The organism is Bradyrhizobium genosp. SA-4 str. CB756 (assembly GCF_000473125.1).
GTDB classification, from domain to species: Bacteria; Pseudomonadota; Alphaproteobacteria; order Rhizobiales; family Xanthobacteraceae; genus Bradyrhizobium; species Bradyrhizobium arachidis.
The window spans coordinates 7,075,953-7,130,612 of the sequence record NZ_KI421499.1 but is presented as its reverse complement, the minus strand read 5'-3'; the positions used below and the strand labels follow the sequence as shown (position 1 = coordinate 7,130,612).

The 54,660-nt window shown below is 59.9% G+C and carries 62 protein-coding genes and 6 pseudogenes (1 of these 68 cut by a window edge); 36 read left to right on the top strand and 32 right to left on the bottom strand.

Annotation, left to right across the window (positions count from 1 at the left end; genetic code table 11):
* The 11 genes from BRAGE_RS0134310 to coxB form a co-directional block, all read right to left on the bottom strand.
* A protein-coding gene (locus tag BRAGE_RS0134310; protein ID WP_430642258.1) for a membrane-bound PQQ-dependent dehydrogenase, glucose/quinate/shikimate family crosses the window boundary here: on the bottom strand, nt 1-1,910 show its 5' portion. Its footprint begins 403 nt before the window's first position; 1,910 of the gene's 2,313 nt are visible here — the first part of the coding sequence; it begins with the start codon at nt 1,908-1,910; the stop codon falls past the left edge of the window.
* Nucleotides 1,911-1,993: 83 nt separating this feature from the next.
* Complete coding sequence (locus BRAGE_RS57275) at nt 1,994-2,203, bottom strand: c-type cytochrome (RefSeq protein WP_347336532.1); 210 nt, start codon at nt 2,201-2,203, stop codon at nt 1,994-1,996.
* A 202-nt stretch (nt 2,204-2,405) separates the two neighbouring features.
* Entirely contained in the window at nt 2,406-3,002 is a 597-nt protein-coding gene (locus BRAGE_RS0134300; RefSeq protein WP_416207748.1) for a c-type cytochrome, read from the bottom strand.
* A gap of 23 nt (nt 3,003-3,025) precedes the next feature.
* On the bottom strand, nt 3,026-3,865 hold the full coding sequence (locus tag BRAGE_RS0134295) for a substrate-binding domain-containing protein (protein ID WP_027561298.1): 840 nt from the start codon (nt 3,863-3,865) through the stop codon (nt 3,026-3,028).
* On the bottom strand, nt 3,849-5,693 hold the full coding sequence (locus tag BRAGE_RS0134290) for a methanol/ethanol family PQQ-dependent dehydrogenase (protein ID WP_027561297.1): 1,845 nt from the start codon (nt 5,691-5,693) through the stop codon (nt 3,849-3,851). Before BRAGE_RS0134290 ends, BRAGE_RS0134295 begins: the two co-directional genes overlap by 17 nt.
* A 111-nt stretch (nt 5,694-5,804) precedes the next feature.
* Entirely contained in the window at nt 5,805-6,485 is a 681-nt protein-coding gene (locus tag BRAGE_RS50625) for a heme-binding protein (RefSeq protein ID WP_231164201.1), read from the bottom strand.
* Between the two features lie 124 nt (nt 6,486-6,609).
* Nucleotides 6,610-7,530, bottom strand: a complete 921-nt coding sequence (locus BRAGE_RS0134280) for a cytochrome c oxidase assembly protein (protein WP_027561296.1) — start codon at nt 7,528-7,530, stop codon at nt 6,610-6,612.
* A complete protein-coding gene (locus BRAGE_RS0134275) occupies nt 7,518-7,871 on the bottom strand; it encodes a hypothetical protein (protein WP_027561295.1) in 354 nt (117 codons plus the stop codon). The genes BRAGE_RS0134280 and BRAGE_RS0134275 overlap by 13 nt, the downstream gene beginning before the upstream one ends.
* Nucleotides 7,868-8,467 (bottom strand): cytochrome c oxidase subunit 3, encoded by a 600-nt coding sequence (locus BRAGE_RS0134270; RefSeq protein ID WP_027561294.1) that lies wholly within the window; start codon nt 8,465-8,467, stop codon nt 7,868-7,870. The genes BRAGE_RS0134275 and BRAGE_RS0134270 overlap by 4 nt, the downstream gene beginning before the upstream one ends.
* Nucleotides 8,464-10,371: a cytochrome c oxidase subunit I gene (gene ctaD / locus BRAGE_RS0134265; protein WP_035730388.1), complete on the bottom strand. Its 1,908-nt coding sequence runs from the start codon at nt 10,369-10,371 to the stop codon at nt 8,464-8,466. The genes BRAGE_RS0134270 and ctaD overlap by 4 nt, the downstream gene beginning before the upstream one ends.
* A gap of 2 nt (nt 10,372-10,373) precedes the next feature.
* Entirely contained in the window at nt 10,374-11,348 is a 975-nt protein-coding gene (gene coxB, locus BRAGE_RS0134260; protein ID WP_231164202.1) for a cytochrome c oxidase subunit II, read from the bottom strand.
* Between the two features lie 418 nt (nt 11,349-11,766).
* On the opposite strand from coxB, the gene BRAGE_RS55265 reads away from it, so the two are divergent.
* From BRAGE_RS55265 to BRAGE_RS0134235, 3 genes are all read left to right on the top strand, one after another.
* On the top strand, nt 11,767-12,261 hold the full coding sequence (locus BRAGE_RS55265) for a hypothetical protein (protein WP_156950897.1): 495 nt from the start codon (nt 11,767-11,769) through the stop codon (nt 12,259-12,261).
* A 266-nt stretch (nt 12,262-12,527) separates the two neighbouring features.
* Nucleotides 12,528-12,860 carry a metallophosphoesterase family protein gene (locus tag BRAGE_RS53665; RefSeq protein WP_322596936.1) on the top strand — a complete coding sequence of 111 codons (333 nt, stop codon included), beginning with the start codon at nt 12,528-12,530 and terminating at the stop codon, nt 12,858-12,860.
* A 139-nt stretch (nt 12,861-12,999) separates the two neighbouring features.
* Nucleotides 13,000-13,857 (top strand): glucose 1-dehydrogenase, encoded by an 858-nt coding sequence (locus BRAGE_RS0134235; RefSeq protein ID WP_027561288.1) that lies wholly within the window; start codon nt 13,000-13,002, stop codon nt 13,855-13,857.
* Between the two features lie 520 nt (nt 13,858-14,377).
* On the opposite strand, the gene BRAGE_RS58090 is transcribed toward BRAGE_RS0134235, so the two are convergent.
* From BRAGE_RS58090 to BRAGE_RS57265, 3 genes and pseudogenes are all read right to left on the bottom strand, one after another.
* Nucleotides 14,378-14,599 (bottom strand): MBL fold metallo-hydrolase, encoded by a 222-nt coding sequence (locus BRAGE_RS58090; protein ID WP_027561287.1) that lies wholly within the window; start codon nt 14,597-14,599, stop codon nt 14,378-14,380.
* 542 nt (nt 14,600-15,141) lie between these two features.
* Complete coding sequence (locus BRAGE_RS0134220) at nt 15,142-15,897, bottom strand: ThuA domain-containing protein (RefSeq protein WP_027561286.1); 756 nt, start codon at nt 15,895-15,897, stop codon at nt 15,142-15,144.
* A 626-nt stretch (nt 15,898-16,523) separates the two neighbouring features.
* Nucleotides 16,524-16,881: pseudogene (locus BRAGE_RS57265) on the bottom strand (hypothetical protein).
* 255 nt (nt 16,882-17,136) lie between these two features.
* On the opposite strand from BRAGE_RS57265, the gene BRAGE_RS0134215 reads away from it, so the two are divergent.
* From BRAGE_RS0134215 to BRAGE_RS0134195, 4 genes are all read left to right on the top strand, one after another.
* Nucleotides 17,137-17,358, top strand: coding sequence for a hypothetical protein (locus BRAGE_RS0134215; RefSeq protein WP_027561285.1), 222 nt, complete (start codon nt 17,137-17,139; stop codon nt 17,356-17,358).
* A gap of 7 nt (nt 17,359-17,365) precedes the next feature.
* On the top strand, nt 17,366-17,824 hold the full coding sequence (locus BRAGE_RS0134210; protein WP_051378238.1) for a hypothetical protein: 459 nt from the start codon (nt 17,366-17,368) through the stop codon (nt 17,822-17,824).
* Between the two features lie 61 nt (nt 17,825-17,885).
* Nucleotides 17,886-18,131: a hypothetical protein gene (locus tag BRAGE_RS50615; protein ID WP_035730385.1), complete on the top strand. Its 246-nt coding sequence runs from the start codon at nt 17,886-17,888 to the stop codon at nt 18,129-18,131.
* Between the two features lie 1,026 nt (nt 18,132-19,157).
* Nucleotides 19,158-19,415, top strand: a complete 258-nt coding sequence (locus BRAGE_RS0134195) for a hypothetical protein (protein ID WP_027561283.1) — start codon at nt 19,158-19,160, stop codon at nt 19,413-19,415.
* A 933-nt stretch (nt 19,416-20,348) separates the two neighbouring features.
* On the opposite strand, the gene BRAGE_RS0134190 is transcribed toward BRAGE_RS0134195, so the two are convergent.
* From BRAGE_RS0134190 to BRAGE_RS0134155, 6 genes are all read right to left on the bottom strand, one after another.
* Entirely contained in the window at nt 20,349-21,170 is an 822-nt protein-coding gene (locus BRAGE_RS0134190; protein WP_027561282.1) for an ABC transporter substrate-binding protein, read from the bottom strand.
* 322 nt (nt 21,171-21,492) lie between these two features.
* Nucleotides 21,493-21,741: a hypothetical protein gene (locus tag BRAGE_RS0134185; RefSeq protein WP_027561281.1), complete on the bottom strand. Its 249-nt coding sequence runs from the start codon at nt 21,739-21,741 to the stop codon at nt 21,493-21,495.
* Nucleotides 21,742-22,424: 683 nt separating this feature from the next.
* A complete protein-coding gene (locus BRAGE_RS0134170; protein WP_027561280.1) occupies nt 22,425-22,604 on the bottom strand; it encodes a hypothetical protein in 180 nt (59 codons plus the stop codon).
* Nucleotides 22,601-22,825: a hypothetical protein gene (locus BRAGE_RS0134165; RefSeq protein ID WP_027561279.1), complete on the bottom strand. Its 225-nt coding sequence runs from the start codon at nt 22,823-22,825 to the stop codon at nt 22,601-22,603. Before BRAGE_RS0134165 ends, BRAGE_RS0134170 begins: the two co-directional genes overlap by 4 nt.
* A 22-nt stretch (nt 22,826-22,847) precedes the next feature.
* Entirely contained in the window at nt 22,848-23,168 is a 321-nt protein-coding gene (locus BRAGE_RS0134160) for a hypothetical protein (RefSeq protein ID WP_027561278.1), read from the bottom strand.
* Between the two features lie 84 nt (nt 23,169-23,252).
* Nucleotides 23,253-23,708 carry an Hsp20 family protein gene (locus BRAGE_RS0134155; protein WP_027561277.1) on the bottom strand — a complete coding sequence of 152 codons (456 nt, stop codon included), beginning with the start codon at nt 23,706-23,708 and terminating at the stop codon, nt 23,253-23,255.
* A gap of 1,035 nt (nt 23,709-24,743) precedes the next feature.
* Between BRAGE_RS0134155 and BRAGE_RS0134150 the strand changes: the two genes are divergently transcribed.
* Both BRAGE_RS0134150 and BRAGE_RS50605 read left to right on the top strand, forming a co-directional pair.
* Nucleotides 24,744-24,995, top strand: a complete 252-nt coding sequence (locus tag BRAGE_RS0134150; RefSeq protein WP_027561276.1) for a DUF6894 family protein — start codon at nt 24,744-24,746, stop codon at nt 24,993-24,995.
* Nucleotides 24,996-25,092: 97 nt separating this feature from the next.
* A complete protein-coding gene (locus tag BRAGE_RS50605; RefSeq protein ID WP_035730379.1) occupies nt 25,093-25,326 on the top strand; it encodes a DUF6894 family protein in 234 nt (77 codons plus the stop codon).
* 102 nt (nt 25,327-25,428) lie between these two features.
* Here the strand turns inward: BRAGE_RS50605 and BRAGE_RS55255 are convergent, their stop codons facing one another.
* Entirely contained in the window at nt 25,429-25,617 is a 189-nt protein-coding gene (locus tag BRAGE_RS55255) for a hypothetical protein (protein ID WP_108914517.1), read from the bottom strand.
* A 106-nt stretch (nt 25,618-25,723) separates the two neighbouring features.
* On the opposite strand from BRAGE_RS55255, the pseudogene BRAGE_RS50600 reads away from it, so the two are divergent.
* From BRAGE_RS50600 to BRAGE_RS0134105, 7 genes and pseudogenes are all read left to right on the top strand, one after another.
* Nucleotides 25,724-26,168, top strand: a pseudogene (locus BRAGE_RS50600) (YbaK/EbsC family protein).
* A gap of 221 nt (nt 26,169-26,389) precedes the next feature.
* Nucleotides 26,390-27,226 (top strand): N-acyl homoserine lactonase family protein, encoded by an 837-nt coding sequence (locus BRAGE_RS0134130; RefSeq protein ID WP_027561274.1) that lies wholly within the window; start codon nt 26,390-26,392, stop codon nt 27,224-27,226.
* Between the two features lie 110 nt (nt 27,227-27,336).
* The gene (locus BRAGE_RS0134125) at nt 27,337-28,284 is read left to right on the top strand and encodes an ABC transporter ATP-binding protein (RefSeq protein WP_027561273.1); all 948 of its coding nucleotides are present in this window, start codon (nt 27,337-27,339) and stop codon (nt 28,282-28,284) included.
* Nucleotides 28,281-28,982 carry an ABC transporter permease gene (locus tag BRAGE_RS0134120; protein WP_027561272.1) on the top strand — a complete coding sequence of 234 codons (702 nt, stop codon included), beginning with the start codon at nt 28,281-28,283 and terminating at the stop codon, nt 28,980-28,982. The genes BRAGE_RS0134125 and BRAGE_RS0134120 overlap by 4 nt, the downstream gene beginning before the upstream one ends.
* Nucleotides 28,983-28,994: 12 nt before the next feature.
* Nucleotides 28,995-30,596 (top strand): Gldg family protein, encoded by a 1,602-nt coding sequence (locus tag BRAGE_RS0134115; protein WP_027561271.1) that lies wholly within the window; start codon nt 28,995-28,997, stop codon nt 30,594-30,596.
* Nucleotides 30,593-31,654, top strand: coding sequence for a DUF4340 domain-containing protein (locus tag BRAGE_RS0134110; protein WP_141263115.1), 1,062 nt, complete (start codon nt 30,593-30,595; stop codon nt 31,652-31,654). The genes BRAGE_RS0134115 and BRAGE_RS0134110 overlap by 4 nt, the downstream gene beginning before the upstream one ends.
* Nucleotides 31,651-32,742, top strand: a complete 1,092-nt coding sequence (locus BRAGE_RS0134105; RefSeq protein WP_084334556.1) for a HupE/UreJ family protein — start codon at nt 31,651-31,653, stop codon at nt 32,740-32,742. Before BRAGE_RS0134110 ends, BRAGE_RS0134105 begins: the two co-directional genes overlap by 4 nt.
* 216 nt (nt 32,743-32,958) lie before the next feature.
* On the opposite strand, the gene BRAGE_RS0134100 is transcribed toward BRAGE_RS0134105, so the two are convergent.
* A complete protein-coding gene (locus BRAGE_RS0134100) occupies nt 32,959-33,207 on the bottom strand; it encodes a hypothetical protein (protein ID WP_027561268.1) in 249 nt (82 codons plus the stop codon).
* 304 nt (nt 33,208-33,511) lie between these two features.
* Here BRAGE_RS0134100 and BRAGE_RS50595 point away from each other — a divergent pair, with 304 nt between their 5' ends.
* The gene (locus BRAGE_RS50595) at nt 33,512-33,745 is read left to right on the top strand and encodes a hypothetical protein (RefSeq protein ID WP_027561267.1); all 234 of its coding nucleotides are present in this window, start codon (nt 33,512-33,514) and stop codon (nt 33,743-33,745) included.
* A 417-nt stretch (nt 33,746-34,162) separates the two neighbouring features.
* Nucleotides 34,163-34,570, top strand: coding sequence for a LysR substrate-binding domain-containing protein (locus BRAGE_RS50590; protein ID WP_084334554.1), 408 nt, complete (start codon nt 34,163-34,165; stop codon nt 34,568-34,570).
* A 56-nt stretch (nt 34,571-34,626) separates the two neighbouring features.
* Here the strand turns inward: BRAGE_RS50590 and BRAGE_RS55250 are convergent, their stop codons facing one another.
* The 3 genes and pseudogenes from BRAGE_RS55250 to BRAGE_RS58085 form a co-directional block, all read right to left on the bottom strand.
* A complete protein-coding gene (locus BRAGE_RS55250) occupies nt 34,627-34,791 on the bottom strand; it encodes a hypothetical protein (protein WP_156950895.1) in 165 nt (54 codons plus the stop codon).
* Between the two features lie 629 nt (nt 34,792-35,420).
* Nucleotides 35,421-35,708: a DUF1488 family protein gene (locus BRAGE_RS0134080; protein WP_027561266.1), complete on the bottom strand. Its 288-nt coding sequence runs from the start codon at nt 35,706-35,708 to the stop codon at nt 35,421-35,423.
* Nucleotides 35,705-35,917, bottom strand: a pseudogene (locus BRAGE_RS58085) (DUF6894 family protein); the annotation flags it as partial. The gene BRAGE_RS0134080 and the pseudogene BRAGE_RS58085, both read right to left, overlap by 4 nt.
* Before the next feature lie 410 nt (nt 35,918-36,327).
* Here BRAGE_RS58085 and BRAGE_RS0134070 point away from each other — a divergent pair.
* Nucleotides 36,328-36,561 (top strand): hypothetical protein, encoded by a 234-nt coding sequence (locus BRAGE_RS0134070; protein ID WP_027561265.1) that lies wholly within the window; start codon nt 36,328-36,330, stop codon nt 36,559-36,561.
* Nucleotides 36,562-36,613: 52 nt separating this feature from the next.
* Nucleotides 36,614-36,856, top strand: a complete 243-nt coding sequence (locus BRAGE_RS55245) for a recombinase family protein (RefSeq protein WP_108914515.1) — start codon at nt 36,614-36,616, stop codon at nt 36,854-36,856.
* A 640-nt stretch (nt 36,857-37,496) separates the two neighbouring features.
* Here BRAGE_RS55245 and BRAGE_RS53645 read toward each other — a convergent pair.
* Nucleotides 37,497-37,766 carry a DUF3551 domain-containing protein gene (locus tag BRAGE_RS53645; protein WP_084334552.1) on the bottom strand — a complete coding sequence of 90 codons (270 nt, stop codon included), beginning with the start codon at nt 37,764-37,766 and terminating at the stop codon, nt 37,497-37,499.
* 300 nt (nt 37,767-38,066) lie between these two features.
* On the opposite strand from BRAGE_RS53645, the gene BRAGE_RS0134065 reads away from it, so the two are divergent.
* Nucleotides 38,067-38,309 carry a hypothetical protein gene (locus BRAGE_RS0134065; protein ID WP_027561264.1) on the top strand — a complete coding sequence of 81 codons (243 nt, stop codon included), beginning with the start codon at nt 38,067-38,069 and terminating at the stop codon, nt 38,307-38,309.
* Nucleotides 38,310-38,701: 392 nt separating this feature from the next.
* A complete protein-coding gene (locus tag BRAGE_RS50580) occupies nt 38,702-38,872 on the top strand; it encodes a DUF6894 family protein (RefSeq protein ID WP_231164203.1) in 171 nt (56 codons plus the stop codon).
* Nucleotides 38,873-40,552: 1,680 nt separating this feature from the next.
* Here the strand turns inward: BRAGE_RS50580 and BRAGE_RS57775 are convergent.
* Complete coding sequence (locus tag BRAGE_RS57775; RefSeq protein WP_347336528.1) at nt 40,553-40,759, bottom strand: hypothetical protein; 207 nt, start codon at nt 40,757-40,759, stop codon at nt 40,553-40,555.
* A 1,049-nt stretch (nt 40,760-41,808) separates the two neighbouring features.
* On the opposite strand from BRAGE_RS57775, the gene BRAGE_RS50570 reads away from it, so the two are divergent.
* Nucleotides 41,809-42,006, top strand: a complete 198-nt coding sequence (locus tag BRAGE_RS50570) for a hypothetical protein (RefSeq protein WP_035730375.1) — start codon at nt 41,809-41,811, stop codon at nt 42,004-42,006.
* A 257-nt stretch (nt 42,007-42,263) separates the two neighbouring features.
* Here the strand turns inward: BRAGE_RS50570 and BRAGE_RS57675 are convergent, their stop codons facing one another.
* Nucleotides 42,264-42,389, bottom strand: a complete 126-nt coding sequence (locus BRAGE_RS57675; protein WP_283808073.1) for a hypothetical protein — start codon at nt 42,387-42,389, stop codon at nt 42,264-42,266.
* Between the two features lie 93 nt (nt 42,390-42,482).
* Nucleotides 42,483-42,862 (bottom strand): annotated as a pseudogene (locus BRAGE_RS57260) (hypothetical protein).
* Nucleotides 42,863-43,059: 197 nt separating this feature from the next.
* Between BRAGE_RS57260 and BRAGE_RS0134025 the strand changes: the two are divergent.
* The 6 genes and pseudogenes from BRAGE_RS0134025 to BRAGE_RS0134000 all read left to right on the top strand — a co-directional run bounded on the left by BRAGE_RS0134025 (nt 43,060) and on the right by BRAGE_RS0134000 (nt 46,587).
* On the top strand, nt 43,060-43,419 hold the full coding sequence (locus BRAGE_RS0134025; protein WP_027561262.1) for a nuclear transport factor 2 family protein: 360 nt from the start codon (nt 43,060-43,062) through the stop codon (nt 43,417-43,419).
* A 440-nt stretch (nt 43,420-43,859) separates the two neighbouring features.
* Nucleotides 43,860-44,081: a hypothetical protein gene (locus BRAGE_RS0134020; RefSeq protein ID WP_035730372.1), complete on the top strand. Its 222-nt coding sequence runs from the start codon at nt 43,860-43,862 to the stop codon at nt 44,079-44,081.
* A 205-nt stretch (nt 44,082-44,286) separates the two neighbouring features.
* Complete coding sequence (locus tag BRAGE_RS0134015) at nt 44,287-44,529, top strand: DUF2934 domain-containing protein (RefSeq protein WP_027561260.1); 243 nt, start codon at nt 44,287-44,289, stop codon at nt 44,527-44,529.
* 919 nt (nt 44,530-45,448) lie between these two features.
* Nucleotides 45,449-45,739: pseudogene (locus tag BRAGE_RS58080) on the top strand (AAA family ATPase); the annotation flags it as partial.
* Between the two features lie 62 nt (nt 45,740-45,801).
* The gene (locus tag BRAGE_RS57255; RefSeq protein WP_231164204.1) at nt 45,802-46,017 is read left to right on the top strand and encodes a hypothetical protein; all 216 of its coding nucleotides are present in this window, start codon (nt 45,802-45,804) and stop codon (nt 46,015-46,017) included.
* A gap of 366 nt (nt 46,018-46,383) precedes the next feature.
* A complete protein-coding gene (locus BRAGE_RS0134000; protein ID WP_027561258.1) occupies nt 46,384-46,587 on the top strand; it encodes a hypothetical protein in 204 nt (67 codons plus the stop codon).
* Nucleotides 46,588-48,628: 2,041 nt separating this feature from the next.
* Here the strand turns inward: BRAGE_RS0134000 and BRAGE_RS56520 are convergent.
* Nucleotides 48,629-48,787, bottom strand: coding sequence for a hypothetical protein (locus tag BRAGE_RS56520; RefSeq protein WP_156950894.1), 159 nt, complete (start codon nt 48,785-48,787; stop codon nt 48,629-48,631).
* 282 nt (nt 48,788-49,069) lie between these two features.
* A complete protein-coding gene (locus BRAGE_RS50565) occupies nt 49,070-49,483 on the bottom strand; it encodes a YybH family protein (protein ID WP_063617195.1) in 414 nt (137 codons plus the stop codon).
* Between the two features lie 382 nt (nt 49,484-49,865).
* Here BRAGE_RS50565 and BRAGE_RS50560 point away from each other — a divergent pair, with 382 nt between their 5' ends.
* The 7 genes from BRAGE_RS50560 to BRAGE_RS0133950 all read left to right on the top strand — a co-directional run bounded on the left by BRAGE_RS50560 (nt 49,866) and on the right by BRAGE_RS0133950 (nt 54,203).
* Nucleotides 49,866-50,840, top strand: coding sequence for a DUF4268 domain-containing protein (locus BRAGE_RS50560; protein WP_156950893.1), 975 nt, complete (start codon nt 49,866-49,868; stop codon nt 50,838-50,840).
* 465 nt (nt 50,841-51,305) lie between these two features.
* Nucleotides 51,306-51,536 (top strand): hypothetical protein, encoded by a 231-nt coding sequence (locus tag BRAGE_RS0133965; protein ID WP_027561256.1) that lies wholly within the window; start codon nt 51,306-51,308, stop codon nt 51,534-51,536.
* 238 nt (nt 51,537-51,774) lie between these two features.
* Nucleotides 51,775-52,125, top strand: coding sequence for a hypothetical protein (locus BRAGE_RS55235; RefSeq protein ID WP_141263117.1), 351 nt, complete (start codon nt 51,775-51,777; stop codon nt 52,123-52,125).
* A gap of 408 nt (nt 52,126-52,533) precedes the next feature.
* A complete protein-coding gene (locus BRAGE_RS50555; RefSeq protein ID WP_231164205.1) occupies nt 52,534-53,163 on the top strand; it encodes an ATP-dependent DNA ligase in 630 nt (209 codons plus the stop codon).
* A gap of 36 nt (nt 53,164-53,199) precedes the next feature.
* On the top strand, nt 53,200-53,373 hold the full coding sequence (locus tag BRAGE_RS57250; RefSeq protein ID WP_231164361.1) for a hypothetical protein: 174 nt from the start codon (nt 53,200-53,202) through the stop codon (nt 53,371-53,373).
* 65 nt (nt 53,374-53,438) lie between these two features.
* Nucleotides 53,439-53,627, top strand: a complete 189-nt coding sequence (locus tag BRAGE_RS53630; RefSeq protein ID WP_181411711.1) for a hypothetical protein — start codon at nt 53,439-53,441, stop codon at nt 53,625-53,627.
* Between the two features lie 327 nt (nt 53,628-53,954).
* Nucleotides 53,955-54,203, top strand: a complete 249-nt coding sequence (locus BRAGE_RS0133950) for a hypothetical protein (protein ID WP_027561254.1) — start codon at nt 53,955-53,957, stop codon at nt 54,201-54,203.
* A gap of 128 nt (nt 54,204-54,331) precedes the next feature.
* Here the strand turns inward: BRAGE_RS0133950 and BRAGE_RS56515 are convergent.
* Nucleotides 54,332-54,660: pseudogene (locus BRAGE_RS56515) on the bottom strand (hypothetical protein); the annotation flags it as partial.

Here is a 54,660-nt window from a genome sequence, read left to right as displayed (position 1 = left end):
ATGCCGAGATCGACGCCATAGGGTGCGCCGTACATCGGCTGCACGCCGAGTTCTGTGCCAGGCGGATGCGCTGCATTCGGCGCCGCGGGATTGTCTTTTCCGCGCGGCACGAGGCGGGAGATGAAGGGGATGGATTGCGGATTTGCGATTGCGATCTGCCGCCCTGCATCGACGGCGATGCCGCCCCACTCGAACATTCCGAAATCGCCGGGGAACACCAGCGTGCCTTGCTCCGATGGCGGCGTGAATGGCCCTTCGTAACGCAGGCGCTTGAACTTGATGCGGCAGGCGAGCTGGTCGAACATCGTACTGCCCCACATCTGCGTGCCGGTCAGCATGCCGCGCGGGCGGAAGCTCAATTCGGAGAAGGGTTGGGTCGGCGACAGCCGGTCGCCCGACGCAGGCCCCTGCGGCACCGGTTTCTCCGGCATCGGCACCAGCTGGTGCCCGTCGCGGCGGTCGAGCACGAAGATATCGCCGGTCTTGGCTGGAATGTAGATCGCGGGGATCACTCCCTGGCCGACCCGAAGATCGACCAGACTTGGCTGCGATGGCATGTCCATGTCCCAGAGATCGTGATGGACGTTCTGGAACGACCAGCGCAACTTGCCGGTGGCGATATCGAGCGCGACCAGCGCGGAATCGTAGCGCTCCTTGTCTGCCGAGCGGTCGCCGCCCCAGATGTCAGGAGAGCTTGAGCCGAGCGGGACGTAGACGAGGCCCAGATTTTTGTCGACCGCCGAGATGCTCCAGGAATTGGGCGAGCCAGCCGTAAAATGATGTGAAGCCGAAGGCATCTCGTTCGGGTCGGAATTGCCGGCATCGAATGCCCATATCAGGCGTCCAGAATAGATGTCGAAGCCACGAATCACGCCGGAAGGTACGCGGTCCGAGTAGTTGTCGATGACGGCTCCGCCGACGATCAGCATTTTGTCGGTCACGACTGGCGGGGAGGTTCCCTCATAAAACCCGAGCGTCGTCACCTCGCTACCCTGCTTGAGGTCGATTTGCCCGTGATCACCAAATCCTTCACAGGGTTTGCCGCTCTCGGCGTCCAGTGCGAACATGCGACCATCGTTTGTCGGCAGGAAAATCCGTGCCGGGCATTCGCTCGGGGCAGCAGCGCCGTCAGCGGTTTGCGCGCCGGATTTGGCAGCGTGATAGGCCACGCCGCGGCACGTCATATGCTGGAAGGCCTTGTTGTGTTGAACGTGCGGGTCGAACTTCCAGCGCAGTTTCCCCGTCGCGGCTTCGAGCGCAAACACGATTTGGTGCGGAGAGCAGGTGTAGAGGAGATCGCCGACCTTGAGCGGCGTCGCCTGATTGGTGATCTCGTCCGGATCATCAGGTCCCTTGTGGTCACCGGTCCGAAACTCCCACACCGGCTTGAGGTCCTTCGCATTGTCTTTGGTGATCTGGTTCAACGAGGAATATCGGGTGCCGAAGCCGGTACCGCCATAGGCTGTCCAGTCCGCGCCCGCCGCAGGCCCGGCCGGCGTTGCAGCTGCTGATGTGTCGCTATCCGGCAGAACGCCTGCGATGGCGCGGCGGTCCTTGACGAGCGAAACGCCCAGAACAACTGCTGCAATGATGAGGACGAGGCCAAGAGCCGATCGCGCCGCTCGTAATCGCGGCATCAAGCGCGCTGAAACCAAGGGCAATAGCAGCCATACTCCGAGTGGCACGAGAATGTCACCGCGGGGTGCCAGTGACCAAAAATCCAGCCCGACCTCCCACATGGCCCACGCCATTGTGCCGAGCAGTAGTGCAGCATAAACCCAGAGCGCGGCAGCGCGGCGGTTCGCCAGCAGCCAGCCGATGACCAGAAGAGTGACTGCGGCAATCACATAATAAGGAGAGCCGCCCAGGGTGGTAAGCCAGACGCCGCCGAGAAACAGATACAGACCCATTATGGCGAGAACCACAATGGTAACGGCAAGCCAAGGCGTTTCGCGGAAGAGGGTGTTGAAAGGGATCATCGGAGGTTGCTCGGCTAGTTGAGCGTGTAGAGAAAAGCTGCAATATCGCGAGCGTCGTTCTGCGGGATGCCCATCCCCGGCATTGCATTGCCTGGCAACATCCGTTGCGGATCCTCGATCCAGTACGCCATGTTGTCGGGCGAATTTTGAATGAAGCCAGCAATGTAGGTCCGTGTTCCCACGCGTCGGAGCGGCGGACCGACGTTGCCGTCCGCACCCGCAATGCCCGGAATCTCGTGACAGCTTCCGCACTGGTAATGCGCGATCAGCTTCGCCCCACGATGCGCGTCACCATCGAAATTGTCCCCGGTCCGGCGGCTTTGCTCTGCCCGCAGGCGCCAAGCCCTGACGCCATCAAAGCGGCGATCACCACGCGAATGACGGGACTGGCAGGGTTGTGGCCCATGAACTGCTCCGATCGCTTGATCAGGGTTTCTGGCCGAAACCGAACGTCTTGGTTGCCGACCACGGATCGGTCGTTGAGACCTGCTCGCTTGGGACCTGCTCGACCTCTGGTGAGAGCGGGTTTGCCGAGAACGTGCGACCCCATTGATGGCTCGGCTCGTTGCCGATCTTGCCGATATAGGTCACGAGGTCCCAGATCACGCTGTCGGGCAGCACGCCGCCCCAAGCGGGCATCCCATTCGGCCGGCCCTGATAGATCGAGAGATAGATATTTTCAGGCTGCGCGCCATAAGTGAACGTGCTGTTGCTCAGCGCCGGGCCCATGCCGCCGCCGCCGTTAGCCGCATGGCAGCCGATGCAGTTGAAATTGACGAAGTAGGTCATTCCGCGCTGCTCCGCATTCGGGTCGCCCTGCGAAGGATTTTTGATTTGCGGCGGATTTGGCTGCGCGCCGGGAAAGAGATGGGTGACCGGGACCTGCATGAACACGCCCGGCCTGCCGTTGCCGACGCTCTCGCCGAAGTTCGGGCGCGCCGCCACGGTCGGGACCTGTGCCTCCTGCGATTGCGGGAGGCTTTGCTGGGCGCCTGCAGGACCGCTTACGGCGATCAGCAGCAATACGGAGGTGGCAATCGCACGCATCACTGATGTCCTCCGGAAGCGGTTGCCGGGAGTTCGACGAGGGGCACGCCGTAACTGCGAAGCAGCGAGATGATGTCGGACCGATGCTCATCGATGAAGGAGTTCAATCGGTCACGCAGGGCGTGGTCGCCCTTGCGCACGCCCATCGCGATGGCGAACTGGAATTGCTGGGGCGCGAAGCGTTCGCCGTCCTGCACTGGGGTGACCGTGAGAGGCACTGGCGAATGCTGAGCGAAGTAGCCGCCCAGCGGCCCCCATGCGGCGGCGACGTCGATTTCGCCGTGCTCGACTGCCTCGATCAAGCGTGCGGGCGGGTCAGCTTGGCGGTAATCGCCATAGATTGAGTAGCCTCGGACGTTGTCCACGATGCCTTGCTCACCAAGCGCCTCTGCCGGTGGTGGATTATTGCCGTCGTCGCCGACGAGATGTACGCCGATGACAAGATGATGCAGGCGCGGGTCAAGCAGGGAGGACAGATCGAGATTCTGATCCTGCCGGGTTACGAAGACATAGGTGGAGCGATAATACGGCTTGGTGGTCTCCACCAGATCGTAGCCGGCAGGCACGCCCATCACGACGTCGCACTTTTCGGCCCTCAGGGTGTTGCGGACAAATCCACGGCGCTGTACCCACCAAGTGTAGACGACCTGCTTTCCAAAGGACTGCGCGATCATCGTCGCGAGCTTGTTTTCGAACCCTGCTTCCGCGCTGTTGGAAAACGGCAGATTGTTCGGATCAGCGCAAACGCGAAGTTCGCCATCTGGCGCGGCGATTGCGGGAGAAGCGAGCCCGATCAGACAGCCAAGGGTGATGGCGGCACAATCACTGCGCAGGCGCATGACCGTTATCCTGACCAGTGGCGCCAAGCCTGAACACCAGCAGTTCGCTGCCGCCGGTGGTGTAGAACGGCAGGTCCTGCGTCGCACCTGTAAAGCCGAGTGCGCCATTGCGCACGCGTGGATCGATCTCCGCGTTGGCCACCACACCGGGCCAGCCGCCCACACCCGACAGGATCGCGATGTATTGTTGTCCGTCCGAGCCGCGGTAGGAGATCGGCTGGCCGATGAAGCCGGAGCCGGCACGGAATTGCCAGAGCACGTGCCCATTCTTTGCATCCACCGCCTTGAACAGACGATCCATGGTTCCGTAGAACGCGACATCGCCGGCCGTTACGAGTGCCCCGCTCCAGACTGGAAGCTTTTCGTGGATTTCCCAGACCTTCTTCCGCGCGATCGGATCCCACGCCATGAACTCGCCGCGATAACCGCCGGGGCCGGCATACATGTCGACGTCGGCGCCGACATAGGGCGTTCCGGCGATGTAACCGACCTGATAGGCCTTGAAGTTCATGCAGAGATGCTGATGCGGCACGTAAAGCAACTTGGTGCGCGGCGACCACGCTGACGGCTGCCAGTCCTTGGCGCCGGGAGCGCTCGGACAGATATTTTCGATGGTCTTGCCGAGCAGCGTCGTTTTCTCTTCGTTCGGAATGATCTTTCCCGTCTTCAAGTCGACGCCCTTGTAGGCATTGACGAAGTCGAAGGCGTCCGCCGAGATCACTTCGCCGGTGGCGCGGTCGATGACATACATGTAGCCATTGCGCCCGGGATGGATCAGGACCTTGCGGAGCTTGCCTCCGAGCTCGAGGTCGACCAGCACATTCTCGTTAATTTCGTCATGGTCGAAGAGATCGTGCGGATTCACCTGGTAGGCCCATTTGGCGTAGCCTGTGTCCGGATCGCGGGCAAAAATGGTTGTGCTCCAGAGATTGTCGCCGCTGCGCTGGTTTGCATTCCAGGGACTTGGGTTGGCGGTACCGTAATAAATCAAGTTGAGATCGGGGTCGTAGGAGATCCATCCCCACATGGTGCCGCCGCCGACCTGCCAGCGATCGGCGGGCCAGCTCTTCACGCCGAGATCCTTGCCTTTGAGACTGTCGTAAAACGGCTTGAAGTCGTCGCCAATCAACACATCCGTGTCAGGACCCGTCGCATAGGCGCGCCAGGCGATCGCCCCGGTGTTTTCATCGAGCGCGGTGACCCAGCCGCGCACGCCAAGTTCGCCCCCGCTGTTCCCGATGAGAACTTTACCCCTCACAACGACGGGCGCCATTGTGATGGTCTCGCCCTTGTTGATCTCGCCAAGTTTCGTATGCCAGAGTTCCTTGCCAGTCTTGGCATCGATCGCGGCGGAATGGTTGTCGAGCGTGTTCAGGAAGATCTTGCCGTTGTCAAATGCGAGTCCGCGACTGACGACGTCACAACAAGCAACCCCTGCCGCTGCGGGCTCGGGCTTCGGTGCGTAGGACCATTTAATCTCGCCCGTGGTGGCATCCAGCGCAAAGACGCGATTGGGGTAGGGGCCAGCATAGGGGCCGACCACATACATCATGCCATCAATGATGAGCGGGGCGGCTTCCTGGCCGCGGTCGGCTCCGATCGAGAACGTCCACGCAAGCTCCAAATGCGCGGCGTTGCTCGCGTTGATCTGGTCAAGATCGCTGTAGCGCGTATTGGCGTAGTCGCGGGCAGCCATTGGCCATTGACCGGGGTCCTTCATCCTTGCGGCAAGATCGCTTTGGGCAAAGGCGGGTGATAGCAACACGCTGCAGGTGCAAAGCGCGCTAAACGCTCGGCGCAATCGCCGCCCGACGCGAGGGATTAACATAGGTGAATTCTCCACGGCGTTGACTAGGCCGTGCTGCGTTGCAGGCCGCTTTGCGCACGTACAAACCTCGCGCCTGTGCTTGGTTCCTAACGCTGCTTGGGAGCGTCTGTGCTACCGCACGACGTTGCCCGAGACAGCAGCGCCCAGATCGACTCCGATCTGATCTTCCTTGCCATTGCACTTGGGATGACCAAATCCGGATGGGCTTTTGCCGTCGGGGCCCATGTCATAGATGATCGCATCCTTCATGTTTGGGCTGACCCCCGCCGGCACACGATCAAGTCCGAGCTGGTGTCGGACCCGCCAGGCGACATTGTGATCGGCGCAAGAGCTGTCGCCGCTGACACCCAGCGCGCCGGCGATGCCCTTGTCGTCATAGAGCGCAAGCCCGCCGCCGAAGACGATCACTCCGCCGACGGGCTTGCCGACCATGGGATCATGATCGGTCCCAAATTGGTCCGGCGTGCCAGCATAGATCGCTTCAGGGGATGGTGGATTACTCAACCCCGCGCCGAACAGGAATCCACCGGGCTGGGCGCCGGCATAGAGGTTGGCTGTCGCCATCGCCGTGCTTTTCAAGCTGAAGGCGTTGGCCGTGTTTGCCTTTTCGGCCGCGATTGCTCGGCTGCCGAGCCATTGATCGTCGACCTTGCCGCCGCTAAAGGCGACGGCGCAGACGATGCCCTGTCGGTTCACGACCGCAGCCCATTCGTTGTTGTCGAGGCCGCCATTAGTGGGGCTGCCGCCGCTTGGGGCTGATCCTGCGCGAACGCGGTGGCCGAAATCGAACATGTTGCCGCCATGACGGCTGCGATTGCCAGAGCAGAATGTTTAGCCATAGGCGCTCCGCAGAAATTGTTTATAGCAGGCGAACGTCGGTTGCATCACGCGGTTCCTATGAAGAGGCCGAGCTAGATCAATCGGCCCGGATGGGACGCAAGCGGGAATGCTCCTCCATCGAGGTCAACCAGCGATAGGCGAAGAATAGCGCCGCGCCGGTGTAGAGAATGCCCATGGGCATCCACATCAGCATGCCGGCGAGTTGCTGGTCCTCGAGCGGCGTCAGTCCGAATTCATCTGCAAAGACGTCTTGGGATGGAATCCACAGGCGGGTCGACAGAGTGAGCAGCGCGCCGAGCACACCGGAGTGCATTACGGTGACGAACAGGCAGACAATTGCGATACCGTCACGAAGCCGTACGCTGCGACCGGCCCCGCGGCCATGCAGCAGCACCCACCAGAACAACAATGCGGTTGCAAAGAAGCTGATGTGCTGCAGGCGGTGGATGCCGGTGTTTTGCAGGGCCCAGGCATAGAGTGGCGGCGCATGCCAGATCCACAGCGCGAGACCGTGGAGAGCCGTCGCGCTGATAGGGTGGCTGATCAGCGCCCATGGCCGTGCCACGATCGGCAGGTTCAAGCATCGACCTGCCGCGGGACGAAGCGCAGCCGGCAAGCTCCACATCATCGGCCCATTGATGCGGGCAAAGGCCATCAAAGGCGCGCCCACGACCATGAGCAGCTCGTGCTCGACCATGTGGGCGGTGAACAGGCGCTCGCCGAGCCAATGCAGGGGTGAGGTCAGCGCGAGTGCCACGATCAGCCATCCCGTCCAGAATGCAGCGACCTGGGCGAAGCTGACACCGCGTCCGCCGCCGGCATGGTGCCAGAGCCGCTGCGTTCCCCCGTAGAAGCCGATGCCGACGACGTAGAGCGGGCTTAAAAGCCAGGGATCGAAGCTCCATAACGATCCCGGATCGACCTGCGAGATGCCATGGGCCATCGCCGGCCGTACAAGCAGGGCGAGAAGAAGCGCGAGCAGGCTCAGCGCTGGCATGGGCTGATCATCAACGAAGCCGCAAGCTGGTTTGCGATCACGAGCGCGAACAGGACGCCGCTGCCGACTCCTAGCCACGCCATGAACGTCCGGGGACCCCCGCCCTGCGCATCGGCCCATTCGGCGCCGGCGCCGCGACGAACGGCGCGTGCGGATATCGCGGTGCCGACGAGGGCGACGATAGCCAGTGCCGCCCCCATGATAGTGCCACTCACGCGCGTCGTCTCGCAGGAGAAGTGCGCGAACGCGTAGACGCCTTGCAGGTTAATCCCCCAGGCAAGCGGACCGAGCGCGACCCCGGCCCAGTAGAGCAGTCTTGTATGGGTATCGTTGGCCGTCATAGGCGCGGCACCCAGTCGAGCAAAGCGTAAAGCGGCAGCCAGGCCAGCACGACAAAATTCCAGTAGAATACGTTGTCGGTGACGTCGCTGAACCGGCGCGGCCTGGCGTGACGGGTGAACATCAGCACCGTCAACACCACCGTGTCGCCGAGATCGGTGGCGAGATGCGTCGTATGGAGTCCGAGGATGAGCCAGACGATCGATCCGTAGGCAGAGTTGTCCCAACGCGTGTTGAGATGCGCGAATTCAAAGCCGCGGAGGACCAGCAGAACGATGCCGATCAGCGACATCACAATGAGGCCAATGCGCACTTTCGTGAGGTCCTGCCGGTGCGCAACGCGATTGGTCATCTCGTTCGGGATGATGCTCAACAGGTAAATTGCGACCTCGACCGTGCCCGGCCAAAGATCCGGAGGCGCGGCACCGATCGGCCAATCGGAATTTACGGCATAGAGATAAAGGTATGTACCGATCGCAATGGCGAATCCCATACCCTCAAGCGCCATGAAACCCATGGCGCCCCACCATGGGCCACTTTTCGGGCCGTAGCCATAGGTTGGCAGTTCGGCGACGTTGCGGACGATGGTTTGTCTCACTCCTCGTCCTCCTTGCTGCCGGTCGGCCAGAACCAGCCGATCAGAGCGACGGCCATCGGAGGGGTGCCCCAGAGCACAGCCCAAGGTGTGAAGATCGAACCGATAAAGAAAATGGTTGTCGCAATCGCCGTGATGAGCGGCCAAACACTCGACTCAGGCGAAGCCTCGCGGGTCTGAGGGTCGGCCTCCGCGAGCGATGTCAACAAGACTTCGCGTCGCTCGACGCTGAGCCCGGCGACGACGGGAAGACTGTCGCTGTCGAACCATAGGGGATCGCGGTGCTTGACGACGGGAATACGATCGAAATTGTGCGGCGGTGGAGGTGAGGAGGTCGCCCATTCCAGCGTCGAAGCGTCCCAGGGGTTATCGCCCGCAAGGGCGCCGCTGCGAAGGCTGGAGATCACGTTGACGAGCAGCAGCGCAAAGCTGATCGCGAAAATCACGGCGCCGCCGCTGGACAGAAGATTCAGATGGGCCCAGTCCATGTCGGCAGTATAGGTATAAACACGTCGCGGCATTCCGATCAGCCCGAGGATGTGCATCGGAAAGAACGCGACATTGAAGCCAACAAAGGCGAACCAGAAATTCCAGCGGCCGAGCCGCTCGCTCATCATACGGCCGGCGATTTTCGGGAACCAGTAATAGACGGCTCCGATGAGAGGGAAGACCGCGCCCCCGATCAGAACATAATGGAAGTGCGCGACCACGAAATAGGTGTCGTGCACCTGGGTATCGATCGGCACCGATGCGACCATGACGCCGGACAGGCCACCTAGCACGAAGATCACCAGGAAGCCGAGCACGAACAATAGCGGCGTTCGGTAGACTGGGCGGCCGTCCCAAAGCGTCGCCAGCCAGCAGAAAATTTGCAGCCCGCTCGGCACCGCGATCAGCATGCTGGAGGCCGTGAACAGGCCGGCGCCGAGCTGCGGCAGGCCGGTCACGAACATATGGTGGACCCACAGACCGAACGAGAGAAATCCGGTCGCGATCAGTGAAAGAATGACGACGGGATAGCCGATCACGGGGCGCCGGCAGAACGTTCCGAGGATCGCCGAGACCATGCCCGTGCCGGGAATGAAGATGATGTAGACCTCGGGGTGACCGAAGAACCAGAACAGGTGCTGCCAGAGCAGCGGATGTCCGCCGGAGGAGGGGTCGTAGAAACGGGTATTGACGAGGCGATCAAGGATCAGCGACGTCGACGCGACCATGATCGATGGCATCGCGAACATCACTAGGAAGCTCGAGACGAGCATCGCCCAGACGAACAGCGGAATGCGATCGAGCGTCATACCGGGGGCGCGCAGCTTGAAGACGGTGACGACGATTTCCACGGAAACCGCCAGCGCCGCGACCTCTGTGAAAGTGATCATCTGCGCCCAGACATCGGGCCGTTTCGTCGGCGTGTATTGCAGGGACGAGAGCGGGACATAGGCAAACCAGCCGACATCCGGTCCGGTATTGACTAGGAAAGAGATCCAGAGGAAGCAGCCGCCGAAGAGATACATCCAGTAGCTGAAGGCGTTCAGGCGGGGAAAGGCGATGTTGCGCGTGCCCACCATGAGCGGCACGAGGTAAACAGCGAATGCCTCCATGACGGGCACGGCGAACAGGAACATCATCGTCGAGCCATGCATCGTGAAGATCTGGTTGTACTTGTCTGGTGACAGGAACGTTTGTTCCGGCCTCGCCAGCTGAATGCGCATCAACACTGCAAGGATGCCGCCGAGTGTCAGGAACGCGAATGCAGTCGCGATGTAGCGGCGACCTATGACTTTGTGGTCGACGGACATCAGCGCGCCGAGGAGTCCGGAAGGCGTACGCCAGACAGTTTCGAGCCGTGTCGACAGCTGCAAGCCGTTCAGCGCGTCGTCCCGCAATTCGCGTTCGTCAGCTGCCATGCTCACTTGAGCTGCTCCAGATAGTGCAGAATTGCGATGAGTTCGTCCGATTGCACCGGCATCTTCGGCATGAAATTGCCGGGCTTGATGTGCTGGGGATCGGCAATCCAAGCGCCGAGCGTCGCCGGCGCCATCGGCAGCGTCCCGGCCGCGACAGTCGTGCGACTACCGACATGTGTCAGATCGGGCCCCAGCTGCCCGCCGGCCAGCGTTCCGCGAATATTGTGGCAGAGTGCGCAGCCCCTCGCGCGAAATAGCTGCTCGCCCTGCTTGCCAAGCTGGTCCGTGGGACTATTGGCGCTCTGGTTTTCGTGATCCCGCCAGCGGCCGAATTCGTCCGGCGGCAATGCGAGCACGGCGAACGCCATATGGGCGTGCTGAAGTCCGCAGAACTCGGCGCACTGTCCGCGGTAGACGCCAGCATTTTTAGCCGTGAATTCAAGCTCGTTGGCCTGCCCGGTGACCAGGTCCATCTTCCCGGTCAGGCTCGGGACCCAGAAGCTATGGATCACATCGGCGGATTCCAGCTCCACTTTCACCGGCTGACCGGTGGGAATCCGGATCTCGTTGGCGGTCACGAAGCTCCGGTCTGGGCTATCACCTTCATAATGCACCTCCCACCACCATTGATGGCCGATGATCTTGAGTGTGAGGGCACTGTCGTCCTTGGCGAACACGGTGCGCTGACCGGCATAGCTGACGATCGAGAGCCCGAGCACGATCACGAGGGTCGCGAGTCCTAATCCCAGCACGACGCGACCAGTGGCTTGCTCGAACGGCAAGTGCAGCGCGAGCGGCCGTTCGGCGGCGCGCTTTCGACGCAACAGACCAATGCCGAGCACAATCACGACGGCGAGCCAGACGATTGCCGCGATCATCAGAAAGACGAAGAGGGTGCGAAGGATTTGATCGGACTGAATTCCATGGGGGTCGAGCGCGGACTGCCGCCCGGCGCAGGCAGCCAGCGGCAGTGTCACAAATGGCACCAGGGCCGTTCGCATTCGGACAGGCATCGATGTTCGCCGTGCTCCCCTGTGGGAGGCGGAACCGGTCAATCGTATGAAGGTTCCTATTCATGTGTGTGTGTCGGTTTGCTGAATTGGAGCCGCCAAGCTCGGGGACGTCGGCGAGCGCGGAGGCGCCTGGGCCGAGCTGCTTGTGACGCTGAAAGTGCAGTCCGCCTCAAGCACGACCGCGCCATCATTCTCAATGCAGTCAATGCCTTGATGTCGGATTGCAGCACGCACATCGGCCTCCGCCACGCGCTGGCGCCGCGTGGCGTCGTGCGCAAACTACCCGTTGTGAAGCAGAAGCGCGGTCTGCGGATTGACGACCACTCGCAAGCTGCTCCGGTGCGCCACTAAAAATGCGATGATGAATTGCAGCCCGATCGGGATGACGAACCCGACCAACGACTGCGCCACGCTGATACTGCCTGAGAGGACGCCATTGGCAAAATGCGGAGCCGAGCGCAACTGTGACCATCAGATCGAACGCAGACCATTTGGCGAGCGTTCGAGGACCGGCGATGCGGAGCAGGACAACCAGCGCTACGTAGGTAGCCGTCGTGCCGATGGCGGTCCGCAGGAGAGGCGCGCAACCTTTAAAGAATACCTGTCCAACATTGTCCATGTGACCGGACTAAAACGGCCAGCCCTTGGTGGTGACGACGATGGCCGCATCGGCTGCAGCCATCAGCAGCAGGACGATGACGACAGCAAGGATTGCGCCCGGCTGGGCGATCGCGCGAAGGTCTTCAAGCATCTGTTGAACTCACCATCGTGTTCGGCTCCATCACCTCACGACCGGCTTTTGCGGGTCGTCCCGGCGCTGGGCAGCTTCCGTATTCCGGTCGAGTTGGGCTCGCTCGCTGCGCCGCAAATGGCCTGATCGTCTGAGGCCGTACCAAATCGCGATGCCGAGGACGACGACGCCCAGCAACAGAAGATACCATGCTTTCACGGAAGTATCTCCCAAAAGCATTCCAACTCCAGTGTTGCCCATGTGCGTGCTCCTGCTAATAAGCAGGCAATGCGGGCCTTTTATTGTCGTTCCTAAAATGCGACCCCAACGAGTTCGTACTGGTCCGAGAGTGACATGGCTAGGATTGGAGTCATTTCCCATACGCACGGCCTGATGCGGCCAGAGGCGGAGCGTTGTCTGGCCGGCGTTGTGCACATCATCCCGCCGGCGATATAGGGGCTGTCGACATCATCGATCGGCTTCGCCGGATTGCGCCCGTCACCGCGATCCGTGGCAATGTCGATATCGGCGATTGGGCAAGCGTCTATCCCGCGACGCAAACAGTGCAGATCGGCCGGCACTGCTTCTACATCCTGCACGATGTGGCGGAGCTTGAGGATAGACTGGCCCCCAACAACGTTGATGCGGTGATCTATGGCCACTCGCACAAGGTGAGCGTCAAGACGATGGCGTCCTTTCTCTCAATCCAGGGAGCGTCGGCCCGCGGCGCTTCAAGCTGCCGGTGACACTCGCCACGGTCGATCTTGACTGAACGGGCCGCTACAGCCTGTCGTCCACGCTTTGAGCGGGCTGGTCCGGTGACGGATCCGCTAGGAACACTTCCGGTGGAGCACAGTTAGCGGAGCAGAGTTCCGGAGCTGCTCCATGACCGAATATCCCAAGCCGCCGTTTCCGAGTCAGCAACAGCCGATGCCTGGCTCGACCGGCGCGATGAATCCGCGGCCAGACCACGGCGAGGAGAGCTACAAGGGCTCGGGCCGCCTCGCCGGCAAGAAGGCGATCATCACCGGCGGCGATAGCGGCATTGGCCGTGCCGTTGCGATTGCTTACGCCCGGGAGGGAGCGGATCTCGTCATCGCCTACTTGAACGAGGACGATGATGCTGCCGAGGTCAAGGCGCTGATTGAGCGTGAAGGCCACAAGGTCGTCCTGATTGCCGGCGATATCAGTCGTCCCGATCATTGTCTTGCCGTCGTGCAACGCGCTGTCGATGAACTCGGCGGGATCGACATTCTGGTCAACAATGCGGCTCACCAGGCGATGTTCGAGGACATTGCCGACATCAGCGACGAGGAGTGGCAGATGACGTTCGCGGTGAACATCCATGCGATGTTCTACTTGGCCAAGGCGGCTGTGCCGCACATGCGGCCGGGAGCTGCAATCGTGAACACCGCCTCGGTGAACTCCGACACGCCGAACCCGAGCTTGCTCGCCTACGCCACCACCAAGGGCGCCATCCAGAACTTCACGGGCGGGCTCGCGCAGATGCTGGCTGCGAAAGGCATTCGCGTCAATGCGGTGGCGCCCGGTCCGATCTGGACGCCGCTCATTCCGTCGACGATGCCGGAGGAATCTGTGAAGAACTTCGGCAAGCAAGTGCCGATGCAGCGCGCCGGCCAACCGGCCGAGCTTGCGACGGCATACGTCATGCTCGCGGATCCGCTCTCGAGCTATACCTCGGGTGCAACTTTGGCAGTTACTGGAGGCAAGCCCTTCATTTGAGCGGCCGACCTTGAGCGCCGCTCCTTCACAGCGTGATAACGTAGACCGCGAACGCGAGAACGATCGCGAGGCTGACTACCACAACGCTTAAGACGAGTTTCCCCATACGACGCCAATTTGGAAATAATGGTGCTGCCCCGTTGAGGTTCCATGAGGGCCGCGCTCAATCCGAGAGCTGCGTTGCCTGTGAAAATACGTACGATGCCAAGGAGACCAACCGGTGGACGTGGCAGACGCCTCAGCGATGACCGAAGCATTCGGCCTCGAGAATGATTATAGCCGCGGACAAGGCCTCATCTCATGGCGCAGGGGCGGGTGAGCCGTCGTTCGACGCGCGATCGGCTACGGCGCGCCTGTCCGACGAGTGCGCCGGATCACAGCGGCGGCGCCGCTCCGATTACTCGCCGTGGCGTTCCTGCTCGGAGTGCTCGTCGCATGGCGCCGTCGGGGAGCGCCCTATGAAACGATCGGGGCTATGCAGATGGCATGGTGCGCAAGCTCCACAAGCCTCCCTCGGCTTCTACGATCTGGCCATTGCTGCGCCACCGATGAAGGCGGCGCTGGAAGTGGGGCGCCGGAAGCGAAATGCCCTCGAGATAATAATGTTCGGCCGATAGACCGGCACGTCCCATTCGCCGGCCAAGGTCTTGAGCGCACCGACATGGTCGAAATGAGCATGCGTCATGATGATGGCGACCGGCAGACCGTTGCCGCCGAACCGTGCACGCGCCGCCCCGAGCAAAGGATACCAACCCCAACAGCCATCGAGCGACCGCGGGGTGCTCCCAGTACACCTCAATGTTCGATACAAAATATGGGGCAAGAATCAAATTGATCGGCCCTTCGCCGAATACCTGGTAGGCGACGTGAACGTCGCCGCTCTTTGCGTAGCGGGTGACCGGCTGTATGGAAGACCTCCCCGGTTTCGTTCGTCGCAATCCATTCAGAGGGTAGCAGCAAGACGGATACAGGCAAAGGTAGAATGTCTCCTCTTGACCCATTCGTGAAGTTGCGCCTCGTCTGGCGTAGGTCCGCTAATTGCGCCGAGCGGATCAGATTTGCTCAACCTGAGTTCTTCGCGTTGTGCCCCAATCCGAAGTGATATCCAGCACTGAGCGGGCGATGGCCTTGTTCTTGTCTTCCAATTCTTTGCAGCGTCGGGTACTTCCGAGAATAGGTCATGGCGGGCGACAGCCAGTCTCGATCCAGGCGAGCGGCATTGTCGATAGCCGCCACAATATTTGCCTGTAGGAAAGGCGCAAGCGGCTTAGCAATCCGGTTGCACTAGGCCGACCTTCTCGTAGACCAGAGGATAGCCTTAGTGAGGATTTTCTGACAACGCGGGTCCTGCCAGACCGACGCCTCATGGCCAAGCGCCGAATAGAATACTCGCCCCTCGCCGTAAAATCGTTTCCAGGCGAGCGGCCAACCATAGAAGCGTTGATGCACACCGGCCTTATTGAGGTCCACCGAGCTTTGGTCGAGGCGCAGGAGCACGCGTGATCCACGATAGTCGAAGTCGCTAATCTGGTAGATTTCATCGTTCAACTGCAACGAATTCCCCAGAAACGCCACCAGTGGATCCGCAACATCAGCCACCTCGATGGTCACACCCTGATGCCAGGGATGACCGTTGAAGTAGCCGCCGATCAGATCGAGATAATCTGGCCAAGTGTAGAATGTGTCGGTGGCCGAGTGAACGCCGAGAAAGCCACGGCCCGAGCGCACAAAGTTGAGAAGTGCTATCTTTTGGGCGCAGCTCATCGGAATTTCTCCGCTGGTGTAGAACATCACAGCGGCGTACCGCTCGAGGTTTCCGGTCAAAAATTCAGACAAGTCTTCAGTTGCGATGACTTCAAAGGCGCCGGAATTCCTTCCAAGCTGCGTCAGGATTGCTTCGGAAAGTGGTATGACGTCGTGCCGATAGCCGGCCGAGTATGTGAAATAGAGGACACGTTCTGGCGGGCGCCCTGCGCGCGCGCCGAGCGGTCGGATTGCCGCCGCGCTGCTGACGAGTGCGATGAACTCGCGTCGCGTCACAATCCTCTCTCGATGCTTAACCGGCCAGAGCTTAGCACATATCACCGCGCCGCGCGCCCTGCGGCGCCGGCCTACGCTCGCGGGTTCAATTGATAGCCTCGACTTGACGATGTCGCTTGATGGCCCATCGCTTCCGTTGGTGCATCGCGGCGAGATGTCCGGAGTCGCGGGTAAACCGAAAGCGCCCGACTGCTGGTCAAAAGGACGCATCTGACCCTAACCGGAAATGGATGCAGCGCTCGTGCTCGAGATCTTCGTAGCTCGAAGCCCGAGGTTCCCCCTGGCTAAACACTGAGGTCGTCGATCGGGTGCCCGGCGGGCACAGTTCGTCGTGTTGTGCGACTAATTGCATCACGCTCACCCACGACAGCGAGTGGCGGATCACTCTTGCTGTCCGCCTCGACAGCTCTCACGCACTAGCCGTGCAACTCGGCGAGGACCATCCCATACTTCAACAGCAGGATGAGCCTCTAAGAACTTTTTGGCTTGAGCTTCGGCGTCGTCGTCGGTTGAGCAATTGATCTCGTAAACCGCGCGAGCAACACCCGACAAATCAACCGCGTACGCAACGTATCGCATTGCAGTCCTCCAGATTGAGGATCTGCAGGCACGATTCATTTCCGGGCTTATGGTTCCCGTGCGGCGGTTGACGCGGCCAAGGCCACCAGATGGCTGCACTTTGGCCGTCCCTGGCGCTCGGAGCACTGCCGGAAGCGCATGTAGCGCTCCAGCTCGTAGACGTGAAGGTTTTCGGCCGCCGGACAATATCAAGCGGTACCGTCTGATGCGTGTCGCAGCCGAGGCACTTCACATCCAGATAGCGGTAACCTGCGTTTAGGGGCGTCTCCCAGGGTGGGGACGAGGGCTGGGCAGGGCCTCGAAACCCGAGCATGCGGGGATTCCAGCCCTGACAGGCGAGGATTTCCGTGTTCTTGCGGCGTCGCGGGCGCGTTCGGAAGAACACGGACTGTTGTCCCCCGACAGGTATTCGCGCGATTTCGTGCCCCTGGCCGATTGATTCCGCCAGAATGGTGCAGAAGCAAGCCGCTAGCCCTAGAGAGCCTTCAGCGAATAACGCCAGCTCTTGGTCAAGCCGTTGCGTGTGGCTCCACACGTGTCGGCGGAGACATCGCCGTATCGTCAAAGGCACGCGAGCTACGCCTCACAGCCGCAGTCGCGAATTTAGGAACGAGGGCTTGGCTTCCACATTCCTCTTTGATGACAATCGGGAGCCTCAGCATGGCAATGCAAATCGTGATGGACCACAGCGGCGATAGCAGGCACTTCTTCGACAACTGCAATACAGAAGCATTGGCAGAGGCGGAGAGGCGCTTTCTGCAATTTACTCTGAAAGGATATACTGCGGCAGTGCGGAATGGCCCGGGTGAGGTAACTAGGATAACGGCGTTCGATCCGACAGCCGAAGAGACATTATTCTTCCCGCGGCTCGTGGGCGGGTGATCACCAAGTGAAGAGAAAGGTTGATCGCATCGGCCCGTGGACTTTTCGAGGCGTCGCGGTTGGCAAGCTTTATCAAGCAGCTAAGGCCGAGAAAACGATTCAAGCTCGTGCGCTGCGGCTGCTGCGTTCTTGGCTTTCACCCGCGCAAAGGGCGGAGTTCGATAGCAAGGGATACTTCGATGTGGTAGGATGCGACAGTGGGAAGCGTTACCGCATCCGGCGGGGAACCTCCGGGAACGTCAACGAGATCGACGAGGACGGGCGGCTCGGCGCGGGCTGGTGTTTCGTCCCGCTGGGCGGCTTGGTAGAGGGCGACGTCATGCTCGCTCAAAAGATAGCTCTCGAGACAGACGAGGAGCGCACTTTAAGTGTCGCCAACAACTTCCCGGGACCGATCCGGTGGCGCCTACCCGGTAGCCGTCCATTAGAGAGGAGAGGTTCGAACGTACGTCTTTATCCAAGCTAAGAGCGCGGTCGGCATCATTAAACCTTCGCGCATTGTCCGCAGGGGACTCGCGCCTGGAGCTTTGATTGAATTCCTAGGATCCGGGCCAAAGGCCCAGAAGATCGACCCTAGCGAACACGCGATAGAATACAGTTGCGCCTATTACACCTGCTCGCTTTGCGTGCCCATTCATGCCGACGAAGAAAAGCTCAAAACGCGCGACGGCCGGTCGATCGCCTCCACGGAGTCGAAGGAGCTGGCTGAACAAGTCGCGGCGCGGTTCAACGAACACGCTTACCAAGAAGAACAGGATCGCTGGTCGGCATAGCGTAGCCGTGCAATGTAGCGCGAGGTCACTTCGTACGAGCAACCCGGGCTCAGGGCGCCTCTAGCAAGTTAGAACATTGCCGTCCGGCCGGACGCGCCCAGACCGGCTTTGCGCATCGAGAGTGGCAAATGCCGTAAATCCGCCCAGGGCGAAGACGTCGAAAACGTGAAGCTGCACCTCCTAATTGCAGCGTATTGAAGAGAGAAACACCCAACGCCCAGCAAACCACAGCCTCCCCGCCAATGACAATGCTGCTTGCGCTTCTCCAGCGCGGCCTAGACGGTGAGAGACATTTGCGACTTCTTGCGAAGAAGCGGCCGCATGATCCTTTTTCGACGTTGACCTATGGGCTGCGCTCTTAGATCGTGCAGGGCACCAAACCTGTGGTTGTTGTGTTGTATGATGCACACTTTCTGACGTGCTTGAGTTCGGCCATGTCCAGGTTTGGAATGCTCGTCGAGCTGATCGGATACGGAGTGGCGCGTATCGTCATGCCATTCCTGTCGTTGGGGCGGGTCTATGTCGAGGTGTTCAGCGCGACCCCGGAGCCATTGCGGTGGCCTGGCTACCTCCGCGATGCGACAGGCCGGATCGAATTGCGACCGGATCGAATTGCGACAAGCCGCTGCCGCATGGATCGGGTTCGGGACGTGCCTCTTGGTGCTGCTCGCGATCATCGCCATGTTTCACGGCACGTTGTTCTGGGCACGGCTTGAATATCGGCAAATGGTAGCATAGCAGCTCGACCAAGAGCCGGTCTCTGAGCGGGCTGAATCCATGACCGGTAGTCCAGGTACTCGAAGGAAAACGCGGCTACGAACGGCCCGTTCCTTTGCTCAGTCCTTTGAACGAGCTAAGCGCAACCCAAGAAGGCCGCGATGGCATCCGCTCCAACAAACGAGTATCCGGCAAGCGCATGAGAACCGCGCCCGCAGACAGCGGGAGTTTCCGCTCACTCGCTTGCAATAGGTTGCTGAAATTATTTTTATGACTTGTTTTCGCGTGAAGTGACTTTATCTCCGCGCCATGGATCTCAGCGACACCCAGGACTACGCGGTTCAGGCAAAGCTAGCCGGAGTAATAGGCGCCACCGTATTCTATCGCGTGTTCGCTGGCGTCAGATTTGCTGAAGTGGATGGACCGCTTTTGTACGTCCATGCGAAGGACGAAAGCATCGCCGCGGAGATCGAAGATGACTTCGCCTTGTTGATTGCGGATTTGGCTACGGAGATCTTGAAACAGGTGATTGAGGTCGTCGTCGTGCTGCCCAAAGTATTTCAGTAACGGCTCTCACACCCAGTTCCGAGGGCTAGATTGACGAAGGTAGTCAAACCATAGGTGCTCCCCGCTGCGTTGAGCGTAGAGGCTCCCGACCTCTGTTCAACGGCTCCACGTTTTGGGCTGCATCAACCGGGCGCGGCTTTCAAGCAGCCTTTTGAGGTTGACCAGTTTTTCCCGATACCTCAAGCTATTTATGGGCAGGGTTTCGAGGAAGCGTAATGCCGAAAACCCTTTTGGACTTCCGAGCGCAGAACCTTCGTTTACTTGAGCGGCTATGCCCCGATGATCCTCGCTACATACAATCCTGGATAAAGCAGTTCGACGAGCAAAACGGCATTAAACCCGAAGGGCCCCCAAAGCGAGATGCTGCTCCACGTTCGAAAAACGTGTCCCTCGCCCGGACCAACTAGGCTGCCGCGGCCTAGGCCCCTAGACCTTCGATGCAAGCTCGCGATCGATGATCATTTGGACGCGACGCTCAGCTAACAAGGCGAGACGGGCATTTGTCTGTTGCTTCGCGTCTCGCCGCCCGTTTCTTGGGCTTCGAGATGCCTCAACGCTTTCTTCAGCCGATCCATGGTCGCCCGCTCTGATCGGGAAATAGTAGCAGGGACGTTGGATCGTGGAGTACCAAACGATACGTAACGGCAAATTAGGCACGGAAAAAGCAGCTACCACGTAGCCGCAGGCTCGCTTTCGCACAGCTTCCTAATATTTCCTAACCGATTCACATAGAGCAATGCGATCCGGAAAGCCGGGGTGGATAATCGTCGGACCGGGGCTGGTTGAATAGTTCACGTAGATCGTTTCACCCGGTTCATTTGACCGCGCGCGGGCCGCAGCGATTGACCTTGCTGCGGCCTTCGTCGTCCCGCGCGAGAGCGGGAGACGGATAGGTCTCGCGCCACCCTTTCGCGCAATGCCTCCAGATCTAAGCTATTCTATCACCTTATCAGCCATCGCCAGCACGGTTTCAGGAATCGTCAGGCCGAGAGCCTTTGCGGTTCGCAGATTAACGGCGAAAACGAATTTGGTCGGTTGCTGGACGGGCATTTCGGCAGGGTTGCCGCCCTTCAAGATGCGATCCACATAATGGGCCGCCATGACGAACAGCGGTAGGATGTCCGGTCCATAACTCATCAGGCCGCCGAGCTCGGTGTAGCTGTTGACCTGGAAGACGGTGGGAATGCCGTGTTCGAGGGCGACGGCGGGAAGCGCTGGCCTGACGGGGTCGGCAAGGACATACGCGACGTCGACGTTACCAGCCTTCATCTCCGCAAACGCCTTCTTCAGGTCCTCAGGGTTGGGCGCGACAAACCGTCCGGCTGACACCCCGATTTTGGCTGCGGCCTTGCTTGCGACTTCGAAGAGCTGCGGGTGCGTCGGGTTATTTGAAATCAAGACAGCGAGGTTCTTCGCACCCGTGAATACGAGTCGAATGATATCAAGCGTCTTGGCTGTGGTATCGCCAAACATGTTGGCGACGCCTGTGATGTTGCCGCCCGGACGTGCGAAACTCCTGATGAACCCGGAGCTAATCGGATCGGTCGATGGGGACATGACGATGGGAATCGATGACGTGGCCATCTGGGCTACCGCTATCGCGGGAGTGGCCTCCGCAACGATCACATCGGGCTTCAGCGAAAGAAGCTGTTGCATAAGTTCGGGGAGCTCTGAATAACGACCATTAGCGTCCCGAACATCGAAAACGAGATTTCTGCCCTCTTGGTATCCGAGTTGGCGAAGGGTCTCTTTCATGACTGGAACGGTGACCGACGCTCGCCCGGATGCAAGGTATGCTACGCGCCAGACGCGCGTTTTTTGAGCGCAGGCTTTCCGCATGCAAAGGCTCAGGCAGCCAACAAGCACCAGTCGACGTGAGATTGTGCAATCCATGACGATCACTGCCGTTGATTGCTGCCGCGGACAAATAGCATGGCGCGTGGACTTCGTCAGCTTACGACCATCTGTGGTTTCGACCAACTCCGCATAGAGGGGGGCGTCGCGCGGGCCGCATGCTCGGCTTCCAAGCCCCGGCCTCGCCTTAGGCCGGCGAATGAGAGACCCTAGTTGAGGCGACCTACTCCTCCGTTAGCTTTTTTTCGATGTAGGCGTTCACTGCATCCGCAAAGTTGTGCAGCGCGCCTAGTACGGCCTCGGACTGGGCTAGTACGTCCAGCTGGATCAGCCGAAGGCCACTCTTGCGAGCCGCGGCAGGGGTCGCTTCCAAGTAGTCGTTAATGGCTCGCTCAGCCAAGGGGATGCATTTCGCGTCGCCCTTGGCGATCAGCTTCCGGAGGATGGTTTTGCAGTTCTCGAGGTGAGGCATGCCCGAAATATGCCTCCGAGACAGTCATTCATCCAGTTCTTTTGGGAACGGCTCGTAGGTTCTGCGACCTAGGAAGGTATCCGGCGAGGGGAGGCTAAGCGCCTCAACGGCTCGAGCTACGACGTCGCGCATTCTGGCGTTCTGCGTGGCGCTCCGCACGGCCAGGTCCTGCACGCGAGCCACGTTGGGGTGTTCGGCCATAGCTGGCACCCCCTTCGCTGTGAAGGCGGGAGCACAATAAGATCTCTAAGCCAAGGACGCCTACGGACAGATCCAATGGAGGAGTTCGAGCGAAGAACCCGCCGACCTGACAGCCGGCGGGCGGGTACACGCTACAGTTCGAAAGGTCGCTCCCTTCTCGCGCTGCCTTCCAAGATTGGCTTCCATGGCAAAAGCGTTTAGCGGACAACCTGCCAGCGATGTTGAAGGTTCCTAGCACTATGGCCGCGGCAAGCCCGAGCCTATGGTCCGCCCTCCGACGGACCCCACCCGCGACGCGCTTGCGCAGAGCAGGAGAAACAGCGCGCGCTCCGCCTTGTACCTAGCGGCAGCGCGGCTGCACTCCGAGCCGGACATCACGACCTCGCCTCCAGCTGCGCAGACGGCCCACTTCCATCGGCCGCGCCCGCGTCGCTTCAACACGACATCGAAGCCCGCGTAGTTCTCTTCGCCGGTTCGAGTGTTCATGCCGCGATCCGTCCCGGCAAGCCGCCGTGGAGCTGGTCCAGAAGCCGCTGCTCGCGTTCGATCCGGCTCAGGTAAAGTTCTCGCTCCTTGTGGGTCGTGGCGTGGGCGAGCAGCAACCGGTAGTGAGCTATGACCTTCTCGCTGCCGCGGATCAGCATGTCCCGCACGGCGATCATGGCGCAGCCCCCGTTGTCGCGGGCAAGACCGGTGTCGCGGGCATGGTGAGCGCGATGGGAAACGTCTGAGAAGTCAACGCCTCCAGGGCCGAGCTCTCCCCGGAGAGACGCCTTTCGATGAACTGGCGCTCGAGGGCCGAGAGCCGCGTCTTTAGAAGTCTTCGATAGCGGTGGACGTTGTTGCGGTGCGCACGGATGCGGGCAAGGTTCTCATCGAGCATCTTCTTCACTCCTCACCGTCTCCTAGGCCGCTGCACGCTCGACCGACCGCAAGCGCATCGGCTTGCCCCCGGGAGGATGCCGGGGGCCTTCGTCCAGCGCGCAAAGCGCCTCCAAAATCTCGTCGATCGTGACCGGCGCCTTCAGCCCCTCGGGGGCCCGCAGTGACGGGCACGATGCGATCGCAGAAGCGTCTGATGCCCACGAAGCCAGGATGGCACGTTTCTCGGACAGGCTGAGAGAAGGATGAGAGACCACGTCCCGGGGATGCTCGAAAACCGTACCGGGATGGATGATGGCGTTTAGATCGACAACGTTGTCGTGAAGAGCGGTCGTCGGCCGCATGGCTTCCTCCATTTCCAAGACGAGTTGAGGGGAGAGCCGCGCGGAAGGCCCGCGCGGCTTTGGTCGCTGATCAGCAGGATGGCCTCAGGCGGCCTTGGATTCGATCTGCGTGACGTTGCTGGGCACGACGCCGTTGATCGCGATGCGTCGCGGCTTCATCGCCTCGGGAATCTCCCGCTGCAGGTCGATGACAAGCAAGCCATTCTCGAAGCTAGCGCCCTTGACCTCGACGTGGTCGGCGAGCGTGAACTGGCGCTTGAAGTGGCGAGCGGAGATGCCGCGATGGAGGAAGGTTTTGCCTTCCTTCTCGCTCTTGTGGCCTTCGAGCGTCAGGACGTTCTGCTCGACTGTCAGGACGACTTCGTCCGGGCTGAAACCCGCGAGCGCCACCGAGATCAGGAAGCGGTTCTCGTCAAGACGCTCGATGTTGTAGGGGGGATAAGTCTCTTCGCCCGCGCGCTGGGCGGCTTCGGCGAGATCGAAAAGACGGTCGAAGCCGATGGCCGACCGGAACAGGGGCGAAAAATCAATAGTGCGCATAGCCAGATCCTCCTGGGAGCAAAATGGTTACGAGCGGCACCGGACACGACCAGTGCCCGTCTCAGTGGCGGGACCCGAACGGCATCCCGATCGTCGTACGACGACGCCGAAAAAATTTGGAAGCCAGAGAAAAGTTTCAAGACCCACAAACAATTTTTTTTGCACGAGGAAGCGCGATGGTTAAAACTGGTGTCCGGACCTATTCTCGACCTTCCTGAGCGCCGCCCGCAGCCTGGCCGCGTGCTGCGGCGGCGTCGAGGGGCGCCTGCGCTTTTGCCCTCGCCTTCTCGCGTCACTCCCGCTCCAAACGGCTTGAGCTTCCGCGGAAAGCTTCGCGAAACTAGCGCCGGCACGCGACCCAGAGGCCGACCAGGAACGCCGCGCAGCGATCGCGCTTATCGCACCGGTCGCTGCGAACACTGGAGTTCGCGGCGTTCGGCCGCGTCCTCGAGAGCTTCGACAGTATGAAAAGTTACGCCCCCTGAGCGGACGCATGTAGGGAACGGCTCCCGCGCACAAAAGGCGCCCCCGGACAGAAACAATCTCGCATCGACCGCATCGCATGGTTTTCCCGGATGGTAAGTACGATGCGTTCCGGTCAAGCCAAGACACCCACCGATCAAAAGTCACGACCGGCACTCGGCGAGGGCCTGGTCCAGGTGCTTTTCCTCGTCGGCAGTCACGGCCGCGATGACCGGATGGCTTTACTTTCTCTTTCGCGTGCTGACTTCGGTCGCGGCTTGGCTCTTGGCGTGAGCCTCATGAGCGCGGATGCCAGACATTCGCGCCCTCAGGATTGGCTCGAACGACGACCGCTTTCAAGCTCCATCTCGCGCGTACTAGGATTTAGGCGCGCTTCACCTGGGCTCGAGCATCGGCATGAGTGGGCCACTCAAAATTAGCAAATGTCAGCTTTTGAGTTCCGAAAAATTACTGTCAGTAATTGCCCTGAAGTGTTTGACGACAGTGCCTGTGCTTTGCTGATGCACGTCGAAACGGACACCAATTGCTGTCCAGCGAACAAGGATGCTTGCCATGCCGCGTTACTTTTTCGACCTGCTGGAAGACGATGTCGTCGCTGTGGATGAAGAAGGCTTGGAGCTTTCCAGTTTTCGAGCTGTGCAGGCCGAAGCTGCCAAGTCGCTCGCCGACATGGCTCGCGACGCACTGCACAGCTTCCCGCCCGCGATCGGTCGGCAAGACATGGCTATTGAGGTCCGCGATGAATTGGGACCCCTGATGCAGGTCAAGCTCACGTTCGAGGTCGAGGCCCTGAGGTCAAACTAGAGCAACGGCAAAGAGCGACCCACCAGCTGTCGGCCCGGGGAGAGGCTTTGACCGAAAAAACTAGGAACTTCGAATTGGCCGCGTGATTGTCTGAGCCATGCCGAGGTTCTTCCTCGATATTCATGATACCCGCGAAATTACCATCGATGACGACGGCATTGACCTTACTCGCACCGATGCCGTGCGGCGACTCGCGATGGAAGCTCTCGCGCAAGCAATCCTGGATGGCGCAAACGAATGTTCAACAGGTACAACAAAGGTGGTCGTACGGGACACCATCGGTCGTGTCGTGCTGCGGGCCAGCGCTGCAGTAGCTCTCGAAGAGAGCTAGTGTAGACGGCGCCCGGTGCTAGATCGCAGTCTCGGTCACAGTGCCTTCCTCACAACGGGAGCAGGGAGGAGCCAAGCTAAATCGCTTCTCTTTTGGGCGTTCCTAGTGTTCTTGACGAAGTTTCCGCTCGATGTCGATTCCTTGATCTGCATTACGTGCTCGCTTGAGCAAGGCGTTACGTTCGTCTCCCGCCGGCTTTCCGTCTGCGCGCTTACGCATATCCTGGGCAAATTGCTCAAGCCGCGCCTCGAGAGAATCTATCTGCTTGAACCGCCCGCGCTTCAATCCCATCGCATGTTCCTTTTGCTGACGAATTGATTGTACATCGGCGTGTAGACAGCCGCAGGAACATAAGTCCTCGCTTCGCTCCTCGCAACGACGGTGCTAGGCATCGCGCATGTCCAAAGCCACCCCGCGCAACGCACGCGCTCGCGGTCGCGGCGTTGCTTTCGCCGTTCACAGCGACGACTACGATCCCGGCCCCGAGAGCACGGACTGCAGCACTCGGCGCGTATTGAAGACGCTGAAGCCGGTGGTGGAAGCCGGTCCGGGTCATTGTCCTGTCCGACCAGGAATTCTCTATGAAGAAGCTCGCCGCTGCCGGCGGTGGCAAGTCGGCGCAGATGATGAAGCCGCCTGAGGCGGAACGCGTTGCCGGCTTCAAGATCGGCGGGATCGGCCCTTTCGGGCAGCGAAGACTCGTGCGCACCGTGGTCGAGCAGGGCACACTTGGGCAGGAGCAGGTCTACATCAATGGCGGTCAACGTGGCTTAGCAGCTTCGGTTCAAACCAGCCGACGTGCGCGACGTTTGAAGGCAGTCGTGGCCAGCGTGGTCGCCTGAGCAGGATGGGGTCATTGGTGGGACAATTGCGCCGCACAAAATGTCAGGCCTCGCGAAGCTTTATTTTATTCGCCCGCTCGCGCCCATTGAGCCCTGCACAGCCGTATTAAACTATGGTAGGATGCTACATCCGCTGAAATAAGCGCGTCGAAAACAGGGAGGACGACATGCGGGCGACTGCGTTAAGAGTCCTTGGCTCGCTGGCCGTAGGACTTTTTTTTATGTCGGCTATCGCGACGGCCGCTGAACCGCCAAAGGAGATGAAGCTCTACGTCTTCTCTTCGGGAGCGCTCAATCTCGACAAGTCGATCATTCAGAACGGCAGTAGCGGCAAGGTCCAAATTCCTGTCGGCTTCTTCCTGATCCGACACCCCAAGGGCGATGTGCTGTTCGATTGCGGCAACAACGACCGCATTATCAAGGACCCCGACTATTGGGGGCCGTTCGTGAAGGCGCTTGATCCGGGTCGTTCGCCCGACATCGCCATCGACGCTCAGCTTTCCAAGATCAACGTCACGCCATCTGACATCAAATATGTCATCCTCGGTCATTTCCACGTCGATCACGCCGGCAACATCGGCAAGTTCCTGGATTCGACCTTCGTGTACCAGCGCGACGAGATGAGGAACGCGTTCTGGCCTGCGCCGGGCTACGCGACCTTCTTCATCTCTGAGGATTTCGCCATGCTGCGCAACAGCGTCGGCGGGGGGATGCCATCCAAGTACAAGACCATCGAGCTCGACGGCGATCTCGACCTGTTCGGAGACAATAGCGTCTTCATCCACCGCACCGTGTCGCACACGCCCGGAAGCCAGATCCTGGTGGTGCGCCTGCCGAAAACTGGCACGGTGGTGCTGACCAGCGACGCTGTTTATCTTCAGGAGAACCTGGACAAGAACATCCTGCCGAGCATCGGCAGCGTCTATGATCCTGTCGGCATGCTCGATGCCTACGCCTGGGTGAAGCGGGTTCGCGACACCGAGGGCGCCGACATCATCTATGCCCACGACCCCGATACTTTCAAGGCGCACAAGCACTCGCCCGAATTCTACGAGTGAGTGGTAGTAGCCTAGGGACATCCCGCAGGAGTCGTCCTCCCGGGCCTTCGCGCCCGGGATTTTGCTCGCTAGTCTTGCGCGGTGCCCGTCAGAGGGGGTCTAAACGTTCCATGCTTCCGGCTGACTCTCCGGTCGTTCTCGCCGAGCGCGTCACAAAATGGTACGGGCCGCGACGCGCCGTCGCCGACGTGTCCTTTGCGATCGCGCCGGGGGAGATCGTCGGCCTGCTCGGGCCGAACGGGTCCGGCAAGAGCACGATCTTCCGCATGCTCACGGGCTACCTGGTTCCAACCTCGGGACGTATCGAGATCGCCGGCCACGACGTGGTCGAGGATTCCCTCGGCGTGCGTCGTGCCATCAGCTATGTGCCGGAAGATGCACCGCTCTACGACCACATGCGGGTCGACGAATTCCTGCATTTCATGGCCGGTATCAAGGGTTTGCACGGACCGAAGGCGAGGACTGCGATCGACGAGGCGGTGGATCGGTTGGACCTCGCGCGCGTCATGAGGCTCACGACTGGCAAACTGTCGCGCGGCTTTCGTCAGCGTGTCTCGATCGCGCAGGCTCTCCTGGGCGATCCAAAAGTTCTGGTGCTGGACGAGCCGACCAGCGGGCTCGATCCGCACCAGGTGATCGGCGTGCGCGACCTGATCCAGTCGCTGGCCGGACGCCACACCGTGTTGCTGGCCTCGCACATCCTGCCCGAGATCGAGAAAATTGCCTCGCGCGTGATGATCCTGCTCGACGGCGTGCTCTTGACGTCCGATGCGCTGAAAGATGCCACACAGGATCAAACGTTGCGCCTGTCGGTAGACGCGTCGGAAGAGGCCGTCCACGGCGCGGCGAAGGTCGTCGCCGGCGTGCGCGAGGTTGTCGCGGATCCCGAGGGTGCCGGACGCTTCCTCGTCAGGGCGCAGCGGCGTCCGTCGCTCGCAGCCGAGCTGGTCTCCGCACTGGTCGCCGCGCAAATCCCGGTGCGCGAGCTGACCGAGCTGCGGCCCGATCTCGAGCGGGTGTTTCTCAATCTCACCCGGCGACCGGAGGCGGCCGCATGAGAAGCTTCGCGGTGCTGCTCGGGAAGGAAGCGACGGCGCTGTTCTCCTCACCGATCGCCTACGTGCTGATGACGGTGTTCCTGCTGATCATGGGCTACAGCTTCACGCTCACCCTGTTCCTTAGCCACCAGCCCAGCATGGTGCACATCTTCTTCCAGATGTTCGTGCTGTTCATGCTGACCGTACCGCTGATCACCATGCGACTGTTCGCGGAAGAGCGGAAGCTCAAGACGCTGGAGGTTCTCCTGACCGCCCCGCTCTCCGAAGTCGCGATAGTGCTGGCGAAGTTCTTGGCGGCGATGAGCCTGATCGTGGTCATGCTCGTGCTGTCGGGGGCCTACGCGGCCGCGCTCGCCTGGTTCGGCGATCCTGATTTCGGGCCGATCTACAGCGGCTATTTCGGGTTGCTGCTGTTCGGATCGGCACTGGTCGGCACAGGCCTGTTGGCCTCGGCGCTGACGGCCAACCAGGTGATCGCCGCGCTGATCTCGCTCAGCGTGTTCCTCCTGCTCTGGATCATCGACAATTTCGGCTGGCTGCTGCCGAGCCCCGCGGACACGCTGGTGGTGAACCTGTCGCTCTCGGTCCATTTCCGCCCCTTCGCCGTCGGCTCGATCTATCTGTCAGACGTGGGCTTCTTCCTCAGCGTCACCCTGCTGACGCTGCTGTTGACAGTCCGCGCACTGGCACGGCGGTGAGAGGCGCAGGCGATGAGCGGATCTGTTAAATCGAATGTCGCTCTCCTCGTCCTGGCGGTTGGCGCCATCCTCTGCGGTGCGCTCGGATTCGCGTCGCTCGGCGAGACTGCATCGAACATCCTCTTGTTCGTCGCCTGCGCTTTCGCGCTGTTCGCACTCTTCATGCTGGCAATCCGACTCCCTTTGCGCGGCGGCGGCTCGCGCTGGTCGGCCTGGATCGGGAACGCGTCGATCGTTGTCGCGGCGATCGCGGCGGTCTTCGGCGCCAACACGGCGCTCTATCGCCACGACGTGCATTTTGACGTCAGCCGGGAAGGTCGCAATACGCCGCCGCGACAGCTCACTGACGTGATTTCGCAACTGCGCACACCGCTCGCGCTGACCTATTTCTACAATGCGAGCGATGCCAACGCGATTGCGGTCCGCGACCTCGTTCAGACCGCGTCGCGGAATCATCCGCTGCTCGCCTTCCGCGCGATTGATCTCGACAAGGAGCCCGGCCTTGCCCGCGACCTCGGTGTGCGCGCCTACAACACCGCCGTGCTGCAGGCCGACGATCGCAAGATCCTGGCCGAAAACGTCATCGATCCCGCCCGCATCGGCTATGCGGCGTTGCGCGTGCTGCGCAAGCACGTGGAGACTGTGTGCTTCGTCACCGGCCACGGCGAGACGTTCCGCCCGCTGCCTTCGCATTTTCATTTCAGCCATGTCGAGACTTTGAAGGGGCACGAGGCGCCGGGCGCCGGCGACGTGCTGGAAACGGCGCCCGAGCAACTCGACCGGCTCTTGCTTGCCCTCGACCAGATCGGCTTCGAGATGCGCGAGCTCGTCACGGCGACGGCGTCCAGAATTCCAACTGACTGCTCGGTGGTCGCCGACATCGGCCCGCGCACAGCCTTTGCCGCTGAAGAGGCGGCGCTGCTCGGCGATTATGTAAGAGGTGGAGGCAGGCTTCTGCTCCTGATCGATCCGCTGTCCCAGCTCGATGGCGATTTCGAGCGATTGCTGCTCAAGCCCGTCGGACTATCGAGCGAGGCCATGATCGTCATCGATCCCCTCAATCATTTCCGTACCGATGCGGACAAGGTCGCCGTGCCCTATTATCCGCCGCACCCGATCACGAAGCGTCTGGCGCTGACCGTGTTTCCGCAGGCGCGGCCGATCGCGGTGGCGCAGCCGCGGTCCGGGGTCAGCTTGATCGTGCTTGCTGCGAGCAGCCAGGATAGCTATTTGCGCTCGCCCAAGTCTGCTCCCGCCGCGACGGAGAGAGACGCGACGAACACGCGGCGGAGCGCACAGCCGCTTGCGGTCGCGCTCGAAGGCAGCTGGCCGGAGGCCTCGCCGGGCAAGCGCTTCCGCCTCGTCGTGGCCGGCACCAGCAAGTTCGCAAGCAACGAATATTTTCCCTACGTCTCCAATGGCGAGCTCTCGCTTGCCATGCTTCGCTGGCTTGCCGAGGATGATGCCACGCCGAGCGTCGCACCGCAGACCTTCAAGCTGCCGGAGATCGTGTTGACCAGCACCCAGATGCGCGACACTTTCATCGTGCTGGAGGTGCTGCTGCCGCTGAGCACGGCTCTGTTCGGTGTTGCGATGTGGTGGAGGCGACGGTGACGGACGGGGCGGCTGAGCGCGGGATGACCCGATGGCTGATGCCGCTCCTCGCTGTGTGCCTGCTGGCGCTGCTGGGTGTCCTGATCGTCAGCGGGCGATGGCCGGAGCTGCGCAGCAAGGTCGCATTTGCGCCGAAGGGCCTCGTGACCATCGCGCCCGCCGACGCGCGGCGGGTGGAGATTCGTTCGGGTCGCGGGAGCGTTGTCCTGCTTCGCAAAGCCGGCGAGTGGATGATCGAGGGGATGGATGGCGCCGTGCCGGCCGAGTTCGGATCGCATCTCGAAACGGCGCTGCGACTAGTCGCAGTCAGCGAGCCCGCGCGCGAAATTCCGGCCGCCGAGCTCGCTGTGGAAAAATTTGCTGCATTTGGGCTCGACCCGCCCGCAACCGTGGCCGTGATCGAGACGGCCGATGGTTCGACGATCTCCGTGAATTTGGGCGCGCTCAATCCGGCGAGCACCTCTCATTATGTCCGCATCGCCGGGCGTCCCGCTGTGTACCTGATGCCGCGTCATTTCGGCGAGGAGTGGCGGGTTACGCTCGATATGGCGCGCCGCCTGCGCGGCCCGGCTGGGCCGGATGCCGCAAGCCGTGGCAAGAGCTTGTTGCTGCCCATCTCTATGGCGCAGGTGTGGGCGTTCGAGATCGTCTTCGCGGGCAAGCTCACCCGCTTCGAGCGTGACATTGACGGTAACTGGTTCCGGCACCTCGGCCAGCACAACCACGCCGCCGGCAATGTTGTGCACGTCGCCGATCCCGAGCAGGCCCGCGTCATCGACGCGGCGCTACGCGCGTTCGATTCCGCCGCAGTCGAGACGCGCGTCGGACCGGCTGATCCGTCGCAAGTCGCCCGCTATGGGCTCAACCTGCCGACCCTCATCGTGCTGGTGTTCTCGCGCGATGCGGCCGCGCCGCTGGCAAGACTAGAGTTCGGCGCATCCGCCGATAGTCTCGACCGCTACGCACGGCTCGCGCCCAATGGCGCGGTGGTCACCGTCGCTGAGTTCGAGATGCGCCGCTTGACGGAGCTGCTCCGTGCCATCGGAGCGGGATCGTGAACTTAGCTCGCCTCCTGCTGCTCGGCTTTGTTCTGCTCAGCTTGGGCGCGCCGGTTCGCGCGCATCAGGTCAACCTTTCGACAGCGCGCGTGGCGCTGACCACCGATCGCACCGTGACCGTCGAGGTCGCGCTCAAGGGCAGCGACATGGACCGGCTCGTCGGCACCAAGATCTACGACGCAAAGGAAGACGCGGTCGATCCCGGCGCGGTCGATGCGGCCGCTGCGTCGATCCTCGCCTACATGAAGGCACATCTCGCCGTATCGGGGGCCGAAGGGACGGCCTGCGCCCCCGGGATTCCAGCCATCCTGGGCGATGGCGACGGTGTCATCTATCGCAACAGCTTTGCCTGCGAGGGCGTTGCCGGCGACATCGTCTACCGCTCGACGGTCCTGACCGAGAAGGATCCGACCGCGCGTCAGGTGGTTCTGGTCACGCAGGGCAAGTCCGAAGCGCAAGCGCTGCTCGATGCCGGCAATACTACCGTCACACTTTCAGCGCCGGCGCCGCCGCTAAGGTCGATAATGCAGCGCTATCTCCTCACCGGTATCGAGCACATCTTTCTCGGCTACGATCACATCGCCTTTCTGATCGCAGTCGTGCTGTGGGCGCGCCGGCTCATTCCGGTCATCAAGATCGTCACCGCCTTCACCGTCGCCCATTCGATCACGCTGTCGCTGGCGGCGCTCGACCTCGTCGTGATCCCGAGCCGCGTTGTGGAGCCAGCGATCGCGGCCTCGATTATGTTCGTTGCCGTTGAGAACTTCTTCTCGCGCGACATAGACAGGCGCTGGCGCGTGGCCTTCCTGTTCGGCCTGATCCATGGCTTCGGCTTTGCCGGCGCGCTTCATGAGGTCGGTTTGCCGACGAATGCGATCGTGCCGGCGCTTGCTGCCTTCAATATCGGCGTCGAAATCGGCCAAGTCGCGATGGTCGCGATCGTACTCCCGGTGCTCGGCCTGTTCGACCGACTGATCACGACTGACCGCGTCAAGCCGATGAGGGCGACTGGGCTGGTCTATGCCGTATCCGCTGTGATCAGTCTGCTCAGCGGCTACTGGCTTTTCATGCGCTCAAGTTTCGGGTAACGGTCCCGGGCATCTCCGGGTCGGAGACGCACCGAGACTGCCGGACGACCGATTCAGCCGGGCGCTGGTTGACACCGTCGCGCCGGGCAGTCACGCCCACAGTATGAAATTGTACAGTGTGTCCAATAAATCGGCTCTACATGGAAATGAGGCTTGCAAACCGACGGCGGGCCATTTCTTTTTTTGGCGCGAATGAGAGACCCTAGCTGAGGCGACCTACTCCTCCGTTAGCCTTTTTTCGATGTAGGCGTTCACTGCCTCCGCAAAATTGTGCAGCGCGCCTAGTACGGCCTCAGACTGAGCTAGTACGTCCAGCTGGATCAGCCGAAGGCCAATCTTGCGAGCCGCGGCAGGGGCCGCTTCCAAGTAGTCGTTAATGGCTCGCTCAGCCAACGGGATGCATTTCGCGTCGCCCTTGGCGATCAGCTTCCGGAGGATGGTTTTGCGGTTCTCAAGGTGAGCCATGCCCGAAATATGCCTCCGAGACAGTCATTCATCCAGTTCTTTTGGGGAACGGCTTGTAGGTTCTGCGACCTAGGAAGGTGGCCGACGGGGAGGCTAAGCGCCCTCAACGGCTCGAGCCACGACGTCGCGCATTCTGGCGTTCTGCGTGGCGATCCGCACAGCCAAGTCGTGTACGCGAATGTTGGGGTGTTCAGCCATAGCTGGCACTAGAGCGACGCAACATTTGGTGGCCTCGCGGAATACTACTCAGCCACTACCGCCATCTATCTGGCGGCCGGGGAAGTGCCGACTTTGAGATTGACCAATGAACGCCTTTGCCGATCCGAAAGCAATGCGGGTTGAGCGAGATCAAGGGCTAATCGTCCCAGGTGAACTTCTGACAGTCGGTGCACTTAAAAATGCGCACCTGCTTGTCGTTGCGAGTATTGAGGAAGCTTTCCACCTGGTTCAGCCGACCGTTGCAATAGGAGCAGGTGTCGAATTGCTCTTAGCGCTGGAGAAGCGGGTAACTGACGCGCAGCATGATGATGCTCGTTAGCAAGAATGCCAACCAATGTTAATCCGCCAGGGACGTTCCGAAAATAAATTAGGATACCTTGGACTAGGACACTTGCCTACCGCTCCGTTTAATTCTCGCGAGGGGTCTGCCTTTGTATTTTCTGCGCCATAACCATCCACTCTTCTGCCAGCTTTAGCCATGCCTTCTTGTCGGCAGCGCGAGTGGCCTTCTCTGCCTCTTCAAGGCAAGTCTTCGCTTCGCGGAGATATCTTGCACCGGCCTCTTCCATGAGCGGAAAAATGCGTAAACCGGCCAAAAGTGCCCCAACCAAATGATTACCGCTCCGGTCTGGGCAAAACCTGAGCCGCTATTTCCAGCGGATGAAGAACGTTGGGGCCTCCTCGCTTGGCGGCTTGGGCGGGTTTTCGCCGCGTCGTCGGTGAGGAACTAACGTTCATGGCCATGCGTTATGAGGAGGATTTCGTGGTCGCGATGCGCAAGGGCCACGTGTTCGCCCGCACACCGACACTCCCCGCATTCTGCAGCGCTCATCGCCTCCTCGTATCGCTCGACGGCAGTCCACACGGCTTCGTCGATGAACTGTTGGCAAAGCGCGGGCTGCAACGCCGCATTGCCCTGACCGTGCCGACGTTCATGATGGCCCTTCCCCACCTTTCAAGCTCCGATCTGATCGCGGCGTTGCCGCGCCGGCTCGTGGAGCGACACGCAGCCCGCTTCGCCCTGGCTGCCGTCGAACTTCCGCTCAAGCGCAAGTCCGATCTGATCCAGGCCGTCGCGACCAAGGCCGCAATAATGGATGCCGGCATTGGGTGGCTGATGCAGCAAATCGGCGAAGGTGGCTGAGTCACACCTAAAATATCTGGCTGATATCTAAAAGACGCGTCTCTTCGCTCGATCTGCTACCGGATCTGCTCGGTCCACTCTTTGAGCTTCTTGCTCTCGGCAATCACGTGGGCAGCGCGTTCGAGAAGGTCATCTTGCATCGCTGCAACTTCAAGGCAGCAAAAAGCCCGCAGGAGGCGCGGGCTTGAGCTTCTGTCCTGATTACCGGTTGCCTGAGCCAATGGGTCGCTCCGGCGAGCCGGCCCCTGATCCGGTGGTGCCGATTGGCTTGCCGTTCGCTGTGTGGCCCACGCCAACCCCGGGCGCACCCACAGCGCCAGCGCCTGCGGCGCTGTCCGGCGCGGCGGTGTTGGTTCCGTGTGTCGCTGCCTTTTGCTCCGCAGCGACCGTGCCACCCGGCGAAGCCTGCTTGGCCGTCGGTGTGGGGGATTGCGGAGCTTGCGTCGGATAAGAGCTCTGACCGTTGTTCTGGTTACCGTTTGAAGCCGCTGGTGCGGTGCCTTGCCCGATCGGATTAGAGAAAGGTGCGCTGCCCGGATTGATGGGCGTAGCTGTATTTCCTCCGGTCGTGCCAGCAGCAGTTCCAGCGCTCGACGTTCCTGCTGCGCCCGAGCTTGCCCCGCTGCTTCCAGACGCGCCGCCGGACGCTGCTCCGCTCCCACCACCTCCGGCGCCACCGCCGCCACCTCCACCACCGCCTTGTGCCAACACCGGGGCGGTTACGAGGATCAGAGCGAGGGCAAAAATAGATGTGCGGTTCATGACCTTCTCCATGTGAAAAGGTCAACCGTTGGGGAGAAACGTCGGTTCCTAGCCGTCCGCTTCCTCAAGGACTGCTCGATCGGTCGCCTCAGGGAGCCGCCGGCATCCCGCTCCAAACACTGGGCATCTCCGTACCCGCATCGAACTGTTCGCTTGCTATATGCTCGATTGTCGCTCGGTGCCTTTTAAACGCGCCGGCTAAGTCGTTTGGATCGGTACCGTCCGCGATCGCGCGATCGCGCAAAGCGGACCAGTCGACCCGGCAGGCGATGCGGTCGTCGCCGTTGAACATCGCGAACAGGATGGCTTCAGGTGCTGCCTGCTCGAACTCGCCGGAGGGGTCGGGTGAAAGGGGCAACTTGGAACTCGCGCTCACGATGTCATGCTGATTTCGATCGACGCCGAGACCGTCAGGACGCGAGCAATCTGCGTCCTCACGATGACCGACATCGGCCCCATCTCTGCACGGATTTCGCTTTTGGTCCGAATGGCTTCAGCGAGGGCTCTCAGTGCAGCGCCGCGGGCGGCGGCCAGGTTTGGTAGATCCTCGCCGGCATCATCAATGGTGAGACCGAGGTCGTCGTGAAAATCGAAAAAAGTAGCGCGGCATGCCCGTCAAAACGCTGAAAGATGCCGCTCGTTCCTTTCGCAGGACCTAACGCTGCCGAGATACTAGTCGATGAACCAAAAAGTCCCGTAGAAGCTGACACCGAGCAGAAGCAGAAGGCCGATACCCATCAACAACCAATCTCGTTTTGGAACAAAACGGCTTGTTGACAAAGAACTCGCAGTAGCCCAGCGCGGCCCTCGGCATATTGATCGATCGCGACCTGGATGGCGAGGACGTGGTCGTGACATCAGCCCTACTGGTACGGGCCTTCGGGCAAGCTCCAGCGCCTTGATATGTCCGGCCGGGTTTTCCCAGTCCGAAAACTACTGCGAGTGATGGTCGAAGCCCTTGGGTGATTACGGGCGGTCTTTCACAAAACCTGCTGGTGGTCGACGACATCCGCATAAGGACTGATGCGGCAAGCCTCGCGTTCGGCGCCGAGATCGAGCTGGGCGAAATTACCAGCGCCGGGGGTAACTTCTATCTGAGAGGGGCGCTGCGAAAGATGGAGACGGTCACAATCAACATAGGCAGCGGCAGGCTAGAGGATCCGCCTCCCTTCGGCCCAATTTTCCACTACACCCGGTGGAGTGCAGGCGTCGTCAGAGACAACAAATGACTGCCGCTCATTGAGTTTCCATTTGCCAAAGGGCCTTGAGATGACCGACTAGTTGACGGCTGAGGCAATACGAAAAGAGACAACAAAGAGAGCCACGATCTACACTCGATTCTCAACCGATCTTCAAAATGAGCGTTCAATTGAAGATCAGCTTTCACTGTGTCAAAGCTACGCCGAGTGCGAAGGCTTAACCGTTATCAGCACCTATGAGGACCGTTCTGGCGACTCCGTGATGGCACGCGAAGGCCTTCTACGGATGTTGGACGAAGCGCGGAACGATTCTTTCAGATATTGATCGTCGAAGCGCTCGATTGCCTCTCTCGCGACATGGGAAGATCTCGCAGGCTCCATACGGATACGCCGCGGTCGCCAGGAAAAGTGGCGAACGGGTCATTATCAAGGACGAAGCACAAGCGATCCGCCGTATCTTTCCGGAATAAGTAGACAGTCGAGCGCTTCGCGAAGTCGCGCACGATCTCAACAAGGAGATGCTATCGCGGTAGGCGCGCAGGCGATGCCCGAAACAACCGAGGAATGGTTCAGGCGCGCCACGCTTAGATCGCCGCGGGACAAGCCGCAATGAGCGATGACGACAAGGTCTCGCGCATGCTGATCAGGTTTAAGGCGCCGCCGGAGAGGGTGACGAGGCGCCGTTCCTCAAGGTGATCGATCGATAGGGCGGCCCGAGGGGGGCGCCAGCAGAACTGGCCTCGCAGCTCATGGGCCTTAGTTGTCTACCTTCTCTTTCACTATGACCCCCGTTTTGGGATCAGCGGGGAATTCCATCTTTTGTCCGTTCTTGAGCCCCGTTCCTCTACACGCTCAAAGCCGGCGGCCCCGGAGTTCGGCGCCGGCGTCAAGTACGCCGTCGAGAAGGCCAGGTTCGAATTGCATGAGAGCGGAACCTACGCACGGTTGTTGCGGGGCGAAGGTGATTACTGATGATGCGTTCGCTTGTGACGTACTGCGGGCTTTCCGCCTTTCCCGGCGTAGTAAGGATTGACCACGCATGATGCCGCGCGGCCTGATGCAGAGGCCTGACACTGGGCCATGTTGGTGTACGCGCACTCGAAGTAGTAATCCATGAAGCCGCCCGTAAAGACTTGGAGGCAAACCGGATAGGCGGGGTCGTAGGTTTGCGCATGCAGGGATGTGGCGGCGCAGAGTGCGCCGCTCACGAGAATTGCAAGAACTGGGACACGCATCAGAACACTCCTCCATCAATCAGAGCGAGCAAGTTAATTGGACACCTGCTGCCCCGCCAGTAGGAACAACAGCGGGTCGCGGCGGGAGATTGCCCGTTTGGGTCCGCTCGCGGGGCTGGCTAGGAACGCCCGGACCAAAGCAGCGTTGGTCGGGCATGCGCTTTTATTTCGGTTATCAAGACTTCGCCGGGACAATCCCCGATCGTTTTCACCCGGTTTTTTGACGATGCGCGGGCCGCGGTCTGTCCCAGGCTGCGGCCTTTGCGTCTCTTTCAACTTCCATTTTTTCTTGGAGGTCTGATGGCCAACGAACACTGCTTGATTGTGCGTGCTGCTGGAAAACAAATGGATTTGCTTCGAGGGGAGGTCTCCCGCATTGCAATAGCAAGCCAACTGGGCTGGTCGACTGACCGTGCCGAAATTGGTACCCGCTTCTGCTTTGAAGATGCAAAGCCGAAAAATGAATTCGCCGTCATCTGCGACAACTTCGGTGTTGCCAGCAAGGACGGGCTAGCCAAAATCGTCAGGGCAGGCGCCCGTTAATAAAATTCCGCCGACCTTGTGAGCCGGCGGGAGTTGAGACTTGAAGATTTAGCGACCGGGCTTCCAATCGCCGCTGACATCCTAGCAACTCAGTTAGACTTCACCGTGGCAAGCTTCGCTCAACGCACCGGGGTGCCCACTGAGCCGGCTGGAGCGCTCACAAGGCTCGGATTAGATGCAGTCGATGCTGAAGATCCCCCTCGCCTTCGCAAGCGGCTATGGAGCTAACGGAGTACCGAAGTGTTTCGAGAACGCCCACTTCCCAAGAAGCCTTTCCCGATGGAGCAGCTCGAGCGCTGCCTCGCGAAACTGTTGGGGATCGTGCTCGGCGGAACTTACAAGAGCTTAGCGGCGTTGCGGAAGATAGCTTTGCGTTTAGCCCGAATTTCCGCATGCCCCGCTATTTCTTTCACGTTAGACACGAGCAAAAGCATATCGATCACGAAGGCGAGGAGTTACCTGACAAGCACGCGGCCTGGAAAGAGGCCACGGTCATGGCCGATCAGGCGCTCCAAGTATTAGACGGCAAATTGCAGCCAGGCCGGGAGTGGCGGATGGAGTGACGGACGAGTTCCAGCACGTCCTTTTCGTTCTGCATATCAATGCCGAAAAGCCGATGCAGTGAGGAATCACGACGGATGGCCACTACGTTGGCGGGCCTTCCAGCTCTCCAGGTGAGCGGGAGAGAATGCGGTATGCCCGCTCTGCCTGCTCCTTCGTCAAATTGGCTGCCCACTCAGTTCCGATCAGCGCCGGTCCCTTGCGCTCTCGATCGTAAACCATCCAACCGGTGCCTCCCATCCGAACGACAACCTGCTCGCCCTCGGCCCTCTTTCACTCACCGTGGCCCCCTAAGTCCTTCACTGCACCCTGGCGAGTAGGCAGCACCTTATTTATCGGCTGCATTTGCCCTTTGTGAATCAGCAGGGCAAAAATTGGCAAGGCGCCTGTCCGCTCAGCCACTGACGCCTACGGGCAGAGCCTTGGCCGGTGATGGGTAAACTGCCGCCATCAGTCGTCCCAGATCGGTTCACCGCACCGGCATCCGTAGGCCAACCAAAATATTTTGATTCACCGAATTTTGCTTGCTCCGTCGGGCAAAACAGTGGTTCATAGGATGCTGGCTCTAACTACTGGAGGCCAGCGTGATGGCTGACGAAGTCGAAACCTCTTGCGATCTGTCCAAGATCGCTAAGCTCAATGGCGGTTTCAGGCGAAACTACGGAACCCTGCTTTGGGCGTTCCTGTATTTAAGATCCATCAGTGCCGCGCGGGGCGCTCTTGGCTGTGGGGCGGTCTGTTTTCCCTCGTCTGTTCGGCCGTGATAGGCCGGCTAGCGTGCGGATATCGACCGAACACCAGCGCTATTCGACTGAAATCCAGGCGGCCGCAATCGCTGTCTACGCCGCGCAGCATGTCCACTAAGTCAGTTCGCGCGGTTGAATACGGTCGCGGGTCGCACTAATCACTCAAAGAAACCAAACGCGTGGGCACAAAATGGGGCTTCTGAACCAAGTTGGGGTCAAACGGGTTTGCACTTCCTTGATGCGAGAGGTTCTGCGGACGGCAACTGAAAATCAAAACTGTCGGGGGCTCCGAACTACTCCTAAATCGCAGTGAATGTGGCCATTCAGTCACAGCTGTCAGTGACAGACGTCTGCTAAAAAGCCCTTTCGTTTTTGGGAGTCCAGCATGCCAAATGATGTCGCTCAGACCTCTGCGGGGCGCACCGACCAAACCAAGGTCGCTTCAAACCAGGCTCGCGTGGCGCGTCCCTCGAAGGTGCCTGATGCGGAGCACGCCGCCGATGATGCAGCTCCCTATGTGCCAAGCAAGTGGAACTGGGGCCCTCCGAGCGCTTCGACCGAGTGGTAGTACCTTGGCACGCGCGAACTGACTGGATCGATAGCGGGGAATGTCACCGGTCGCGGCTGGCTGTTCGAACATCGTCCGCAATTTACGTGAGGCCGTCGGAAACGCTGGTGCGTACGTCTTAGGATTTTACCTTGCCCCTGGTCTCGTCAATGACGCGCCCATTCGTATCTTCGATCCACGCTTCACGGCCAGTTTTGCGAAACTCAGCGACGTCAGCGACCGCTTGGTTCCAGACATCCTTAAGGATTGAAGCTACGGTCTTATCGGCACTCCGTACTTTCACGTACCAAGTCATAGAGACTTTCCTCCGATTATAGTTCGCGATTCATCGCCGGATGGCTTCGGTTCTTGATTTTGATCCAGTGCTTCTACCGACCACGAGAATACGGTTTGTCGCGGTGCTTGGAAACCAGGTCTTCTAGTCCCATGCGATAGGCAGCCCGGAATAGATCGGGGCCGATCTCGCCGCGCTCGAAGGGTGCCAGGCTGATCCCATCAGGCCGGCGCGCCAGTAGCTGCTGAAGATTTGCCTTGCGCCGATGGAGCGGGAGGGGCCGCAAATCCTCTCCGCCCATCGCGAGGATATCGAAGGCATAAAGCTGAACCTCGTAACGTGCTGCCGGCTGTGAACCGCGTTGAAGTCGCTGATGCCGTCCACGCCGAGGATGACGGCCTCACCATCGATCACAAACCGCTTCTGCCCGTTCTTCAACGCTGCCTCAGCAATCCAGGGGTAGCGCTTCGGCCGGCGCCATTTCGCGAGAGCAGCCGCACGCGGGTGTCCTCCCGAACGACCAGCATCCGGTAGCCCTCGCGCCTTTCGTGAATCCCGTCCGGCCCTGAAGGCACTTGCTTGGCTGCGGTACCCAGGCAAAGCTCGTACGCCGTGCGCATGGGGCGCGAGATAATATTTTCGGCGCAGTTTACGGGTCGGGAACAAGTGGCAAAGATGCAAATTATCTCCTTGCTCCGGCAGCCCTAAAGCCCCCCTGAAGTCGGAGTGGGACCCCAAACGGCCCCAGCAGCCGACCCCCTGCTGGGGCCGCCGTTTTTGGTGGCCGCGAATATTAACAGGGCACGCCTCGGCGGCTCTTATGCTAGGAATATGACGTGCCGCGCCGATCGTGCGGAACGTCGCGGCGCCGGCCGCAGGGGTCGTACCAGAGCGGCGCCTGCGGCCTTTCGTCAGCAGACCGTGGGAACTGGGGCACACATCCGGGAATAGTAAGCAAGCGAAGGAACAGCAGGTCGGAAACGTGTTTGTCTCGCGGTGACTGCTTCTGACCCGTGAGGCAAGAGCCTGTCGGGAGGCCCCAGCATCATCATGCCCCCCCGGCCCTATGCTGGGGCCGTCCCCGAGGGCTATGCGAGGCGTCGTTTGGACAACACTTGGAGAGCCGTTTTCGCGATCAGTGCGACGGCCATCGTCGCCGGTGGCGCCTTTTTTGTCATCCGTTTCCTACTCGCATTGCACTTTTGACCTCCTGTCCGCATCAAAAGTTCATTCTGGAAATCATGCGGTCTTTGGTCGTTTTCACCCAATCACCGGCCGAGGCCCTGTCCCGTAGGCGTCGGTGGCTGAGAGACCGAGCGCGCTCCCACCTGCAAAGCAAGGGGCGCCATCATGGCCGACAATCCTAATCTCGTCCGCGCGCACGATTTAGCTGCGGAGATCACCGAGCAGAACGCCCGCCTGCGCGAGTTGCTGGCCAGATCAATCGAAGTGCTCAAATTGCTGAAGCCGGACACGTTTCTCGGCCGCAGGACGCACGAGCCGTCTGCAATGGAAGCGAGGACGACTAGAGGTCATCTCCGGCGATGATCTCGCTGGGAACGAAGCGGTTGCGCCGGCATTCCGCTCTCATGCAAGACGACTACTTCGCCGTGCTGAAAGGGCAATTCGTGAGAGCTTGGCGACGAGAGCGCTTGCCCAGCAGTATCTGATGCGGGCCAGAACCAACGCCGATGGAATCTCGTCGTCCTCGATCGGCCACGGTCGATAGGTTTGCTCCGGAACAGGGAGTCGAGAGGGGAAAGCAGCGCGAGGCTTTTCGGATGAAAGCTGGTTCGCGCCACCATTCATCGAATACCGTCTCTGATTTCGGTCTGCCAGGCCATATTTTTCGCGCGAAGCTGTTCATCCTCGGCGATAGCTGCTGCAGCACGGGCGAACAGCTTTTCGTGGGCATCGAAGGGGTCGGCCATGCCGGACAACTAACTTGGGTTAAGTTGGGTTCCAATCCATGGAACGAGATGTGGGAAGCCGTTGAGCTTGTCGCGGGACCTGAGCCGAATCTCTCAACGCTCCCCAGCCCACCAGACAGACGGAGAATTGGCGGCCGAAATCTTCGTGGGTCCGCAAGGCGAGAACGTGACTGCGTTTGAAGGGCCGCGCTTGACGCTCAGAGCACTGCCGGCAGCGCATGTAGCGCTCCAGCTCGTGGATGGGGTCGGCTTGGCGCGCCTGACGACGTCCAGCGCGACGCTCTGGTGGGTTTCGCAGCCGAGGCACTTCACCTCAAGATAGCGATAGCCGGCGTTGAGGGCATCACCGAGCGTCGGGGATGGCTAGGCAGGGCCACGAAAACCGAGCATCCGGGCATTCTAGGCCTGCGCGCGCGTTCGGCCAGAACGCGGACCGTGATCCCGAACAGGTATTCGCGCGACTTGATGCTCATGGCAGATTGATTTCGCCTGACGGGTGCGGAGGCAAGCCGCTAGCTCTTGGGTTTGCGACCCATCGTGAGCCCAAGTGTCCCCTATGTTATCCGGCATATGGGCTTGGCCGAGTGAAGATCAAAAAAATCGCGATCGATCGGCGAAGAGACTAAGCTGGGTATCCCGCCAAATCTCTATTTGCCAGGGAGGTGCTTGCATGTCTTTTGACCCGATGGCCGCCGCCGTCGACTGGCTCGATGCCTACCGTTCCGGCGACATAGAAACGCTACTCGAAATGTACGCAGAAGATGCCGCTGTCTACTGCGATTGCCACGAATTGATTATTACCGGCAGAGAAAACCTGCGTGGCTACTGGGCTATCCATCTGCAGAAACACCCAGCTGCTGAGCTGGACAATCTTCAGCTCTCGCACGGTGGCGCAATCATCTCGTACGTCAGCCGGAAAAACGTAGTGCGGGCGGTCTTGGACTTTAATGATGCCGGGAAAATCAGGACACTGAGCTGCAGGCCGACACGTCAGGCCTCGTCCGGCTCCTGCCAAGGCGGAGTCTGCTAAGCGTCAATAGCCGCCTCAGATCCAGGGTCAATAGTCATGCAGTAGGAGAGGTTTCAATCGGTTTCCGACGGCAAATACATTTTCAACCTCGCTTTGCGATGTTGTACGTCCAGGGAAGCAGAACACTCGCTCGAGAGATCTTGCGGCCTCCGACGGCGCGCAAGACAACACCCGATCCTTCAATCAGCACGACCGGCAGATCCTCGATCGACTACGCGACCATGGGTTGGTCCCAGGTTCCAGGTTGGACGACAGACCAAACGTGACCTTGTCCGAAACGGATGGATGGAGCAACGGTCTTCCAAAGGCGGTATCGAATATCGCACTACCGAAGCCGGACCGGCGGCGATTGTCTCGCCACGATTGAAGCACACTATGCAAGGTCCGCAACGAGTGCCGGAACAGAAGCGGCTGTAGGGGCAGCGAAGGTGTCGAGGGCAATGGAACTGATTGTCGCTGGCTATGTGAAGGTGCGAAACCGACGCGCCCTGACAAATTTGCTGGCTCATCGCCTGAAGGTGCTCGCTCAGTTGCAAGGCGTTTCAGGCGTCAATCCGGAAAACGCCGTCAAGGCGATCCAGGAAGAATTAGTGTTGATCGAAGCCGGCCTCGAAGAACTCAAGCCATCGCCCGGCTCAGTGCCTGAAAACGAGTGGAGCTAGGATCAATCCACGTTCTCAACTAGCCCATCGCGTCTCTTGCGTGTGGAATGACAAGATGGGAAACTATGCCCGTATTTCCCGGCAGTCCAACACGCATTCAGGGGGGCTTGTTGTGTGCAGAAGTGAATTCGCCGTGCGGCCATGACCAGGCGTCGTGCGGCCCGAAACACGTTACGGCGCCGGAAGGGGATCGGAGGGAGCTGGAGTGAAACAACTGAGGAAGTTAGAGCACCAAAGAGATCTGTCTACTCGGGCAGCCGCCTACCTCCACGATGTAGATTGGCTGCGGGAACTAAGGATCAACCTGTTTCGTCGCTATTGGCATCATCAAATCAGTGACCGCGCTTATGAGCTGTGGGAGCAGGCCGGGCACCCCACGGGGCGCGATCTTGAATTCTGGCTTGAGGCGGAGCGGGAGATCGGGACAGGCACGAACGCGGTGATTTGATCCTCGGCTCCGTAGATGGTTGCTCACTGGAAGAAAAGCCAATCTGTTCTGGCCCTTTCGGAATGCCAAGCTAGGAGTTGAAGCCTTCTCGTTGGCCACTGTGGTTTCATTTTGCAGTATATTCGACCAATGCCCGCCTTGAGAACTGTAAGGCCATTCTTCGCTGGCTGATCGCCAAGGGCGCCCCAAACTGCATCCGTTCGCTGAACGGGCCATCAATGAGCACTGGGAGTGACATTGGAGAAGGGGCGAACGAGCGGCCTGCGGCTGATCCTGTTGGACGTGTTGGAACAGCGCAATGCGGTCGTCGGAGCCCAGCATTCCTTCGCTCAGGCCGTAAACAACTTGATCGAAAAGAAGCTTAGAAAGCGAGCAAGCCGCCGCCTATGACTCGCTCTGCGAATTGACAGGGCGTTGCCGCTGGAACAGCGAGGCTGGGCCGCGCGGCACGGATGCCAACCGCAGAGCCCAGCTCACGCCACGTTGCGGAGCTAGGCTGCCTGTTCATCTCTGGTCAGCGCTCGAGTCGATCCAACTGGCCAGCCAACGGAGCAAGGTTCTCGCGATATTCAGGAGGAAAGCGCGTTCTTGAGATGCCAGATCCTTGAGACAGTCTTTGCACCATTGCGCCAGTTCTAAACATTGAGAGGCGGTAATCATTTGAAACTCCGCGAATGATTAGGGGCCTAAATCTCAGAGAGCTCAACATTACATCCGTAAAACTAACCCAATTCCGTCAACATCCCTGACAGATCGTCGCTGCGAAATACGAAGGTCCATCACAACAGACCCAGGAGCCGTCAATTTTTTGCACGCGCTGGTTGCGGCGTCGGGATTCCAGGGCAGTCTTCTTTTGCGCACACCAAGGGCTTAAAGCTTAGGCGGTCTCAGCGCCGCCGGTTTACTTGCGCGAGCATTTCTGGTTTCCGGCAGTTCCCGATCGCCAGTCGAGTGGCTCACGATTGCACGCCAGCAGATCCGCCGCACGAAGTCCGGGCGCACGTCCGCGCCGCCGTCACTACCGTCAGGGCACAAGCCTCTCACGCCGCTCGACATCTCCGGCTGGGACGACGCCGACGTCCCGCAACGCGACTGGGCGGTGCGCGACCGCATCATCCGCCGAGCGGTGACGTTGCTCTCTTGCGAAGGCGGAGTCGGGAAGTCGATCCTGACCTTGCAGTTATGTTGCGCCCATGCACTCGCGCCCTGGTTCGGCTCATTGCCGAGTCCGGACCGGCAATCTATCTCGACGCCGAAGACGACGAGTCTGAATTGCACTTCAGGCTGGAAGCGATCCGCGCCCGTCTCGGCGTCACATTCAAGGAGTTGGACGACGGCTGCCTGCACCGCATGCCGCTCGCGGGCAAAGACGCGCTGCTCGGCGTGCCGGATCGTTCGAGCATATCCAGCCGACTGCTTGTTCGAGGAGTTGTTGCTGACAGCGAACAACATCATGCCGGTTCTACTCGTGCTGAACTCTGCGGCTGAACTGTTTGCAGGCAACGAAAACAGTCGCAGTGAGGTCCGGCAATTCGTTGGCCTGCCGACGACGCAGTGCTGGACCTTTCGAAGATGGCTTCAGCGATGCACCCGGACGACATTTCTTTGTTGCTCCATCTTCCTGCAGGAATCTTGACATTCAGGTCTGATCGGTGCGAGCGAAAGTGAGTGTCGCGTCGCGGCATTCTCCAGCTTATCAATCACGCCGGAGTAACCTCCAAGATTGGCGAGATTCCCCGACTAATGCGTGGACGCCCAGTGGTGAAAAAGCCGCTGCAGCGGTCTTTCTCGACACAGCCTGAGCATGCTTCGACACTGTGGAGTTGATGTGTCCGCGGTTTTGAGGTCAAGTGAATGCGCAGAATTGACTGGGGCGCCATCCTGCTCGGCGTTATGCCGGTCGCGCTGATCTGCCTGCTGCTTTGGACGATCGGTAAACCGGCGCACTGGCGCATCGGGCGACTGCCGTCAGAGGCCCACGACTTTCGCGTTGCTACCCTACATTGTGCCATTGCACAGGTCGCGATTCGCAAGGAGATTGGCGGAAATTCGACTTGATGCTGACAAGGCGGAGCGGATGATCGCACAGGTGATCCGCGACGAAGGCGGCCTGCTACCGGCAAAGGCGAACGCGCTCGCGGCGGGCATCTGCAGGAGGCTTTCCGCAGCCATGCTGCCTCCGCCTGCCCATCACTAATGGATCATTTCGAACAGTCCGCCATATGCGAGCGATTTTGCTGCCGCGATCGCGAACGTCTTGGCAGATGCGAAAGGAAGAGCTTTGGCCCCGGAGGACCTTTGGCGGCTAGTTTACGAGCGCGGCCGCGATCTTCCTGCGACGGTTGACCTCTCTACGATCAGTGGATGATCCGCAAATGCTTGATGAGGTTCGGTATCGTTGGGCTTTTTTTCAAAAACAGTGACTTAGGCCGAAAGTCTTTCTGAAGCAGCACGCTATGGTCGAAGGGCTCAAGGGCCGGTGGGGCGAGGCGAGAGCCACAGAGGCTAGGAAGGAAGTTGAGACACTTTGCGACGTTGGTACGCGATGAACGCGTTGGATCAGCAACTTGTTGGCTTTCGAAGCAATGACGTCAGAATTGCCCAGCTCTTTGAGCGATGCTGAAATGGAGGAGGTGGCAAAAGGTATTATGAAAGCCGCGCGGACTGCCTTCTCGACACGAGGCGACAAAGTAATGTCGCATACGAGCCGGGTGAGCGCACTTGGCGGTTGTCTCTCTATCTGCAATGCCAAACGTTGCCAGGTGAGCACGCGACCAGCACGGTTGCTCTCGTAGAAAATTGGAAGCAGCAAAGAGGACTTTGAACGAAAGCTATCAACTGCGTCTCGCCGACGGCCCCGGCCCAACACAGGGACAATGCTGCTGAAGGAGAGTGCCGGGGCCGCGATGCGAGGTGCTTGGGTTGCAGCCAAGCAAGATCACGCTACTCCCAGATCGAAGGCCTCTCTGTTCACTTGTGCACTGTCCCCCGAAGGAACGCTTGACGCGATTCACCTAGGTTAGAGTGGAGACAGCAAGCGTGGGAGTTCACTGCGACCTTCGACATTGAAGTGCGCTCGAACGGCCCTGGCCCTGGGCGCGGCTGAGGTTTGAGGCCTGGGCCGCCGACTTGGCGCATTGCCAGTGCCAAGTAGCTCGAAGCCTACTGTACGCGCGCCGTTCCTCTGTTCTATTGACCACCTTCTCGAGGAAAATCACCAACCGAGCCGCGACCACAGGCTCACGAGCACGAACAAGGCGAGCCGGAACAGGATGCCGACCGTGCGCCGGGCTCGGTCTTGAACGGAGTGTCTCGCCGCTGGCTTTGCAAGCCTCGATCTCCTAAGTTAGCCCTCGATGTGTCTCAGCTCGCATTCATAGCGAGGCGACGGCGCCCCGAAATCGTCCTGCCCTTGCGGGCCAATGTGGGCCCAGGGCGGTCTCTGAGCGGCCCGCATCGAATATTTCGCTATGTGAGCAGCGCGGGCAACGGAACTGGATTAGCCGGTAGAAGCCGGGCACAGGACCGGAGACAGCCATCGGCCAAGCTGCACAGCTTGGACAGGATGGCAGGATGCAATCGGATAACGACATAGCGCAGCTCGGTTCGTGGTCCCGCTCGGACGAACCGTCTTCCTTCTCACAAGTTCCTAGATTGCGGCTTAGGAGCAGCACCCGCGGCCCGCCCGCGCTAGCCAACGAGCAGGTAAATCTGCAACGCCGCCCTCGCCCTTGGTGGGCCGGGCCTCTGTCTTGCGTCAGCGCGAGCGCAATTTCAGCTATCCAACGAGCTAGGATATTGTTCGGATGGGAGGCACTGGTTGGATGGTCTACGATCGAGAGCGCAAGGGACCGCGCTGATTGAAACTGACTGGGTGGCCTGAATCTCCCGCAGAGAAACGCGCGCGTGGCGGCTTCGGTTCCCGATCGCGGAAACCCAGATTTGCAGTACATTAGAATGCAGAGCGACGAAACCGGCATCGGCAGCCAGATCAGCGCGCGAGAGATCTCAGCGGATACGCAGCATCGTCCGACTAGCCTGGTCCGCCACGCCTTCAAAATGCGAAGACGCTGACCGGGCAAATCGGGGCGGCTGTGCGCTAGCAAGCGGACTTATCGCAGCGCTTTCGGCATCCGACGAATCCCGTTTCTGATTTCGGCCTGCCAAGCCGTATTTTCGCGCGCTGCTGCTCCGCCTCGGCGATAGCTGCGGCAGTATGGGCGAACAGCTTGTCATCCTCATCGACGGCATCGGCCATCCCCGACAACAACTCAGGTTGGGTTCCTTCGGTAGAACGAACTGGGTCGGAACGGCCCCAAGCCCATCCCCGGGGCTGGTAGGGGACGAGCCGGGGCCGCCAGCGCACGCTAACCCAACGCATGCGCTGGCGGTAATCTCAGTTTCGGGTTGCTTTGCGTCTGTACGAAAGGAGCCGGATTGCGGATTAAATTTCGGGGCGACCTGCTTCGAGGAAAGGCGGCTCCGGTACCTGGAGCAACCCGGAGCCGCCCCGTCCCTTCAGGCCAACCCGCGTGAAGGGCTAACGGGCGAGGAAATTTTCGATGCCTTGCGTCGTTCCTACTACCTTTGGCGGCGTCTTAGCCTTGGTTTTGAAGGAGCTGGAGCAGCCCTGCTGTAGCGGACCGCAACTCAGGGTCTTTATTTTTCCGGCATCGTAAAAGTTCAAGGCGGCCTTCACTATGTTTTTCTCGGCGATGTAGGAGATCACCGCCCCACGGGGCGAGGGCTGAAGATCGTCCAGCTCGGCAGCGCGGCATTCCTGCAGACGGGCGGCCCAGTAGGCTCGCAAGCCTTCTCGGCCAGCGATAACCACGCCTTCACAATCGCAGAACACCACAGCATCTTCGGCGTACATTTCCAGTATTGCTTCGATATCGCCCGCACGATAGGCATCAATCCAATCAACGGCGGCGGCCATCGGGTCGAAAGACATACAAGCACCTCCATGCCAGGATTTGGCCTAGGAGCGCCCAGCTAAGTCTTTGGCCAAATCGACCTTGAATTTTTGCTATTCCGGTTAGGCCAAGCCCATATGCCGAAAGCCATAGGGCGGTAGCTTGCCCCCAATTGTGGGCCGACTGGCTAGGCGCGCCGAGGCCATGTGCAAGATCATCTCGCAGACCAAGGCGCGCTCTCGCAATGAGAGACAACGGCTCGCTGTATCCCAAAAGGGGTAGGGCCGTTTTGTCGCGGCTCGCGAACAATAGCCCTTGCCCTGCATTGCCACGAGGTGAGCGAAGATCAGGAAAAAGCGGTCATTGAACGTAAGCTCTCCCGGTGCCACGAGTTGATGACTCAATTTCCTGAGGGCGTCAGTGCGCGGAATCTTCGGGAGCTGGAAGCCGAGCTGCTGGTTCAGCATCGCGAGGTCACAGCGAGGTGCCGAGCTACTGCGGCAGCTCGGCGTGGATGCGCAGGATAAAGAGCCGATTTCGAAATTCGTCGGTCACCTCCAACCGCCATTCGCGACCGGGGACGAGATCGCCATTGAGGCCCTGCAGAATTTGGCCGGCCAGCACCGTGGCCTCCTTCCAGGCGGCGTCTGTCAGGCAATTCACGCGGAGGATTACGACGAAATTGTTCTGGATAAGGGGTCGACACAGCGGATCATGCTGATCGTAGCGAACTTTCGTAAGGAGGTCACGTCGACGATCCTTTGGTTGCTGAACTTCAAACTTCGTATCCAGTGTTTCCGAGTTAGGCCATGGTCATCCGGAAGCGACATTTCCTTGGCTGTTGATCAGATCATACCAACCAAGGACATCGAGGAGTTTATGATTGGTCTCGCGTCTAAGTCGTTGGATGAGGTCGAAGCGGCCACTGAAGAGAAGCATCGGTATCGAATGCGGCCTCAATTCTGGGCTGAATTGCTCAGAGCTGCTTCGCAGAAGAGCCCTAGGTTCGCGAACATCTCGCCAAACCATTTTCACTATGTTTCGGCTGGATCGGGGGGCGTGGCGTTCCGTTCAACTTTGTTGCTTCGAAATCCGACGGCCGCGTTCAGCTGTACATTGATCGGGGTGAGGAGGGTAAAAATAAGGCAGTGTTCGACGAACTGTTTAAAGGCGCAAGTAGAAGCTACATTCGGTGGGCCCCTGATCTGGGAGCGATTGGACAACAAGCGCGCCTCACGCATTCAGACGGAGGAGGCTGGCGACTTCTTCGATGAGACGGATCGGCCGCGCCTCATCACCTTTATGGTCGACGCGATGTACAGGTTCGAGGCGAGCTTGAAGGAGCCGTTATCCCAGCTGCAGCGCAAGCGTCGCGTGAAATCGCAAGACGAATGACGCACCTTTGACGAAGTGGATGACCTAAGACCATTGATTTAGCTGATCGTTGCGATCGAAGCCTGATTGTTATCTTGACGAGACCCCCGCCGGGGCACATAGAACGCCGGATCGCGTTTCAAGCGGGCAATGCGACCAGCCTTTCGTCCAGGAAGAGCACAAATGTTGCTCGGCCTGTGAAGCGAGAACCCGGTCGACATGAAATGGCCGGCGGGCATCACCGCCGCCGGCCATCGCATTCGCTGCCTTAGGTTGGGGGCGCCGGGCAGCGTTGCCCATAAGCTTGCCGACGTCCGATTAACGACCCGCTAACGAATTCGGGCAGTCGCGGGACCATTTGACGGCGTGAAGTCGGCGGCTTGCGCCCTCGCGCAAGCGCAACTGACAATCGGCGTCTGGCGCAACGGGATGAGAAGAAGAAAGCTGAACCGCGCGAGATCAAACCGCGGGTACTGGGGGGCGGAAATGGTGAGAGTCCGCTCGCAGTATTTCTTGGATTGGGAAAACCCGCCCGAGTACATCAAGGCGCTGGAGCTTGTCCGAAGGCTCGGCACCCGTGAGGGCTGGTGTCACGACCACGTCCTCGCCATCCAGGTCGCGATCGATCAGTACGCCGAGGCCGCGGTGGGCAACCGTGAGTTCTTCCTCAACAAGCCGTACAGCATCGGACTTCGGAGCCAGACTGATATCCCGTAGTTACTTCTTCTCGGCCTGACCGTGTTTCGTGCCGCTTTCCGGTCCGATGTAGCTGCCGGTATGCTGCACTTCTTCCTCAAGGAGCTTCTCGATCGGCGAGACGAACTGCTTCGGGCGCGCGATCGCCTATTAGAGGTGAACCTATAGCCATGAGAGAGTGGAAGAATTGACAAGGTTGTGCCGCTTGCGGTGCTGCGCTCCACCTGTTTAAATTGCAAGTGACTTGGAGTAGGCGATTATGAAACGTCATTTATTCGCTTCAGCACTCATCAGCTTGGCGCTCATGTTCACCAGCAATTGCGCAGTCGCATTCAACTATAAGTACGTTGGCGACAGTGGCGCCGGGTACGACAAGAAGATCAACGGCGGCAAAGGCTGCTTGATGGGTGATTGCAGCAAACGGCAAGAGCGGCTCAATGCTCAGCGGCCTGCTATTAGCTGCTCTTCTCGTGCCGATTCGTGCCGCAGGAAGAACAGCCTCAATCCAAAGACGGCGTCACGATGTGAACCCGCCCGCTTGGCTTGTCTCAAAACCGGTACTTTCGTCACGTTATCCGGCGAAAATAGAACCGTTGATCTGAGGGAATGATCAGCCAACTTAAGGGGAGTCTCGCCGTCCGCTCCTGACGGGCTGTGCACATTTCTGAGCAGAGTGCGCAGGAAATGAATGTCAGCTCTTGGGCCAAAAGCGGTCCTCGGTGTCTGACACCGTGATGTCTGTTGCCAGAGGTGGGACAGACGGCCTAGGCCGCCTTACGTGCAGACCGCGTTCTCTTGCCGTTCGGCTGTCGTTCCCGTTGGCCTCGGAAATACTGCCCGAAAAACGCGATTGCGGTTGTATCTGAGAACGCGCCGGGGAACTCTGCAGGCGATTTAGCATTCGAAACGGCGGGCTTTTTGTGAGTTGCGTGAGTGGCGAAGCCTACCAAGGCGCCGGCAAAAAGCCAGGGGCTCCTCCGATGCCGGGGTTTAGGCGCCCCAGCTCGCGACCCTGAAGATGAAGGCGCCTTCGGGGGCCCGGTGGATTCACGAAGTCAAATACGACGGCTACCGTATCCAGCTTCGCATCGACGGAGATGATCGTCGCGCCTACACGCGAAACGGCCGCAACTGGGTCCACAAATTCTCAATCATCGCTGGCGCTTTCGACATCGAAGGTCGGGCGGTCGTTGACGGCGAGATCGTCGTTATCCAAGAAGGGCGACCCAATTTCTCAGAGCTGCAGGCCGACCTCGCGAGAGGAGATCAGGACCGCTTGGTTTACTTCGCCTTCAATCTCCTTTGGCTTGATCGCCACGATCTCCGGAAGCTTTCCCAGCTCGCGCGTAAGGAGCTGCTCAAAGGGCTAATCGAGAGCAATAACATCAAGGAGCCCATCCTCTACAGCGAACATCATGAAGGGGACGGGCAGGCGCTGTTCGAAGCCGCCAGCAAGCTGAACTACGAGGGCATTATCTCCAAGCGCGTAGATGCTCCTTACCGATCGGAGCGGGTTGAAACTTGGCAGAAGATCAAGGCTGTCCAGAAGGGTCAATTTCCCGTGGTCGGCTTCATAAAAGATCCCATCGGTGTTGCCGCTCTCTATCTCGGCAAACAGGAAGGGAAGGAGCTGCGCTATGTGGGCTAGGTTGGCACGGGATGGAGCCGGACCACCTCGCGCAAGATCAGGGATGCACTCGATAGTGTAGTCAGCCCGAAGAGTAGATTGAGTAAGCAACTCAAAAGACCCAGGGCCACTTGGGTCGAGCCGAAGTTTGTTGCCGAAATCGAGTATCGCGACATAACTTCGGAAGGACTGCTCCGCGCCAGCTCATTCAAAGGTCTAAGCCGGAAATAAACTTATGTTTCTGCGGCTGTCTGCACGCCGGCGTACAATCAATTCGTCAGCAGAAGGAACATGCGATGGGATTGAAGCGCAGGCGGTTCAAGCAGACAGATTCTCTCGAGGCGCGGCTTGAGCAATTTGCCCAGGATATGCGTAAGCGCGCAGACGGAAAGCCGGCGGGAGACGAACGTAACGCCTTGCTCAAGCGAGCACGTAATGCGGATCAAGCAATCGACATCGAGCGGCAACTTCGTCAAGAACACTAGGAACGCCCAAGGGAGAAGCGGTTTAGCTTGGCTCCTCCCTCTGAAAAATCCTGCCCCCGCTGGTCCCGTGGCGATGGCATTTTCGGCGGTCCCGCTTGATTGCCGATCCGACCACTTAAACAATTCGGTGGCAGGCGCCGGTGGAAGCCACGTTTTTCACTAAGCTCGAACAACAGGGGAGGGCGCCGGCGATTGCGCCGAACTGTGGCGCAACCCTAGCGCACCGGAATATGTTGGGGATGGCTTCAGTCGGCCCCTTTGCGGTCGCGAGGCGTGACACCGTCAATCGCGTGTCCAACGATCATAGATGGCGGTAAGGAATAGGCCATGCCCCGGAGCACAAACCGTAACCTGTCGAAGTCCGCGGACCTATTGGTCATCAAGGAAGAGCTGATGACTGGTCGCAGGATCGTTGTTGCTTCTTCGGCCGGGCTGCGCCTGAGTGGTCGGGTCGGTATTATTGTTGGCCGAGGGGGGACCGCGACTCAGGTCAGGGTGCTCATCGAGGGAACCAAGCGTTTCGTGACATTGCACGCGCGCTACGTCGACCTGCTCACTCTTAATCCTAACCGCTAAGCTCCGGTCGGGCCGCGATCACTGGGGCGATGCTCTACAGGTGCAAGCCCATGATGAAGCACATGGCAAGGAGGTAGCCGCCGACCACGTTTGCGGCCGCCAGTCTCGAGCACTCCATCCCGAGCGCATTATTGCAACGTGGTTCTATTAGCCGCGAAGAGCAACGCAGCCTGAAAAACCGGGCCGGACGCTGTTCTGACCTCGATGGCAACATCTGGCCGATGGTCTTGTCCTGGAGCTTCCTTCGCCAGATCGCGGGCCAATTGCGCCAGGGAATCTAGAGCCCTCTGCCTCAGCATCTGCTTGCGAAGGCAATTCCACGCCTTCCTCATCGGGGTAGAAGGCCAATCCGCTCCCGACGTAGAAGAAATATCCGCCACCGCATAGCACTCCAAAAACGTGAGCGCCGAGTTTTCCAGAGCCTTGAAGGTATTTTCCCTGCAATCTGCCCAGGGTA

Bases quoted from the DNA above. Each gene is read 5' to 3' on its own strand.
- BRAGE_RS0134295 (WP_027561298.1), bottom strand. From the start codon at position 3,865: ATGCGCCTGCGCAGTGATTGTGCCGCCATCACCCTTGGCTGTCTGATC.
- BRAGE_RS0134290 (WP_027561297.1), bottom strand. From the start codon at position 5,693: ATGTTAATCCCTCGCGTCGGGCGGCGATTGCGCCGAGCGTTTAGCGCG.
- BRAGE_RS50625 (WP_231164201.1), bottom strand. From the start codon at position 6,485: ATGTTCGATTTCGGCCACCGCGTTCGCGCAGGATCAGCCCCAAGCGGC.
- BRAGE_RS0134280 (WP_027561296.1), bottom strand. From the start codon at position 7,530: ATGCCAGCGCTGAGCCTGCTCGCGCTTCTTCTCGCCCTGCTTGTACGG.
- BRAGE_RS0134275 (WP_027561295.1), bottom strand. From the start codon at position 7,871: ATGACGGCCAACGATACCCATACAAGACTGCTCTACTGGGCCGGGGTC.
- ctaD (WP_035730388.1), bottom strand. From the start codon at position 10,371: ATGGCAGCTGACGAACGCGAATTGCGGGACGACGCGCTGAACGGCTTG.
- BRAGE_RS55265 (WP_156950897.1), top strand. From the start codon at position 11,767: ATGACGAACCCGACCAACGACTGCGCCACGCTGATACTGCCTGAGAGG.
- BRAGE_RS0134235 (WP_027561288.1), top strand. From the start codon at position 13,000: ATGACCGAATATCCCAAGCCGCCGTTTCCGAGTCAGCAACAGCCGATG.
- BRAGE_RS0134215 (WP_027561285.1), top strand. From the start codon at position 17,137: ATGGCAATGCAAATCGTGATGGACCACAGCGGCGATAGCAGGCACTTC.
- BRAGE_RS0134195 (WP_027561283.1), top strand. From the start codon at position 19,158: ATGGATCTCAGCGACACCCAGGACTACGCGGTTCAGGCAAAGCTAGCC.
- BRAGE_RS0134190 (WP_027561282.1), bottom strand. From the start codon at position 21,170: ATGAAAGAGACCCTTCGCCAACTCGGATACCAAGAGGGCAGAAATCTC.
- BRAGE_RS0134185 (WP_027561281.1), bottom strand. From the start codon at position 21,741: ATGCCTCACCTCGAGAACTGCAAAACCATCCTCCGGAAGCTGATCGCC.
- BRAGE_RS0134170 (WP_027561280.1), bottom strand. From the start codon at position 22,604: ATGATCGCCGTGCGGGACATGCTGATCCGCGGCAGCGAGAAGGTCATA.
- BRAGE_RS0134165 (WP_027561279.1), bottom strand. From the start codon at position 22,825: ATGCTCGATGAGAACCTTGCCCGCATCCGTGCGCACCGCAACAACGTC.
- BRAGE_RS0134160 (WP_027561278.1), bottom strand. From the start codon at position 23,168: ATGCGGCCGACGACCGCTCTTCACGACAACGTTGTCGATCTAAACGCC.
- BRAGE_RS0134155 (WP_027561277.1), bottom strand. From the start codon at position 23,708: ATGCGCACTATTGATTTTTCGCCCCTGTTCCGGTCGGCCATCGGCTTC.
- BRAGE_RS0134150 (WP_027561276.1), top strand. From the start codon at position 24,744: ATGCCGCGTTACTTTTTCGACCTGCTGGAAGACGATGTCGTCGCTGTG.
- BRAGE_RS50605 (WP_035730379.1), top strand. From the start codon at position 25,093: ATGCCGAGGTTCTTCCTCGATATTCATGATACCCGCGAAATTACCATC.
- BRAGE_RS55255 (WP_108914517.1), bottom strand. From the start codon at position 25,617: ATGGGATTGAAGCGCGGGCGGTTCAAGCAGATAGATTCTCTCGAGGCG.
- BRAGE_RS0134130 (WP_027561274.1), top strand. From the start codon at position 26,390: ATGTCGGCTATCGCGACGGCCGCTGAACCGCCAAAGGAGATGAAGCTC.
- BRAGE_RS0134125 (WP_027561273.1), top strand. From the start codon at position 27,337: ATGCTTCCGGCTGACTCTCCGGTCGTTCTCGCCGAGCGCGTCACAAAA.
- BRAGE_RS0134120 (WP_027561272.1), top strand. From the start codon at position 28,281: ATGAGAAGCTTCGCGGTGCTGCTCGGGAAGGAAGCGACGGCGCTGTTC.
- BRAGE_RS0134115 (WP_027561271.1), top strand. From the start codon at position 28,995: ATGAGCGGATCTGTTAAATCGAATGTCGCTCTCCTCGTCCTGGCGGTT.
- BRAGE_RS0134100 (WP_027561268.1), bottom strand. From the start codon at position 33,207: ATGGCTCACCTTGAGAACCGCAAAACCATCCTCCGGAAGCTGATCGCC.
- BRAGE_RS50595 (WP_027561267.1), top strand. From the start codon at position 33,512: ATGAACGCCTTTGCCGATCCGAAAGCAATGCGGGTTGAGCGAGATCAA.
- BRAGE_RS50590 (WP_084334554.1), top strand. From the start codon at position 34,163: ATGGCCATGCGTTATGAGGAGGATTTCGTGGTCGCGATGCGCAAGGGC.
- BRAGE_RS53645 (WP_084334552.1), bottom strand. From the start codon at position 37,766: ATGCGTGTCCCAGTTCTTGCAATTCTCGTGAGCGGCGCACTCTGCGCC.
- BRAGE_RS0134065 (WP_027561264.1), top strand. From the start codon at position 38,067: ATGGCCAACGAACACTGCTTGATTGTGCGTGCTGCTGGAAAACAAATG.
- BRAGE_RS50580 (WP_231164203.1), top strand. From the start codon at position 38,702: ATGCCCCGCTATTTCTTTCACGTTAGACACGAGCAAAAGCATATCGAT.
- BRAGE_RS57775 (WP_347336528.1), bottom strand. From the start codon at position 40,759: ATGGGCGGAGAGGATTTGCGGCCCCTCCCGCTCCATCGGCGCAAGGCA.
- BRAGE_RS50570 (WP_035730375.1), top strand. From the start codon at position 41,809: ATGGCCGACAATCCTAATCTCGTCCGCGCGCACGATTTAGCTGCGGAG.
- BRAGE_RS57675 (WP_283808073.1), bottom strand. From the start codon at position 42,389: ATGGCCGACCCCTTCGATGCCCACGAAAAGCTGTTCGCCCGTGCTGCA.
- BRAGE_RS0134025 (WP_027561262.1), top strand. From the start codon at position 43,060: ATGTCTTTTGACCCGATGGCCGCCGCCGTCGACTGGCTCGATGCCTAC.
- BRAGE_RS0134020 (WP_035730372.1), top strand. From the start codon at position 43,860: ATGGAACTGATTGTCGCTGGCTATGTGAAGGTGCGAAACCGACGCGCC.
- BRAGE_RS0134000 (WP_027561258.1), top strand. From the start codon at position 46,384: ATGCGCAGAATTGACTGGGGCGCCATCCTGCTCGGCGTTATGCCGGTC.
- BRAGE_RS56520 (WP_156950894.1), bottom strand. From the start codon at position 48,787: ATGGCCGATGCCGTCGATGAGGATGACAAGCTGTTCGCCCATACTGCC.
- BRAGE_RS50565 (WP_063617195.1), bottom strand. From the start codon at position 49,483: ATGTCTTTCGACCCGATGGCCGCCGCCGTTGATTGGATTGATGCCTAT.
- BRAGE_RS0133965 (WP_027561256.1), top strand. From the start codon at position 51,306: ATGGTGAGAGTCCGCTCGCAGTATTTCTTGGATTGGGAAAACCCGCCC.
- BRAGE_RS55235 (WP_141263117.1), top strand. From the start codon at position 51,775: ATGAAACGTCATTTATTCGCTTCAGCACTCATCAGCTTGGCGCTCATG.
- BRAGE_RS50555 (WP_231164205.1), top strand. From the start codon at position 52,534: ATGAAGGCGCCTTCGGGGGCCCGGTGGATTCACGAAGTCAAATACGAC.
- BRAGE_RS53630 (WP_181411711.1), top strand. From the start codon at position 53,439: ATGGGATTGAAGCGCAGGCGGTTCAAGCAGACAGATTCTCTCGAGGCG.
- BRAGE_RS0133950 (WP_027561254.1), top strand. From the start codon at position 53,955: ATGCCCCGGAGCACAAACCGTAACCTGTCGAAGTCCGCGGACCTATTG.